General features: G+C 70.1%; 46 protein-coding genes (2 of these 46 running past the window's edge). 17 read left to right on the forward strand and 29 right to left on the reverse strand.

Annotation, left to right across the window (positions count from 1 at the left end):
- The 6 genes from AB3X07_RS11895 to AB3X07_RS11920 form a co-directional block, all read left to right on the forward strand.
- Nucleotides 1-1,150, forward strand: partial view of a methyl-accepting chemotaxis protein gene (locus AB3X07_RS11895; protein ID WP_369938824.1) — the 3' portion only. 1,088 nt of this gene lie to the left of the window's left edge; the window shows 1,150 of its 2,238 coding nt (coding positions 1,089-2,238); its start codon lies beyond the left edge, outside the window; it ends in the stop codon at nucleotides 1,148-1,150.
- Between the two features lie 90 nt (nucleotides 1,151-1,240).
- Nucleotides 1,241-2,107 (forward strand): CheR family methyltransferase, encoded by an 867-nt coding sequence (locus tag AB3X07_RS11900; RefSeq protein ID WP_369938825.1) that lies wholly within the window; start codon nucleotides 1,241-1,243, stop codon nucleotides 2,105-2,107.
- Nucleotides 2,104-2,706, forward strand: coding sequence for a chemoreceptor glutamine deamidase CheD (gene cheD / locus AB3X07_RS11905; RefSeq protein WP_369938826.1), 603 nt, complete (start codon nucleotides 2,104-2,106; stop codon nucleotides 2,704-2,706). Before AB3X07_RS11900 ends, cheD begins: the two co-directional genes overlap by 4 nt.
- Nucleotides 2,703-3,776 carry a protein-glutamate methylesterase/protein-glutamine glutaminase gene (locus AB3X07_RS11910; RefSeq protein ID WP_369938827.1) on the forward strand — a complete coding sequence of 358 codons (1,074 nt, stop codon included), beginning with the start codon at nucleotides 2,703-2,705 and terminating at the stop codon, nucleotides 3,774-3,776. Before cheD ends, AB3X07_RS11910 begins: the two co-directional genes overlap by 4 nt.
- 160 nt (nucleotides 3,777-3,936) lie before the next feature.
- Nucleotides 3,937-6,576, forward strand: a complete 2,640-nt coding sequence (locus AB3X07_RS11915; protein ID WP_369938828.1) for an EAL domain-containing protein — start codon at nucleotides 3,937-3,939, stop codon at nucleotides 6,574-6,576.
- Between the two features lie 51 nt (nucleotides 6,577-6,627).
- Entirely contained in the window at nucleotides 6,628-9,546 is a 2,919-nt protein-coding gene (locus tag AB3X07_RS11920; protein ID WP_369938829.1) for a diguanylate cyclase, read from the forward strand.
- Nucleotides 9,547-9,705: 159 nt separating this feature from the next.
- On the opposite strand, the gene AB3X07_RS11925 is transcribed toward AB3X07_RS11920, so the two are convergent.
- The 4 genes from AB3X07_RS11925 to AB3X07_RS11940 all read right to left on the reverse strand — a co-directional run bounded on the left by AB3X07_RS11925 (nucleotide 9,706) and on the right by AB3X07_RS11940 (nucleotide 14,856).
- A complete protein-coding gene (locus AB3X07_RS11925) occupies nucleotides 9,706-11,046 on the reverse strand; it encodes a DUF1963 domain-containing protein (protein WP_369938830.1) in 1,341 nt (446 codons plus the stop codon).
- A gap of 498 nt (nucleotides 11,047-11,544) precedes the next feature.
- The gene (gene acnB, locus AB3X07_RS11930) at nucleotides 11,545-14,136 is read right to left on the reverse strand and encodes a bifunctional aconitate hydratase 2/2-methylisocitrate dehydratase (RefSeq protein ID WP_369938831.1); all 2,592 of its coding nucleotides are present in this window, start codon (nucleotides 14,134-14,136) and stop codon (nucleotides 11,545-11,547) included.
- Nucleotides 14,137-14,188: 52 nt separating this feature from the next.
- Nucleotides 14,189-14,596, reverse strand: coding sequence for a type II toxin-antitoxin system VapC family toxin (locus AB3X07_RS11935; RefSeq protein ID WP_019798091.1), 408 nt, complete (start codon nucleotides 14,594-14,596; stop codon nucleotides 14,189-14,191).
- The gene (locus AB3X07_RS11940) at nucleotides 14,593-14,856 is read right to left on the reverse strand and encodes an AbrB/MazE/SpoVT family DNA-binding domain-containing protein (protein WP_010343322.1); all 264 of its coding nucleotides are present in this window, start codon (nucleotides 14,854-14,856) and stop codon (nucleotides 14,593-14,595) included. The genes AB3X07_RS11935 and AB3X07_RS11940 overlap by 4 nt, the downstream gene beginning before the upstream one ends.
- A 149-nt stretch (nucleotides 14,857-15,005) precedes the next feature.
- On the opposite strand from AB3X07_RS11940, the gene acnA reads away from it, so the two are divergent.
- The gene (acnA, locus tag AB3X07_RS11945; RefSeq protein WP_369938832.1) at nucleotides 15,006-17,774 is read left to right on the forward strand and encodes an aconitate hydratase AcnA; all 2,769 of its coding nucleotides are present in this window, start codon (nucleotides 15,006-15,008) and stop codon (nucleotides 17,772-17,774) included.
- A gap of 213 nt (nucleotides 17,775-17,987) precedes the next feature.
- Here acnA and AB3X07_RS11950 read toward each other — a convergent pair whose 3' ends face one another.
- On the reverse strand, nucleotides 17,988-18,389 hold the full coding sequence (locus tag AB3X07_RS11950; protein WP_369938833.1) for a nuclear transport factor 2 family protein: 402 nt from the start codon (nucleotides 18,387-18,389) through the stop codon (nucleotides 17,988-17,990).
- Nucleotides 18,390-18,529: 140 nt separating this feature from the next.
- Between AB3X07_RS11950 and AB3X07_RS11955 the strand changes: the two genes are divergently transcribed.
- Nucleotides 18,530-20,215 (forward strand): long-chain fatty acid--CoA ligase, encoded by a 1,686-nt coding sequence (locus AB3X07_RS11955; protein WP_369938834.1) that lies wholly within the window; start codon nucleotides 18,530-18,532, stop codon nucleotides 20,213-20,215.
- Nucleotides 20,216-20,446: 231 nt separating this feature from the next.
- Nucleotides 20,447-21,322 carry a crotonase/enoyl-CoA hydratase family protein gene (locus tag AB3X07_RS11960; RefSeq protein WP_369938835.1) on the forward strand — a complete coding sequence of 292 codons (876 nt, stop codon included), beginning with the start codon at nucleotides 20,447-20,449 and terminating at the stop codon, nucleotides 21,320-21,322.
- A 48-nt stretch (nucleotides 21,323-21,370) separates the two neighbouring features.
- Here the strand turns inward: AB3X07_RS11960 and AB3X07_RS11965 are convergent, their stop codons facing one another.
- From AB3X07_RS11965 to AB3X07_RS12055, 19 genes are all read right to left on the reverse strand, one after another.
- The gene (locus tag AB3X07_RS11965; RefSeq protein WP_369938836.1) at nucleotides 21,371-23,536 is read right to left on the reverse strand and encodes an ATP-binding protein; all 2,166 of its coding nucleotides are present in this window, start codon (nucleotides 23,534-23,536) and stop codon (nucleotides 21,371-21,373) included.
- Nucleotides 23,533-24,675: an HD domain-containing phosphohydrolase gene (locus AB3X07_RS11970; protein WP_369938837.1), complete on the reverse strand. Its 1,143-nt coding sequence runs from the start codon at nucleotides 24,673-24,675 to the stop codon at nucleotides 23,533-23,535. The genes AB3X07_RS11965 and AB3X07_RS11970 overlap by 4 nt, the downstream gene beginning before the upstream one ends.
- Nucleotides 24,676-24,827: 152 nt before the next feature.
- Complete coding sequence (gene lysS, locus AB3X07_RS11975; RefSeq protein ID WP_369938838.1) at nucleotides 24,828-26,345, reverse strand: lysine--tRNA ligase; 1,518 nt, start codon at nucleotides 26,343-26,345, stop codon at nucleotides 24,828-24,830.
- Nucleotides 26,346-26,442: 97 nt separating this feature from the next.
- Nucleotides 26,443-27,568, reverse strand: a protein-coding gene (gene prfB / locus AB3X07_RS11980; protein ID WP_369938839.1) for a peptide chain release factor 2 whose coding sequence is annotated in 2 segments (ribosomal slippage) — nucleotides 26,443-27,492 and nucleotides 27,494-27,568 — 1,125 coding nt in all. Because the reading frame shifts where the segments join, the coding sequence is not laid out codon by codon here.
- A gap of 95 nt (nucleotides 27,569-27,663) precedes the next feature.
- Nucleotides 27,664-28,557 (reverse strand): LytTR family DNA-binding domain-containing protein, encoded by an 894-nt coding sequence (locus AB3X07_RS11985; RefSeq protein ID WP_369938840.1) that lies wholly within the window; start codon nucleotides 28,555-28,557, stop codon nucleotides 27,664-27,666.
- A 278-nt stretch (nucleotides 28,558-28,835) separates the two neighbouring features.
- Nucleotides 28,836-31,751, reverse strand: a complete 2,916-nt coding sequence (locus tag AB3X07_RS11990; RefSeq protein WP_369938841.1) for a VIT domain-containing protein — start codon at nucleotides 31,749-31,751, stop codon at nucleotides 28,836-28,838.
- 412 nt (nucleotides 31,752-32,163) lie between these two features.
- Nucleotides 32,164-33,891: a single-stranded-DNA-specific exonuclease RecJ gene (gene recJ / locus AB3X07_RS11995; protein WP_369938842.1), complete on the reverse strand. Its 1,728-nt coding sequence runs from the start codon at nucleotides 33,889-33,891 to the stop codon at nucleotides 32,164-32,166.
- The gene (locus AB3X07_RS12000; RefSeq protein WP_369938843.1) at nucleotides 33,888-34,808 is read right to left on the reverse strand and encodes a phosphoglycerate mutase; all 921 of its coding nucleotides are present in this window, start codon (nucleotides 34,806-34,808) and stop codon (nucleotides 33,888-33,890) included. The genes recJ and AB3X07_RS12000 overlap by 4 nt, the downstream gene beginning before the upstream one ends.
- A gap of 4 nt (nucleotides 34,809-34,812) precedes the next feature.
- A complete protein-coding gene (gene greA, locus AB3X07_RS12005; protein WP_369944739.1) occupies nucleotides 34,813-35,277 on the reverse strand; it encodes a transcription elongation factor GreA in 465 nt (154 codons plus the stop codon).
- An 8-nt stretch (nucleotides 35,278-35,285) separates the two neighbouring features.
- Complete coding sequence (gene carB / locus AB3X07_RS12010) at nucleotides 35,286-38,528, reverse strand: carbamoyl-phosphate synthase large subunit (protein WP_369938844.1); 3,243 nt, start codon at nucleotides 38,526-38,528, stop codon at nucleotides 35,286-35,288.
- Nucleotides 38,529-38,536: 8 nt separating this feature from the next.
- Complete coding sequence (locus AB3X07_RS12015) at nucleotides 38,537-38,980, reverse strand: DUF6973 domain-containing protein (protein WP_369938845.1); 444 nt, start codon at nucleotides 38,978-38,980, stop codon at nucleotides 38,537-38,539.
- The gene (gene carA / locus AB3X07_RS12020) at nucleotides 38,980-40,104 is read right to left on the reverse strand and encodes a glutamine-hydrolyzing carbamoyl-phosphate synthase small subunit (RefSeq protein WP_369938846.1); all 1,125 of its coding nucleotides are present in this window, start codon (nucleotides 40,102-40,104) and stop codon (nucleotides 38,980-38,982) included. Before carA ends, AB3X07_RS12015 begins: the two co-directional genes overlap by 1 nt.
- Nucleotides 40,105-40,266: 162 nt before the next feature.
- The gene (dapB, locus tag AB3X07_RS12025) at nucleotides 40,267-40,983 is read right to left on the reverse strand and encodes a 4-hydroxy-tetrahydrodipicolinate reductase (protein WP_369938847.1); all 717 of its coding nucleotides are present in this window, start codon (nucleotides 40,981-40,983) and stop codon (nucleotides 40,267-40,269) included.
- Between the two features lie 372 nt (nucleotides 40,984-41,355).
- Entirely contained in the window at nucleotides 41,356-42,066 is a 711-nt protein-coding gene (locus AB3X07_RS12030; protein WP_369938848.1) for an MOSC domain-containing protein, read from the reverse strand.
- Between the two features lie 19 nt (nucleotides 42,067-42,085).
- On the reverse strand, nucleotides 42,086-43,288 hold the full coding sequence (locus AB3X07_RS12035; RefSeq protein WP_369938849.1) for a PLP-dependent aminotransferase family protein: 1,203 nt from the start codon (nucleotides 43,286-43,288) through the stop codon (nucleotides 42,086-42,088).
- A gap of 158 nt (nucleotides 43,289-43,446) precedes the next feature.
- Complete coding sequence (locus AB3X07_RS12040) at nucleotides 43,447-43,860, reverse strand: hypothetical protein (protein ID WP_369938850.1); 414 nt, start codon at nucleotides 43,858-43,860, stop codon at nucleotides 43,447-43,449.
- A 40-nt stretch (nucleotides 43,861-43,900) separates the two neighbouring features.
- Nucleotides 43,901-44,149, reverse strand: coding sequence for a DUF6587 family protein (locus tag AB3X07_RS12045; protein WP_369938851.1), 249 nt, complete (start codon nucleotides 44,147-44,149; stop codon nucleotides 43,901-43,903).
- Between the two features lie 15 nt (nucleotides 44,150-44,164).
- A complete protein-coding gene (feoB, locus tag AB3X07_RS12050; protein WP_369938852.1) occupies nucleotides 44,165-46,024 on the reverse strand; it encodes a ferrous iron transporter B in 1,860 nt (619 codons plus the stop codon).
- On the reverse strand, nucleotides 46,021-46,272 hold the full coding sequence (locus tag AB3X07_RS12055; RefSeq protein ID WP_369938853.1) for a FeoA family protein: 252 nt from the start codon (nucleotides 46,270-46,272) through the stop codon (nucleotides 46,021-46,023). The genes feoB and AB3X07_RS12055 overlap by 4 nt, the downstream gene beginning before the upstream one ends.
- A 125-nt stretch (nucleotides 46,273-46,397) precedes the next feature.
- Here AB3X07_RS12055 and AB3X07_RS12060 point away from each other — a divergent pair, with 125 nt between their 5' ends.
- From AB3X07_RS12060 to AB3X07_RS12085, 6 genes are all read left to right on the forward strand, one after another.
- Nucleotides 46,398-47,186 carry an enoyl-CoA hydratase-related protein gene (locus tag AB3X07_RS12060; RefSeq protein ID WP_369938854.1) on the forward strand — a complete coding sequence of 263 codons (789 nt, stop codon included), beginning with the start codon at nucleotides 46,398-46,400 and terminating at the stop codon, nucleotides 47,184-47,186.
- Nucleotides 47,183-47,584: a VOC family protein gene (locus AB3X07_RS12065; protein WP_369938855.1), complete on the forward strand. Its 402-nt coding sequence runs from the start codon at nucleotides 47,183-47,185 to the stop codon at nucleotides 47,582-47,584. Before AB3X07_RS12060 ends, AB3X07_RS12065 begins: the two co-directional genes overlap by 4 nt.
- A gap of 157 nt (nucleotides 47,585-47,741) precedes the next feature.
- Nucleotides 47,742-48,635 (forward strand): hydroxymethylglutaryl-CoA lyase, encoded by an 894-nt coding sequence (locus AB3X07_RS12070; RefSeq protein WP_369938856.1) that lies wholly within the window; start codon nucleotides 47,742-47,744, stop codon nucleotides 48,633-48,635.
- A gap of 88 nt (nucleotides 48,636-48,723) precedes the next feature.
- Nucleotides 48,724-49,494, forward strand: coding sequence for an SDR family oxidoreductase (locus AB3X07_RS12075; RefSeq protein WP_369938857.1), 771 nt, complete (start codon nucleotides 48,724-48,726; stop codon nucleotides 49,492-49,494).
- 115 nt (nucleotides 49,495-49,609) lie between these two features.
- On the forward strand, nucleotides 49,610-50,176 hold the full coding sequence (yeiP, locus tag AB3X07_RS12080) for an elongation factor P-like protein YeiP (RefSeq protein WP_369938858.1): 567 nt from the start codon (nucleotides 49,610-49,612) through the stop codon (nucleotides 50,174-50,176).
- A gap of 4 nt (nucleotides 50,177-50,180) precedes the next feature.
- Nucleotides 50,181-50,561: a hypothetical protein gene (locus AB3X07_RS12085; RefSeq protein WP_369938859.1), complete on the forward strand. Its 381-nt coding sequence runs from the start codon at nucleotides 50,181-50,183 to the stop codon at nucleotides 50,559-50,561.
- Between the two features lie 269 nt (nucleotides 50,562-50,830).
- Here the strand turns inward: AB3X07_RS12085 and AB3X07_RS12090 are convergent, their stop codons facing one another.
- The 3 genes from AB3X07_RS12090 to AB3X07_RS12100 form a co-directional block, all read right to left on the reverse strand.
- Nucleotides 50,831-52,801, reverse strand: coding sequence for a DUF4105 domain-containing protein (locus AB3X07_RS12090; protein WP_369938860.1), 1,971 nt, complete (start codon nucleotides 52,799-52,801; stop codon nucleotides 50,831-50,833).
- Entirely contained in the window at nucleotides 52,798-53,115 is a 318-nt protein-coding gene (locus tag AB3X07_RS12095; protein WP_369938861.1) for a DUF2388 domain-containing protein, read from the reverse strand. The genes AB3X07_RS12090 and AB3X07_RS12095 overlap by 4 nt, the downstream gene beginning before the upstream one ends.
- A gap of 116 nt (nucleotides 53,116-53,231) precedes the next feature.
- Nucleotides 53,232-54,620: an FAD-binding oxidoreductase gene (locus AB3X07_RS12100; protein WP_369938862.1), complete on the reverse strand. Its 1,389-nt coding sequence runs from the start codon at nucleotides 54,618-54,620 to the stop codon at nucleotides 53,232-53,234.
- Between the two features lie 278 nt (nucleotides 54,621-54,898).
- On the opposite strand from AB3X07_RS12100, the gene serA reads away from it, so the two are divergent.
- Nucleotides 54,899-56,140, forward strand: coding sequence for a phosphoglycerate dehydrogenase (gene serA, locus AB3X07_RS12105; RefSeq protein ID WP_369938863.1), 1,242 nt, complete (start codon nucleotides 54,899-54,901; stop codon nucleotides 56,138-56,140).
- Between the two features lie 187 nt (nucleotides 56,141-56,327).
- On the opposite strand, the gene AB3X07_RS12110 is transcribed toward serA, so the two are convergent.
- Together AB3X07_RS12110 and AB3X07_RS12115 are read right to left on the reverse strand one after the other, a co-directional pair.
- Entirely contained in the window at nucleotides 56,328-56,603 is a 276-nt protein-coding gene (locus tag AB3X07_RS12110; RefSeq protein ID WP_369938864.1) for a hypothetical protein, read from the reverse strand.
- Nucleotides 56,604-56,698: 95 nt separating this feature from the next.
- Nucleotides 56,699-57,250, reverse strand: coding sequence for an NUDIX hydrolase (locus AB3X07_RS12115; protein WP_369938865.1), 552 nt, complete (start codon nucleotides 57,248-57,250; stop codon nucleotides 56,699-56,701).
- A 169-nt stretch (nucleotides 57,251-57,419) separates the two neighbouring features.
- Between AB3X07_RS12115 and AB3X07_RS12120 the strand changes: the two genes are divergently transcribed.
- Nucleotides 57,420-57,671: the 5' end (the start) of an amino acid permease gene (locus tag AB3X07_RS12120; protein ID WP_369938866.1), read on the forward strand. It continues 1,221 nt past the right edge of the window; the window shows 252 of its 1,473 coding nt (coding positions 1-252); the start codon lies at nucleotides 57,420-57,422; its stop codon lies beyond the right edge, outside the window.

The following is a 57,671-nucleotide window of genomic DNA, read 5'->3' on the forward strand; positions in this document are numbered from 1 at the left end:
GGCCGCGGCGGCCGGCGACTTCAGCGCCCGCGGCGATGCCGCGCGCTTCCAGTACGACTTCCGCGCGATGGTGGAGAACCTCAACGCGATGATGGAGGTCAGCGACCGCACCCTGGGCGAACTGTCGCAGTTGCTGCAGGCCATCGCCTCCGGCGACCTGAGCGTGCGCATGCACGGCGACTTCCACGGCGTGTTCGCCACCATGCGCGACGACGCCAACGCCACCGCCGAGCAATTGGCCGCCATCGTCGGCCGCATCCAGAACGCGGCCGCCAGCATCAATGTCGCATCCTCGGAAATCGCCGCCGGCAACGACGACCTGTCGCGCCGCACCGAGCAGCAGGCCGCCAGCCTGGAGGAGACCGCCGCCTCGATGGAGGAGCTGACCTCCACCGTCAAGCAGAACGCCGAACACGCGCGCCAGGCCAATCAACTCGCGGTGGGCGCCGCCTCGGTCGCCTCGCAGGGTGGCGAGGTGGTCGCGCAGGTGGTGAGCACCATGAGCGGCATCGAGGCGTCGTCGAAGAAGATCGCCGACATCATCAGCGTCATCGACGGCATCGCCTTCCAGACCAACATCCTGGCCTTGAATGCGGCCGTGGAAGCGGCCCGCGCCGGCGAACAGGGTCGCGGCTTCGCCGTGGTCGCCTCGGAAGTGCGCACCCTCGCCCAGCGTTCGGCGGGCGCGGCCAAGGAGATCAAGGGCCTGATCGACGATTCGGTCACCCGTGTCGCCGAAGGCTCGGCGCTGGTGGACCAGGCCGGCCGCACCATGCAGGAGATCGTGGCCTCGGTGCAGCGCGTCACCGACATCATGGGCGAGATCTCCGCCGCCTCGCAGGAGCAGTCGGCCGGCATCGAGCAGGTCCACCAGACCGTGACGCAAATGGACGAGACCACCCAGCAGAACGCCGCGCTGGTCGAGGAAGCCACCGCCGCCGCGCGCACGATGCAGACCCAGGCCAACCAGCTCAGCGCCACGGTCGCCGAGTTCAAGCTGGACACGCGGGCCGCCGCGCCGGCACCCCTGGCCCTGGCGGCGGCGCCGGCCCAGGTCAGGGCGCGCCCCGGCGCCGCCGCCTCGCGTCCGGCGCCGCGCGTGCGCAGCGCCGCCGGCGCCACCGCCGCGGACCAGTGGCAGGAATTCTGATCGGCCAGCGGCACCGGCCATGCCTCCCTCCGGCGTCAATTTCGTGCGGCGCCGGCCGATAACCCGTTAGACCGATCACCGCTGCGAGCCATGGCCACTCCGACGTCTTCCCTGCCCCCTGCCGGTTCCGACAATCGCGATTTCGAATTCAGCGACCGCGACTTCAAGCGCGTCTGCGACCTGATCTACCAGAAGGCGGGCATCGCCCTCGCCCCGGCCAAGCGCGACATGGTCTACGGCCGGCTGTCGCGGCGCCTGCGCACGCTGGGCCTGCGCTCGTTCCGCGACTACCTGGACGCGCTGGAACGCGACGGCGGCGAGGAGTGGGAGGCGTTCACCAATGCGCTGACCACCAACCTGACCTCGTTCTTCCGCGAGCCGCACCACTTCGAGCGCCTGCGCGAGGAATTGCAGAAGCATGCCGCCGCGGCGCCGATCAAGATCTGGTCGTGCGCCTCCTCCACCGGCGAGGAACCGTACTCGCTGGCGATCACCGCCTGCGAGGCGTTCGGCACGCTGACCCCGCCGGTGCGGATCCTGGCCACCGACGTGGATACCCAGGTGCTGGCCACCGCCTCGCGCGGCGTCTACGCGATCGATCGCATCGCCAGCCTGGACCCGGCGCTCAAGCGCAAGTACTTCCAGCGCGGCAGCGGCGCCAACGAAGGCCAGTGCCGCGTGGTGCCGGCCTTGCGCGACCTGCTCGAGTTCCGCCAGTTGAACCTGCTGGAGCCGCGCTACGACGTGAGCGGTCCCTACCTGGCGCTGTTCTGCCGCAACGTGATGATCTATTTCGACAAACCCACCCAGCGCGGGATCCTGTCACGGCTGATCCCGCACCTGGACGACGAGGGCATGCTCTACACCGGCCATTCGGAGAACTACCTGCATGCGGCCGACCTGATCCAGCCCTGCGGCCGGACCCTGTACCGGCGCGCCGGCAAGGCACGCGCATGAGCGCCGCCAGCATGGTCGCCGACCAGGTAATGCGTTACCACGACACCCGCTTCCAGACGATCGCGGCCAAGCTGCTGCCGACCCAGTACCTTGTGGTGACCGACGATACCGCGCTGACCACCATCCTCGGCTCGTGCGTCGCCGCCTGCATCCGCGACCCGCTGCTCAAGATCGGCGGCATGAACCACTTCATGCTGCCCGACGGTCAGGCCGGCGACGGCGCGCCGGCGCGCTACGGCAGCTACGCGATGGAAGTGCTGATCAACGACCTGCTCAAGCGCGGCGCCGCGCGCAACCGCCTGGAAGCCAAGGTGTTCGGCGGCGGCAACGTGCTCAAGGGCTTCACCAACAACCCGGTCGGCACGCGCAACGCCGAGTTCGTGCTGAACTACCTCAAGGCCGAGCACATCCCGGTGGTGGCCGAGGACCTGCGCGGCATCCATCCGCGCAAGATCTGGTTCTTCCCCGCCACCGGCCGCGTGGTCGTGCAGCGCCTGCCGCATGCGCACGAGGAAGCCGAAGTCGCCGCCGCCGAATCGGCGGTGCGTGCCCGTCTCGCCAAAGCGCCGGTCACCGGCGCCGTGGAGCTGTTCGAATGACTGCCGAAACTCCCTGCCGCGTGCTGATCGTCGACGACTCCGCGGTCGTACGCCAGATGCTCACCGAAATCCTGTCGCGCGCGCCCGGCGTGGAGGTGGTCGGCTCGGCCGCCGATCCGCTGCTTGCGCGCGAGAAGATCAAGCGCCTGAATCCGGACGTGATCACCCTGGACGTGGAAATGCCGCGCATGGACGGCCTGGCGTTCCTGGAAAACCTGATGCGGCTGCGGCCCACCCCGGTGGTGATGATCTCCTCACTGACCGAGCGCGGCGCCGACACCACGCTGCAGGCGCTGGCGCTGGGCGCGGTGGACTTCATCTCCAAGCCCAAGCTCGACGTGGCGCGCGGCCTGGAGGAATACGCCGAGGAAATCGTCGGCAAGGTCAAGGCCGCGGCCAAGGCCAAGGTCCGCGCGCTCGACCGCCCGGCCGCGCCGCGCCCCGGCGCCGGCGTGGCCACGCCCAGCGCCGCGTCCACGCTGAAGTTCCGCACCACCGACCGGCTGATCGCGATCGGCGCCTCCGCCGGCGGCACCGAGGCGCTGCGCGTGGTGCTGGAAGGCATGCCGGCCGACGCGCCGGCGGTGGTGATGACCCAGCACCTGCCGGCCGGCTTCAGCACCGCCTTCGCCGACCGCCTCAACCGGCACTCGGCGATGGCGGTACGCGAGGCGACCGAAGGCGAAGCGATCCTGCCCGGCCACGCCTACCTGCCGCCCGGCGGCAAGCACCTGCAGGTGATCCGCGACGGCGCGCGCTGGCGCTGCAAGATCGACGACGGCCCGCCGGTCAACCGGCACAAGCCGGCGGTGGACGTGCTGTTCCAGTCGGTGGCGCGCAACGCCGGCGCCAACGCGATCGGCGCGATCCTCACCGGGATGGGCGACGACGGCGCGCGCGGCCTGCTGGAGATGCTGCAGGCCGGCGCCAGCACCCTGGTCCAGGACGAGGCCACCAGCGTGGTCTGGGGCATGCCCGGGACCGCGTTCCGGCTCGGCGCCGCGCAGGAAGTGCTGCCGCTGGACCGCATCGCCGAACGCCTGATCGCGTTGTCCAGCCAGGCGCGCTAGGCTGTAGCGGCCTCCGCGGCAGGCGCGCCCGCGGAGGCGGACGGGTGGCAACAACCAGGGGAACCCATGTCGATCAGCGAGTCAGCGATGGCGCCAGCGCGCGCACGTCCGAGTCCGTTCCGTCGCGCCGTCGCGCGCGGCCTGGCCAGGCGCTGACGCGATGCCGCCGCAACGCGGCCGCACGCCGATCGCCGCCGACGCGGCGGCCACGCCCGCGCCGGGCCTGGCGGCGCCCGAGCGGGCCCTGCTGAACTGCCTGCACCACGCCCCGGACGGCGTGGTGGTGATCGACGCGGACGCCCGCATCCTCGCCTTCAACCGCACCGCCGAGACGCTGTGGGGGCTGAACCAGGAGCAGGTGTTGGGGCGCTCGCTCGGCGACCTGGTGGCCGAGGACGCACGCCCCGGCCTGCTGGCCAGGTGCTTGCGGGCCGGCGGCACCGCGCCCGGCGACGCCTACGAACTTCAACTGCCCGGCAACGACGGCGTGCAGCGCTGGGTGGCCATCAGCGCGGCGACGGTGCCGCAGGAGCGCGCCCCGCTGCACGTGGTCTTCGTCCGCGACATCGGCGAGGAACGCGAGCGCGACGCCAGGATGCGGCTGCTGTCGCTGGCGCTGGACCGCAGCGACAACGCGATCGCGGTCTGCGATCCGCAACTGGCCATCCTGTACGTCAACGCCGGCTTCGTGCGCATGTTCGGCTATGCCGCCGACGAGGTGCGCGGATCGTTGCCGAGCCGCGTGCTGACCGGTACCGGCACCGACCAGTCGGTGATCCGCCGGATCCGCGACCGCGTGGTCGGCGGCCAGGGCGACCAGGGCGACCTGCTGGTCTACCGCAAGGACGGCGCGCCGCTGTGGACCACCGTCGTCGCCAATCCGATCGCCGACGAGGACGGCGGCATCCAGCATTACGTGCTGTCGTTTACCGACATCACCCAGAGCAAGATGCACGAGATCCTGCACAAGAACGTGCTCGACGCGCTGGTCCGCGAACAGCCGCTGGTCGACGTCGCCACGCTGATCTGCAGCGAAGTCGAACGCATCGCCCCGCAGGTGGCGGCCTCGATCCTCGGCGTCGATGGCGACGGGCTGCTGCATCCGCTGGCCTCGCCCAGCCTGCCGACCTCCTTCAACGCGCAGACCGAGCGCCTGCGCATCGGTCCCAACGCCGGCGCCTGCGCCGCGGCGATCTGGCGCGGCAAGCAGGTGCTGGTCCGCGACACCGCCGCCGACCCGGTCTTCGCCGACCACCGCGACCTGGTCGCGCAGCTCGGCTTGCGCAGTTGCGTGGCCAGCCCGATCAAGTCCAGCGGCGGGCGCGTGCTCGGCAGTTTCGCGCTGTACTACCGCGAGCCCGGCGAACCGCCGGCCTGGCACCTGCGCCTGATCGAGTTGTGCCTGCACCTGTGCGCGCTGGCGCTGGAACGCGAGCAGACCCGGGCGCGGGTGCACCAGTTGGCCTTCTACGACTCGTTGACCGGGCTGCCCAACCGGGTCATGTTCAGCGCCCGCGGCGAACAGGCGCTGGTCGGCGCCGAATACCAGGAGTTCCCGGTCGCGATCCTGTTCCTGGACCTGGACCGCTTCAAGCGCGTCAACGAGACCCAGGGCCACGCGGCCGGCGACGGCCTGCTGCGCGACATCGCCCGGCGCCTGGGCGACGTCCTCGGCGCGGCCGACCTGATCGGCCGCCAAGCCGGCGACGAGTTCGTGCTGATGCTGCCGCACTGCGGCGCCGAGCAGGCGGCCGGCGTGGCCGAACGCCTGCTGCTGGCGGTGGCCGAGCCGCTGGTGGTCGGGCACGTGACCCTGCACCCGAGCGCCAGCATCGGCGTGGCGATGTTCCCCGACGACGGCCGCGACATCGAGACCCTGCTGCGCCATGCCGACCTGGCCATGTACCGGGCCAAGCACGAAGGCGGCGGCAGCTTCCGCTTCTTCAGCGCCGACATGAACCGCATGGCGCAGGAACGCGTGGCCATGGAAACCGCGCTGCGCGACGCGTTGCGCCGCGACCAACTGCGCTTGCACTACCAGCCGCAGTTGCACAGCCAGCCGCCCTACGCGCTGTACGGCGTGGAGGCGCTGCTGCGCTGGCAGCACCCGCATCTGGGCGATATCTCGCCGGCGCGCTTCGTGCCGATGGCCGAGGAATGCGGGCTGATCGACGACCTCGGCCACTGGGTCCTGCGCCAGGCCTGCCGCCAGATCGCCGACTGGCGGTCGCGCGGCGTGCCGGTGCCGCGCGTGGCGGTCAACCTGTCGCCCAGCAACTTCGCCGACGCGCAGTTGCCCGCGCGCGTGGCGCAGTTGCTGAGCAGCCATGCGCTGGAGCCCGGCGCGCTGGCGCTGGAGATGACCGAGAGCGTGATGCTGTCCGACGCGCCGGCGGTGCTGGCCAACCTGGGCCGACTGCAGGCCAGCGGGGTGCGCCTGTCGCTGGACGACTTCGGCACTGGCTACTCCAGCCTCAGCCACCTGCACCAGTTGCCGGTCGACGAACTCAAGCTGGACATGAGCTTCGTGCGCGACCTGGAGCACAGCGAGACCGCCCGCGCGCTGACCACCTCGGCGCTGCGCATCGGCCAGAGCCTGCACCTGCATACCGTCGCCGAAGGCGTCGAGACCGAGGCGCAACGGGCGCTGCTGGCCGCGCTCGGCTGCGACGTGCTGCAGGGCTTCCTGTTCGCGCCGGCGCTGCCGGCGGCCGGGCTGGAACGCTGGCTGGACGCGCACCTGGCCGGCGTGGGCGCGGCGCCTGCCTCGACCAGCGCCGACGGCCCGACCCAGCCGTAATTGCGGCACAATCATTGCTTGATGCGTGTCACCCTTCCCTGCATTCGCGCGATGCCGATCCGCTTCCTGCTGTCGTTGCTGCTGCTGACCGCCAGTGCCGCACTCGCCGCGCAGACGCTACACCCTGCCTATCCGGAGGTGGTGCGCCGCTTCTCCACCCATGACGGACTGCCGCAGAACTCGGTCAACGCGATGGTGCAGGACCGCGACGGCTTCCTGTGGCTGGGCACCTTCGGCGGACTGGCGCGCTTCGACGGCAGCGAGTTCAACGTCTACCGCAGCCTGGCCGACAGCGGCCCCTCCAGCGACCGGATCCTGCAACTGTTCGAGGACGCGCGCGGGCAGCTGTGGATCGGCAGCGAGGACGCCGGGGTCAGCGTCTACCGCGACGGCCGCTTCCTGCGCCTGGACGTCTGCGACGGACGCTGCCTGGTGCGCCGTTTCGTGGCCGCCGCCGACCACAGCATCTGGGTGCTGAGCAGCGCCGGCACCTACCGGATCGACCCGCGCACGCTGCGCACCCTCGAACACCATCCGCAGGCGCTGGACGTGGCCGCCGCGCTCGGCGGCGACGAACAGCTCTATGTCGGCGGGCGGGGCCTGTGGCGGATGCGTCAGGGACAGCGCGAGCCGGTGCCCCTGCCGAGCGGGGAAGACCGGATCAACACCCTGTCCAGCGAAGGCAGCGTGCTGTGGGTCGGCGCCGGCGATGGTCTGTACCGCTACGACACGGTGCGCCGGCAATGGCTGCCGGATCCGGCGCCGGTGCGCGGCGCGCTGGCGCTGGCGCGCGATGCGCAGCAGCGCCTGTGGGTGCTGGATGTCGATGGCCGGGTATTCCGCGACGACGACGATGGCAGCGGCCTGCGCCCACTGGCGGTCCCGGCCCTGCCCGCGTCGCGCAGCCTGCTCACCGACCGCGACGGCAACCTGTGGCTGGGCAGCAATGCGCGCGGCCTGCTGCGCATCGCGCGCTCGCGCATCGGCCTGCTCAACGACGCGCGCCTGGGCATGGACCTGCCCGGCCTGCCGGTGGTCGGCGACGGCAGCGGCGGCCTGTGGCTGGGCACCGTCTGCGGCGGCCTGCGGCATTGGGACGCGCCCAGCGGGCGCCTGCGGCACTGGTCGCTGCAGCCGGCGCTGGGCAACGACTGCGTCTGGTCCCTGCACCGCGACGACGCCGGCGGGCTGTGGATCGGCACGGTCGATGGCCGCGTCGGCTACCTGTCGCCCGCCGCGCAGGACGACCGCGCCCCGCGCGACAGCGACGACGCGCGCCGCCGCGCGCCGCGCCTGATCGCGCAATGGCCCGATCAGTTGCCGATCCGCGCCCTGTACCGCACCGCCGGCAACACGCTGCTGGTCGCCAGCGGCCAGACCGTCTCTTCCATCGCGGTCGGCCCCAACGGCGAGACCGCTGCCCCGCAGCCGATCCCCGGCCTGCCCGGCGGCGTGGCCCTGATCCAGCCGGCGCAGCAGGGCGGCCTGTGGCTGGCCGGCAGCGAAGGCGTGGTGCGCTGGCAGGAGCAGCGGGTGGTGGAGCGCTGGAATACCGGCAACGGCCTGTCCAGCCGCTTCGTGCGCTCGCTGTACGAGCGGCCCGACGGCACGCTGTGGGTCGGCACCTACGGCGGCGGCCTCAACCGCATCGCCGGCGGCCGCGTGCAGCGCTTCGATCGCGGCAGCGGCCTGTTCGACGACGTGGTCTCGTGCATGCTCGCCGACGCGCAGGGCGGGCTGTGGCTCAGCGGCAATCGCGGCATTTCGCTGCTGCCGGCCGAGCAACTGGCCAGGGCCGCCGCCGGCGAGGAACTGAGCGCGATCGGCTTTTCCGAAAGCGATGGCCTGGAACCGGCCGAGACCAACGGCGGCGGCCAGCCCGCGTGCCTGCGCGACAGCGCCGGCACGCTGTGGTTTCCCCTGATCTCCGGCTTCGCCCGGATCGACCCGCTGGCGCTGGGCCGCCGCCGCGTGCAGGCGCCGCCGGTGCGCTTCCAGTCGCTGCTGGCCGGCGGGCGCAAGCTGCCGCTGGCGGCGGAGGTGCGGCTGCCGCCGCACAGCCACGACGTCGAGGTGAAGTTCACCGCGATCAACCTCAGCGCGCCGGAGAAGACCCGTTTCCGCTACCGCCTGACCCAGCCCGGGCAGGACCCGGCCTGGATCGACATCGGCGCCCAGCGCAGCCTGCACTTCCCGCTGCTGCCGTGGGAAGACATCACCCTGGAGGTCATCGCGCGCAGCGATACCGGCACCTGGTCGGCCACGCCGGCGCGCCTGCGCCTGCGCCAGCCGCTGCCGTGGTACCTGTCGCCGCTCGGGCTGGGCACGGCGGCGGCCCTGGCGCTGGCGCTGCTGCTGGTCGGCTGGCGCCTCCACGACTACCGCCTGCGCCACCACCGCGACCTGCTGGCACGGCTGGTGCGCACCCGCACCCTGGAGCTGGAACAGGCCAACCGCCGCCTCGCCGACCAGGCCCAACGCGACCCGGTCACCGGCATCGCCAATCACCGCCACTTCGTCGAAAGCCAGCAACGGATGTGGGCGCAGATGCAGGCGCAGCAGCGGCCGTTGTCGCTGCTGATGATCGACATCGACGAGTTCAAGCGCTTCAACGACCACTATGGCCACCGCGCCGGCGACGACTGCCTGCGCACGGTGGCGATGGCGATGGACGCGCAACTGCGCGAGGACGGCGTGCTGGCGCGCTACGGCGGCGAGGAATTCGTGGCGCTGTTGCCCGGTTGCGACAGCCAGGCGGCGCGCGCCGTCGGCGAACGCCTGCGGCAGACGGTGCTGGACTGCGCGGTGTCGCATGCGCCGGGCGCCCAGCATCGGCTGGTGACCGTCAGCATCGGCTGCGCCAGCAAATGGCCCAGCGCCGACCTGTCGCTCACCCGCCTCACCGACCTCGCCGACCAGGCCCTGTACCGGGCCAAGAAGAACGGCCGCAACCGGGTGGAAACCGCCTGAGCGACACGGCGCTTTCCACCAGCGCGGGCCGCTGGGATCCGCTGCGGATCGGCAACGCCCCCTGCACCGCGGCGTGTCCGCGTCGTCGGGGCGATCAGACCGCGCTGCGTGGCCGGTCGCCGATGCCGCGCCCGCGGTGGATGCCGAGCCGCGGCGGACTCAATGCGACTCGACCATCGCCACGACCCGATCGAAGTTGCGCATCGCCAGGTCGTCCCGGGCGATCCAGAAGGTGGCATGGCCGCAATCGCCGAACTCGAGGTCGATGGCGGGATCGCAGGCGAGTTGCAGCAGGCAGACCTCCTCCGCGTCCGGGCGCATGCCCTGCAGCGACGGAACATGCCCCAGCATCTGGTGGAGCCTGGTCTCGGCACAGCGCCTGCGTCCATCCGGGTGTTTGCGATGGCTCTCCCGATACGGCAGGTGCTCGCCCTCCAGGTCGCGATACCACACCCAGGGCAGCAACTGCGCCAGCTCGGGCACCGTCGCGGCATAGGCGATCGCCGCCAACAGCCCGCGGGTGAACACCGTGCCCATTTCGTAACTGGCGAGCGTGGTCTCCGTGGGCGCGGCGCCGACCTGGTCGACGAGCCAGTGTCTGAACGTTTCCCGCGTCGCCTCATCGGGCACCTTGTCCCAACCAAGGCGACGGGCATAGTCCACCCACTCCAGCACATCCGGATGCGCCACGAACGTGCGATCCGGCCTGTGCCGGGCATTGCCGACGAACCGCGCCAGACGATCCACCAGGATGCCCGCCTGCGGAAAATCGCGCTGCAGGCGCAGCCACTCGCCAGGGAAACCGCAGGAGTGGGACAGTGGCTGCTCCCAACGCCGGATCCGGTCGGCGCTGGGCATCAGCCCGGTCGCCGCCACCGCGGCGCCCAGGCGCAATTCCTCCCAACGCATCTGGTACACCTCCCAATCCACCCCGGAGATGGCTTCCGGCATGTCCTGCGGCCAGGTGTCCATCCGCCGCGCGACCAATGGCCAGCGCACGTGCAGGCGCGGACCGTCTTCCCCGGGCAGGAGCCAGCCTGGCGGCAGATGCGGGTTGTCGGCCGAGACCACGTCCAGGATCGGGCGCAGCGCCTCCGGCGGCTGGCGCTCGGGCTGGTCCGCCGGCACCTCCTGCACATACAGCACGCGGGCACGTTGCTGGGGCGCGTCCGTATCCCAGATCTGTTCTTCGTCGTTGACGACAAAGAAGAACAGCATCCCCTGCTCGGGCAGCAGCGACCCGACGCGCGGCAACTCCGCGCAGTCGATCTGGGCTAGGAAGTGCATGGGCGCCGGCTCGCCGTAGCTTTCGCCCATCGGCCACTCGAACGCCTGCGGCAGCTGCGGCAGGCCGCCCAGCCGGCTGCGCACGTCAGGAAACGCGGTGGGGGGATAGATCCGCTGCAGCACGATGCCGGTCTGGCGGTGTTTGTCGAACAGGGCCTCGAGCTTGGCCTCCGCGCGGTGGTCGCGCACGCTCGCGTCGTAAACGGACTGCATGTGAACGTCCTTTTCCTCGCTTCCGCAGTGCGGGGCATCGCCCCTCTTCCGCACCCCGCATGGCCAGCAGGCGCACCGCACCCGCCTGGCACGGAAGACGAGCTTGCCACAGCACTTGCCGGGCCGCCATCTTCGTGCGACCCGCAACGGTGCGATCGAGCCGGCACCGCGGCTTTGCACGCAGGCGCGACCCTGCAGCCGATGGCGCGCGCCGTGCCAGAGGCAGGCGATCGCCAATCGCAGCGTTGGCGGCACAGCAGCACGGCAACCGCGAGCCCGGCATGGCTGCTGCGATGGCGCAGGGCATGTTCGGCGACCTCATGACGCAAGCGCACAGCGTCGTCTTCGGCGCCTGGATCGACGGCATCCCGCGGGCGCACGACGCCGGCGCAATCAGCTAGCACGCACCGCGCGTTTCGCACCGCGATGCGGAGGCACGCCACACACGAAAAAGCCCGGCAAATGCCGGGCTTCTTCGTCGCAACGCGTGCGCCTGGATCAGGCGGCGACGGTGGCGGCCACGTCCTGGTAGTCCTGGATCTGATCGAAGTTCATGTAGCGATAGATCTGCTCGCCACTGGTCTTGATCACGCCCACGTCGGCCATGTACTCGTCCTTGGTCGGGATCCGCCCCAGGCGCGAGCAGATCGCCGCCAGCTCCGCCGAGCCCAGGTACACGTTGGTGTTGCGGCCCAGGCGGTTGGGGAAGTTGCGGGTGGAGGTGGAGAACACCGTGGCGCCCTCGCGCGCCTGCGCCTGGTTGCCCATGCACAGCGAGCAACCCGGCATTTCCATGCGCGCACCGGCGGCGCCGAAGGTGCCGTAGTGGCCTTCCTTGGTCAGCTCCGAGGCGTCCATCTTGGTCGGCGGCGCGACCCACAGGCGGGTCGGGATGTCGCGCTTGCCTTCCAGCAGCTTGGCCGCGGCGCGGAAGTGGCCGATGTTGGTCATGCACGAGCCGATGAACACTTCGTCGATCGCCGCACCGGCCACGTCGGACAGGGTCTTCACGTCGTCCGGGTCGTTCGGGCAGGCCACGATCGGCTCGTGGATGTCGGCCAGGTCGATCTCGATCACCGCCGCGTACTCGGCGTCGGCATCGGGCTCGAGCAGCTGCGGGTCGGCCAGCCACTCCTCCATCTTCTTGATCCGCCGCGCCAGCGAGCGCGCGTCGGCGTAGCCTTCGGCGATCATCCACTTCAGCAGGGTGATGTTGCTGGTCAGGTACTCGACGATCGGCTCCTTGTTCAGGCGCACCGTGCAACCGGCGGCCGAACGCTCGGCGGAGGCGTCGGACAGTTCGAACGCCTGCTCCACCTTCAGCTCCGGCAGGCCTTCGATCTCCAGGATGCGACCGGAGAAGATGTTCTTCTTGCCCTGCTTGGCCACGGTCAGCAGGCCCTGCTTGATCGCGTACAGCGGGATCGCGTTGACCAGATCGCGCAGGGTCACGCCCGGCTGCATCTGCCCCTTGAAGCGCACCAGCACGCTCTCGGGCATGTCCAGCGGCATGACGCCGGTGGCGGCGGCGAAGGCGACCAGGCCGGAACCGGCCGGGAACGAGATACCGATCGGGAAGCGGGTGTGCGAGTCGCCGCCGGTGCCGACGGTGTCGGGCAGCAGCATGCGGTTGAGCCAGCTGTGGATCACGCCGTCGCCCGGACGCAGCGACACGCCGCCACGGGTGGAAATGAATTCCGGCAGGGTGTGGTGGGTCTTGACGTCGACCGGCTTGGGGTACGCGGCGGTGTGGCAGAACGACTGCATCACCAGGTCGGCGGAGAAGCCCAGGCAGGCCAGGTCCTTCAGCTCGTCGCGGGTCATCGGGCCGGTGGTGTCCTGCGAGCCCACCGAGGTCATCTTCGGTTCGCAGTAGGTGCCCGGGCGCATGCCCTGGCCTTCGGGCAGGCCGCAGGCACGGCCGACCATCTTCTGCGCCAGCGAGAAGCCCTTGCCGGTGTCCGGCGGGTCCATCGGCAGGCGGAACAGGGTCGAGGCCGGCAGGCCCAGGAACTCGCGCGCCTTGGCGGTGAGGCCACGGCCGACGATCAGCGGGATGCGGCCGCCGGCGCGCACTTCGTCGAACAGCACGTCCGACTTCATCGCGAACTCGGCGATCACCTGCCCGTTCTTCAGCGCCTTACCCTCGTACGGGCGCAGCTCGACCACGTCGCCGTGCTCCATCTGCGACACGTCCAGCTCGATCGGCAAGGCGCCCGCGTCTTCCATGGTGTTGTAGAAGATCGGCGCGATCTTCGACCCCAGGCACACGCCGCCGAAGCGCTTGTTGGGGATGTACGGGATGTCCTCGCCGGTCCACCACAGCACCGAGTTGGTCGCCGACTTGCGCGAGGAACCGGTGCCGACCACGTCGCCGACATAGGCGACCAGATGGCCCTTGGCCTTGAGATCGGCGATGGCCTGGATCGGGCCGCGCTTGCCGTCTTCTTCCGGCTCGAACGGGGCGCCGTCGCGCTTGTTCTTGAGCATCGCCAGCGCGTGCAGCGGGATGTCGGGGCGGGTGGTGGCGTCCGGCGCCGGCGAAAGATCGTCGGTGTTGGTCTCGCCCGGCACCTTGAACACGGTGATGGTCAGGCTCTGCGGCACTTCCGGCTTGCTGGTGAACCACTCGGCCTCGGCCCAGCTCTGCAGCACCGCCTTGGCATGCGCGTTGCCGGCCTCGGCCTTCTCCTGCACGTCGTGGAAGGCGTCGAAGATCAGCAGCGTGTGCTTCAGGCCCTCGGCGGCGACTGCACCGAGTTCGGCGTTGTCCAGCAGTTCGATCAGCGGATGGATGTTGTAGCCGCCGAGCATGGTGCCCAGCAGTTCGGTGGCGCGGGTGGGCGAGATCAGCGGGGTCTTCTCGCTGCCGAAGGCGACCGCGGCCAGGTACGAGGCCTTGACCTTGGCGGCGTCGTCGACGCCGGCCGGCACGCGATGGCTCAGCAGTTCGACCAGGAACGTCTCCTCGCCGGCCGGCGGGTTCTTCAGCAGTTCGATGACCTGCGCGGTCTGCTGCGCGCTCAGCGGCAGCGGCGGGATTCCGAGCGCGGCGCGCTCTGCAACGTGGTGGCGGTAGGCTTCCAACATGCGGGTTCTCCGGAAAAATACGGTGGGGATGTGCGGTAGCGGCGGCGCGGCGTCAGCCGGCAGGCTTGGGGACGATGATCTTCAGGCCCTTGAAGTAATCGCGGAAAAAACGGTCGTCGCGGGTGATCAGGCCATCGCATTGCAGCAGCGCATGCGCACCGATCAGGAAATCGGCCACCACCCGCTCGCGCTTGCCGCCGCGGGCGCGGAAGCGGCGCTGCATCTCGCCGGCGCGCAGGGCCGACTTGGCCTCCAGCGCGCTGAAGCGGATGCTCATGTCCTCCAGCACCGACAAGGCCTCGGCGCCGTCGCGCAGCGCGCTGCACACCTCGGCCAGGACGATGTCGCAGACCACCACCGGGCCGGTGCTCAGGCACTGCCGCAGGCAGGCTTCGGCGGCGTCGGCCTGGGGGCCGTCGGCCAGGAGGTCCACCAGCACGGACGAGTCGATGGCGATCATGCGCCGGCGTCGGGCTCGGGCTCGAACGGATCGCCCGGGGCGCGGCCGCGGATGGCGCGCATCGCCTCATCGGTGCTGGCGAAGCCGTCGAGCTTGAAGCGGCCGCGGGCGCGTGAGATGGCATCGTCCACGCTCTTGCGCAGGATGATCCGGCCGCCGTCCAGTTCCACCTTCAGGATGGTGCCCTTGCTCAGGCCCAGCGCATCGCGCACGGCCTTGGGCAGGGTGATCTGACCGCGCTCGGCGACAGTGGCTTCCATGGGGCGGGCTCCACAAGGTATGCACGAATTTTACATACTTGAAGCGTCATACTCAAGCCCGCATACAGCACGGGTCACACCTGCCATACACACTGAATCGGTCAGAATGACCGCAGTCCCTACAGCCGCGATGCCATAGGAGTTCCGTGATGAGCGATTCCTTTTCCACCCGCACCTCGCTCGAGGTCAACGGCCAACGCTACGCCTACTACAGCCTGCCCAAGCTCGCCGAGCGCTTCGACATCGCCCGCCTGCCCTACTCGCTGAAGATCCTGCTGGAAAACCTGTTGCGCCACGAAGACGGTGGCGTGACCGTGGGCAAGGACCACATCGAGGCGGTGGCCACGTGGGATCCCAAGGCCGAGCCGGACACCGAGATCGCCTTCATGCCGGCGCGCGTGGTGCTGCAGGACTTCACCGGCGTGCCCTGCGTGGTCGACCTGGCGGCGATGCGCGACGCGGTGGTCAAGCTCGGCGGCCGCCCGGAGCAGATCAATCCGCTGATTCCCTCCGAGCTGGTGATCGACCACTCCGTGCAGGTGGACGTGTTCGGCAAGCCCGATGCGCTGGACCTCAACGGCAAGATCGAGTTCCAGCGCAACAAGGAGCGCTACGGCTTCCTGCGCTGGGGCCAGAAGGCGTTCGACAACTTCAAGGTGGTGCCGCCGAACACCGGCATCGTGCACCAGGTGAACCTGGAGCATCTGGCGCGGGTGGTGATGACCGCCGAGCGCGACGGCGAGCAGATCGCCTATCCGGACACCGTGTTCGGCACCGACAGCCACACCACCATGATCAACGGCATCGGCGTGCTCGGCTGGGGTGTGGGCGGCATCGAGGCGGAAGCGGCGATGCTCGGCCAGCCCTCGTCGATGCTGATCCCGCAGGTGGTGGGCTTCAAGCTGACCGGCCAGTTGCCCGAGGGCGCCACCGCCACCGACCTGGTGCTGACGGTGACGCAGATGCTGCGCAAGCACGGCGTGGTCGGCAAGTTCGTCGAGTTCTTCGGCGACGGCCTGCAGCACCTGCCGCTGGCCGACCGCGCCACCATCGGCAACATGGCCCCGGAGTACGGCGCCACCTGCGGCATCTTCCCGATCGACGCCGAATCGCTGACCTACCTGCGCCTGTCCGGACGCAGCGAGGCGCAGATCGCGCTGGTCGAGGCCTACGCCAAGGCGCAGGGCCTGTGGCACGACGCCGACAGCCCGCACGCCAGCTACAGCGCCACGCTCGAACTGGACATGGGTCAGATCAAGCCCTCGCTGGCCGGCCCCAAGCGGCCGCAGGACCGGGTACTGCTGGAAGACATGCAGCGCAATTTCCGCGACAGCCTGGTGCCGTTCGCCGACGCCCGCGCCAAGCGCCACAGCGATGCCAAGCAGGAAGACCGGCTGAAGAACGAAGGCGGCGGCGGCACCGCGGTCGGCGCCAAGGCCTCGCACGCCGAGAGCGCCGAAGACAGCGGCGCCGGCTGGCGCCTGCGCGACGGTTCGGTGGTGATCGCCGCGATCACCTCCTGCACCAACACCTCCAATCCGGCGGTGATGCTCGGCGCCGGCCTGCTCGCGCGCAACGCCGTGGCCAAGGGCCTGAAGGCGCAGCCGTGGGTCAAGACCTCGCTCGGGCCGGGCTCGCTGGTGGTCACCGACTACCTGAAGAAGGCCGGGGTCATGGGCGACCTGGAGAAGCTCGGCTTCTATGTGGTCGGCTACGGCTGCACCACCTGCATCGGCAACTCCGGCCCGCTGCCGGAGGACGTCTCGGCCGCCATCGCCAAGGACGACCTGGTGGTGGCCTCGGTGCTGTCGGGCAACCGCAACTTCGAGGGCCGCGTGCACCCGGAAGTGAAGATGAACTACCTGGCCTCGCCGCCCCTGGTGGTCGCCTACGCCATCGCCGGCACCACCGACATCGACCTGACCCGCGACCCGCTAGGCACCGGCAGCGACGGCCAGCCGGTGTACCTGCGCGACATCTGGCCGAGCAACAAGGACATCGGCGACACCATCGCCGCCACGGTCGGCCCGGAGATGTTCAAGCAGAACTACGCCGACGTGTTCAAGGGCGACAGCCGCTGGGCCGCGATCGCCTCGCCCGACGGCGAGCTGTACGCCTGGGACGCCGGCTCCACCTACATCAAGAACCCGCCGTACTTCGACGGCATGACCATGCAGGCCGGCTCCATCGACGACGTGCACGGCGCGCGCGTGCTCGGCCTGTTCGGCGATTCGATCACCACCGACCACATCTCCCCGGCCGGCAACATCAAGAAGGACTCGCCGGCGGGCCGCTTCCTGCAGGAACGCGGCGTGCAGCCGGCCGACTTCAACAGCTACGGCAGCCGCCGCGGCAACGACGACGTCATGGTCCGCGGCACCTTCGCCAACATCCGCATCAAGAACCTGATGTTCGGCGGCGAGGAAGGCGGCAACACCCTGTACCACGCGCCCGGCGGCGGCCAGCCGGAGAAGCTGGCGATCTACGACGCGGCGATGAAGTACAAGGCCGACGGCGTGCCGCTGGTGGTGATCGCGGGCAAGGAGTACGGCACCGGCTCCTCGCGCGACTGGGCGGCCAAGGGCACCAACCTGCTCGGGGTCAAGGCGGTGATCGCCGAGAGCTTCGAGCGCATCCACCGCTCCAACCTGGTCGGCATGGGCGTGCTGCCGCTGCAGTTCATGGACAACGAGAACGCGCAGTCGCTGGGCCTGGACGGCTCGGAAGTGTTCGCCATCACCGGCCTGCAGGACGGCGCCAGCAAGCGCGCCACGGTGGAAGCGAAGAAGGCCGACGGCAGCGTCAAGCAGTTCCAGGTCAAGGTGTTGCTGCTGACGCCCAAGGAAGTGGAGTACTTCAAGCACGGTGGCCTGTTGCAGTACGTGCTGCGGCAACTGGCCGCGCGCAAGGCGGCCTGAGCCCGCGCTGGCGCACGGCGTCCCGCGCGGACGCCGTGCGCCACACCGCCCCGCGCCTTCCTGCTCACGGACAGCGCGGGCGACTTCCACGCATCTCTTGCCGGCCATGTCGGCGACACCGCAGCCGTCGCGTCCGCGCTATCGACTGCGATCCGGCGTCCCCGATGGGCCGCCGCTGTCCATCATTCCAAGCATCGCATGCGGCGCACGCCGCTACTCCACCGGCGTCCATTGCGCGTGCCGCAGCCGCCAGCGGCCGTCCTGCGCGCGCCACGCGGTGACCACCGAGTAGCGCTGCATCCGTTCCGGCACCAGACGGGTCTGACTGCCGCTGAGTACCGCGTCGAAACGCACGTCGGCATCGTTGCCCTGCAGAGCGATCGACGGCGGCCCGACGATGATCCCGATCCGTGCATTGGCCAGGAATTGCGCGCGCAACAGGTTGTGCAACGCAGCACGATCCATCCCCGCATCGCCCACGAAGTCCTCGGCCACGCCCTCCATCGCGTCGCGCAGGCGGCGTTCCTCCACCGCCTCCTGCAACGCGGCCATGTCCTTGCGCAGCCGCAGTTCCGCGGTGTCGCGCTGGCAGCCCGGCAACGCCAGAAGCAGCATGCATGCCCAGCTCCATCCCCACGCCCGTCGCATCGGCCTTCTCCTCGGCTTCGCCTTTTCCATGCGGAACGGTATCCTGCCACTCGCCACGCCGCAGCGGTGCATCGGCGTGCGGCAGCATTCCACCAGAGGGGGAGTACATGAGTCAGGAACGTCCGTGGTTGCAGAGTTATCCGGCCAACATTCCCGCCGAGATCGACGTCAACGAGTACCGATCCGTCGCCGCCGTCTTCGAAGCCTCCGTCGCCAAGTTCGGCGACCGCCCGGCCTACTGCAACTTCGGCAAGAGCCTGACCTACCGTGAGGCCGGCGAACTGGCCCGCCACTTCGCCGCCTACCTGCTGGGCGAACTGCAGCTCAAGAAGGGCGACCGCGTCGCCCTGATGATGCCCAACTGCCTGCAGTACCCGATCGCCACGTTCGGCGTGCTGCTGGCCGGCATGACCGTGGTCAACGTCAATCCGCTGTACACCCCGCGCGAACTGCGCCACCAGTTGATCGATTCCGGCGCCAGCGCCATCGTGGTCATCGACAACTTCGGCAAGACCGTGCAGGAAGTGCTGGCCGACACCCCGGTCAAGCAGGTCATCACCACCGGCCTGGGCGACATGCTCGGCTTCCCCAAGGGCGCGCTGGTCAACTTCGTGCTCAAGTACGTCAAGAAGCTGGTGCCGGACTACGACATCCCCAACGCGGTGCGCTTCCGCGACGCGCTCACCCTGGGCCGCCTGCGCACGCTGCCGCAACTGGACATCGAGCCGGACGACATCGCCTTCCTGCAGTACACCGGCGGCACCACCGGCGTGGCCAAGGGCGCGATGCTGACCCACCGCAACCTGGTGGCGAACATGCTGCAGGCCGGCGCCTGGATCTCGGCGACCGGCAAGCTGGAGGAAGGACGCGAAGTCATCATCACCGCGCTGCCGCTGTACCACATCTTCGCGCTGACCGCGAACGGCCTGGTGTTCATGAAGCTCGGCGGGCTCAACCACCTGATCAGCAATCCGCGCGACATGCCCGGCTTCGTCAAGGAACTGCAGAAGACCCGCTTCACCGCCTTCACCGGCGTCAACACCCTGTTCAACGGCCTGCTCAACACGCCCGGCTTCGACAAGGTGGATTTCTCCTCGCTGAAGTTCACCCTGGGCGGTGGCATGGCGGTGCAGCGCGCCGTGGCCGAACGCTGGAAGCAGGTGACCGGGGTGACCCTGGTCGAGGCCTATGGCCTGACCGAGACCTCGCCGGCGGCCTGCATCAACCCGCTGACGCTGACCGAGTACAACGGCGCCATCGGCCTGCCGATCCCCTCCACCGACGCCTGCGTCAAGGACGACCAGGGCCAGACCCTGACCCCCGGCGATGTCGGCGAACTGTGCATCAAGGGCCCGCAGGTGATGAAGGGCTACTGGCGCCGTCCGGAGGAAACCGCCACCGCGGTCGACGCCGACGGCTGGCTGCATACCGGCGACATGGCGCGGATGGATCCGCAGGGCTTCTTCTACATCGTCGATCGCAAGAAGGACATGATCCTGGTCTCGGGCTTCAACGTGTACCCGAACGAGGTCGAGGACGTGATCGCGATGATGCCCGGCGTGCTGGAAGTGGCCGCGGTCGGCGTTCCCGACGAGAAGTCCGGCGAAGTGGTCAAGGTGGTCATCGTCAAGAAGGACCCCAACCTCACCGCCGAGGACGTCAAGGCCCACGCCCGCGCCAACCTGACCGGCTACAAGCACCCGCGCATCGTGGAGTTCCGCAAGGAACTGCCCAAGACCAACGTCGGCAAGATCCTGCGTCGCGAACTGCGCGACAACGTCCCGGCAGCCTAGCCGCCGGCAAGCGCCCGGGCGCCGGCCAGGCGCCGGGCGCGGCCCGTTCCCGCCCGCGGATCGGGCCCGGCGACGTCGCCGTCGCCGGCGTTCGCCACAGGCGCCAGGCAGGCGCCAGGCCGCCCTTCCGCGGCCCGCAAACCCTCTGTTTACCTGGGTGTAGCATCGGCTCGCGCGCCGCGCCGTGCGGCGCGCGCATGCCCCCGCACCCTACCAGACCGAGGAAATCCCATGAACGTCGATAAGCGCTTTTTCGACCCCAGCTTCCCCACCATCCGCGTCGAGTCCAGCGTCGATGGCAACGTGCATTGGATGTTCATGCACCACGACGCCGCCGGCGGCGCCCGCCCCTGCTTTCGCGACGACCTGCTCGACGACATGTGGGCCTTCACCGACGCCATCACCCTCGGCGGCAGCGAGCCGCTCGGGCGCAGGCCGTTGCGGCACTTCGTGCTGGCCTCCGATGCGAACGTGTTCAACCTCGGCGGAGATCTGGAACTGTTCACCCAACTGATCCGCCTGCGCGACCGCGAACGCCTGCTCGCCTATGCCAAGCGTTGCGTGGAGGGGGTGCACACCCTGCACACCGGCCTGGGCGGCGACGTGCGCACCATCGCGCTGCTGCAGGGCGACGCCCTCGGCGGCGGCCTGGAGATGGCGCTGGCCTGCCACACCATCGTGGCCGAGGAAGGGATCGGCATGGGCTTGCCGGAAGTGCTGTTCGGCCTGTTCCCGGGCATGGGCGCGTACTCGTTCCTGTGCAAGCGCATGCCCGCGCAACTGGCGGAGAAGATCGTGCTGGAAGGCACCGTCTACAGCAGCGAGCAGATGCACGCGCTCGGGGTGGTCGATGTGCTGGTGCCCAAGGGCCAGGGCAAGACCGCGGTCGAGGAGCTGATCCGCACCCAGCGGCGCAGCAAGCTGTCGCATCTGGCGATGAACGCCGCACGCCGGATCTCGCAGCAGGTGCCGCTGTCGGAACTGATGGCGATCACCGAACTGTGGGTGGACACGGCGCTCGCGCTGGACGACAAGTCGCTGCGCATGATGGATCGCCTGGTGCGCGCCCAGACCCGGCGCGCGCAAGGCGTCGCCGCGCTCGCGTAAGGGTGTCGTCACCGGAGGGGGCCGGCCCGGCCGAACGCCGGGCTTTCCTCAGCGCAGCTCGTTGCCGTCCTGCTTGCCGCCCTGCAGCGCGCGCGCGTCCAGCACGGCCCGGCCCTCGGTCAGGCTCGCGTTGAGGGCCGCCAGGCAGTGCCGCCATTCGCTGCGCATCTGCCAATCGGGCATGCGCATCAGGTCGCCGCCGAGGCTGGCCATCTTCACCAGGCCGAGGTTGCTCGCCACGCCCTTCACCGCGTGCGCATGCTCGCGCAGCCGCTCCCAGTTCTCGGACTCGCCCGCCACCTGCATGCCGCCCAGGCAGCCGTCGGCGTCGTTGAGGCACTGGGAAATGAACTCGCGCTCGAAGCCCTCGCCCATGCCCAGCCCGGCCAGTTCGTCCAGCACGGCCGAATCCAGCACGCCTTCGGCGGCCGGCCGTGGCCGCGCCTGCGGCTCGGACGGACGCAGCCTGCCGTCGGTGGCGATGTCGGTCAGCGTGTCCAGCAGTTTCGACGCCACCACCGGCTTGGCCAGGAAGGTATGCGCGCCGGCCTGTTCGCAGCGCTGGATCGACTCGGGCGTGACGTCCGCGCTGAGCACCACCACCGGGGTCCGCTCGCGGCCCGCCTGCATGATCCGCAACTGCTTCAACATGTCCAGCCCGCTCATCCCGGGCATGTGCAGGTCGACGATGACCGCGTCGAACTCGGCGTCGGCCAGGGCATCGAGCACCGCTTCGGCCCCGTCCAGGCAGATCGCGCGATGCCCGGCCTTCTGCAGCAGCCGCTGCAGCACCATGCGGTTGGCGGCATGGTCGTCGGCCACCAGGATGCGCATGCTGCGGACCCGGGCGCGATGACGCAGGAACGGGTCGGTGAAGGCGATGATGTTGCCGCTCGACGGCAGCCGGTCCTCGGCCGGGCCGTCCGTGGCCTGGCTGGAGGACGGCGCCGCGGTCGCGGCCTCGAACGGCAGTTCGAACCAGAAGCGGCTGCCGCGGGGCGGGCTTTCCTGGTAGCCGATGCTGCCGCCCATCGCCTCGACCAGGCCCTTGGCGATCGTGGTGCCCAGCCCGGTGCCCTCGTACCGGCGCGACAGGCCCACATCGGCCTGTTCGAACGCCTCGAACAGGCGCGGACGCATCGCCGGCGGCACGCCGATGCCGGTATCGACGATGTCGAAACTCAGCCGGGACGGCTCGCCCGCCTCGTTGCGCTGCAGCCGCACGCGGATATCCACGCGCCCGATGTTGGTGAACTTGATCGCGTTGCCCGCCAAGTTCAGCAGGATCTGGCGCAAGTGCCCGGCATCGCCGCGCACGTGGTCGGGCACGTCGGCGGCGACCTCCAGGTGATAGCCCAGCGCCTTGGCGCGCGCCTGCGGCTGCAGGATCAGGCCGATCTGCGCCAGCGTTTCGCGCAACGAGAAATCGTGCTTCTCGGTGCGGATCTTGCCGGCCTCGATCGCGGAGATGTCCAGCACCTCCTCCACCAGCGACAGCAGGCTGCGCGCCGAAGCCTGGATGGTGCCGACGCATTCGCGTTGCTCGGCATCCAGCTTGGTGGTGGCCAGCACCTCGGTCATGCCCGACAGGCCGTTCAACGGCGTGCGGAACTCATGGCTCATGTTGGCCAGGAAGCGGCTCTTGGCTTCGCTGGCGCGGCGCGCCTCGGCGGTCGCCTGGGTCAATTGCCGCAACAGGCCCGACAGGTACATCGGGATCGCGATCAGCCCGGCCCACAGGCCGACGCTGAGCGTGATGTTTTGCCGCCAGTAGCCGTTGAGCAGGATCACGCAGCCGAAGCTGACGCAGGCGCTGACCACCGCGCCGATCAGATAGCGGTTTCCGTAGCGCAGGCCGTTGCCGACCGTGACCCACATGATGATGACGTACAGCCAGGCCAGCGGCTCTCCCTGCAGGATCATCGCCACCGTCATCAGGCCGTAGTCGGTGACCATGCCGACGATGCGGCGCGCGTCGGACTTGCCGGGCCACGCCAGGATCGCCGCGAACAGCCCCAGGCCGATCGCCACGCCGAGGCCGCTCATCAACACCGAGGTCAGGTACACGTCGGGCGCGAGATGGCCCAGGCGTTCGGCGACGGTCAGGCTGACGATCACGCCGAGGAAGATCGCCACCCGGATCAGCGTCTGCCCATGCTCGGTATCGGCGCGCTGCTGCAGACGGTTGCGGATCCAGTCCAGGCGCCGCTTCACGTCGCCACCCCCGGGCGCGCCGAGGCGTTGGAGAACTTCTCGCAGATCATGTGCAACTGCTCGCGGCCGCGGAACAGCGCATCCACGCAGCGCGGGTCGAACAGACGCCCGCGCTGGGCGTACAGATAGGCGAGCGTCGCATCCATGGTCCATGCTTCCTTGTAGGGACGCGGCGAGATCAGCGCGTCGAAGACATCGGCGACCGCGACGATCCGCGCTTCCAGCGGGATCGCCTCGCCGACCAGTCCATCGGGGTAACCGCTGCCATCGTAGCGCTCATGGTGGCGCAGCGCGATCAGCGCGCCCACCTGGATGAAGCGGTTCTGGCTGCCGCTGAGCAGTTCGTAGCCGATGCGCGGGTGCATGCGCATCACCGCCATCTCCTCCTCGCTGAGCTTGCCGGGCTTGAGCAGCACCGCGTCGGGAATGGCGATCTTGCCCATGTCGTGCAGGCTGGCCGCCATCTCGATGACCCGCACCTCGTCCTCGGACAGGCCCAGTTGCTCGGCGATCAGCCCGGCCACGTGCGCCATCCGCTCCAGGTAGGCGCTGGTGCCGACGTCGCGGTACTCGATGGCCCGCGCCAGCCGCGACAGGGTCTCGCGCTCGCGTTCCTCGACCTCGCGCATGCTCGCCAGCAGGCGCTGCTCCAGCGACATCGCGCGTTGCTTGATGTTCTCGCTCTGCAGGCGCAGCTGCAGCAGGTTGTGGCAGCGCGCGCGCAGTTCGCGCGGGCGGATCGGCTTGACCAGGAAATCGATCACGCCCGCTTCCAGCGCGGCCTGGCGGATCGGTTCGTCGCCGACCACGGTGATCAGGATGATCGGGATGTCGCGGTGCTTGGGCAGCCGGCGCAGCCGCCGCGCGAATTCCAGCCCGTCCATGCCCGGCATGCGGTAGTCGAGCAGCAACAGATCGACCTTGCCGGCTTCGCACCAGGCCAGCGCGGCCTGCGAATCGCCGAAGTCGCGCACGGTCAGTTCCGGCGCCACGTCCTCGATCACGTGGCGCAGCATCGTGCGCGCAGACGTCTGATCGTCGACGATGACGATATTCAAGCGATTGTCCGCCCCTTCCGCCCAGTCCGGGCGGTCCCCGCTGGAGGATATCCCGGACAGGCTCATGCTGGCATCTTGCATCTGCGACCCTCCCGCCACCCGCATCCGGGCTGCTGAGACAACAACGGAAACGCTCCGGTGCCGGCTACGCCGACCCGCTCGCCCCACTTGCCAACCGCCTGCCTGTCGCCATCCGTCGCAAGAGCCGCGCCAGGGCCGCGCGCCCGGCTAGATTAAGCCTCCGGACGCATGTACGGAAACAGCAGCACATCACGGATCGAACTGCTCCCGGTCAGCAACATTACCAGCCGGTCGATGCCGATGCCCAGCCCGCCGGTCGGCGGCAGCCCCACTTCCAGCGCCCGGATGTAGTCGGCGTCGAAGTGCATGGCCTCGTCGTCCCCTCCGTCCTTGGCCGCCACCTGGGCCTGGAACCGCGCCGCCTGGTCTTCCGGGTCGTTGAGCTCGGAGAAGCCGTTGGCGATCTCCTTGCCGTTGATGAACAGCTCGAAGCGGTCGGTATAGCCCGGCTCGGTGTCGCTGGAACGGGCCAGCGGCGACACCTCGACCGGGTGGTCGGTGATGAAGGTCGGCTGGATCAGGGTGTGCTCGACCGTGGCCTCGAAGATCTCCAGCAGCAGCTTGCCCCAGCCGTAGGACGGCTTGGTGCGGATCTTCAGCCGCTCGCAATGGCGCAGCAGGGCCTCGCGGTCGGTGCAGTCGGCGGCGCTGATCTCCGGGTTGTGGTGGCGCACCGCCTCGTCCATGCGCCAGCGGCGGAACGCCGGCGCCAGGTCGATGTCGGCGCCGTCCCAGTGCACCTGGGTGGTGCCCAGCACCTCGCGGGCGACGTCGCGGATGACGTTCTCGGTCAGGTCCATCACCTCGTGGTACGTGGCGTAGGCCTCGTACAACTCCATCATGGTGAATTCCGGATTGTGCCGGGTGCTGACGCCTTCGTTGCGGAAATTACGGTTGATTTCGTAGACCCGTTCCAGGCCGCCGACCACCAGCCGCTTCAGGTACAGCTCCGGGGCCACGCGCAGGTACAGATCCAGGTCCAGCGCGTTGTGGTGGGTGGTGAACGGCTTGGCCGTGGCGCCGCCGGGGATGTAGTGCATCATCGGCGTCTCCACTTCCAGGAAGCGGCGCGCGTCGAGCCAGGCGCGCATGGCGCGGATGATCTTGGAACGCTTGACGAACACCTCGCGCGCCTCCGGCGACACGATCAGGTCGACGTAGCGCTGGCGGTAGCGCTGCTCCACGTCCGACAGGCCGTGCCACTTGTCCGGCAGCGGCCGCAGCGCCTTGGTCAGCAGGCGCAGGCCGGTGGCCTTGATCGACAGCTCGCCGGTCTTGGTGCGGGTCAGCCCGCCCTCCACGCCGATGATGTCGCCGATGTCCCAGCCCTTGAACGCGTCGTAGGCCTCGCCCAGGGCGTTGGCCTGCAGGAACAGCTGGATGCGCCCGGACTCGTCCTGCAGTTGCGCGAAGCTGGCCTTGCCCATCACCCGCTTGGCCAGCAACCGCCCGGCCAGCGCCAGGCTGCGGCCTTCGGCCTCCAGCGCCTCGCCGGTCCAGCGTTCGGCGTCGGCGAACTCGGCCTGCAGGTCGCCGGCGAAATCGCGGCGGCGGAAATCGTTCGGATAGGCCACGCCCTGCGCACGCAGCGCTCCGAGCTTGGCGCGGCGTTCGGCGATGAGGCTGTTCTCGTCGGCGGGAAGGGACGGCGCGGGAGTCTGCTCGGTCATGGGGATGGCTACGCGGAAAGAAGGGAGAAGGATGCGGCGACAAGCGCGGGCCGCGCCGCGTGGCCGGCCTCCGCCGCGCTGGGCGGAGGCCGGCGGTTCAGGCGTCGCTGCGTTTGGCGCCGACTTCCAGGCCGGACTTGAGGCTGGCCTCGACGAACTCGTCCAGGTCGCCGTCCAGCACCTTCTGCGTGTCGGAACGCTCCACGCCGGTACGCAGGTCCTTGATCCGGCTCTGGTCGAGCACGTAGTTGCGGATCTGGCTGCCCCAGCCGATGTCGGACTTGGTCGCCTCGACCGCGTCGCGCTCGGCGTTGCGCTTCTGGATCTCCAGCTCGTACAGCTTGGCGGCCAGCATCTTCATCGCGTTGTCGCGGTTCTGGTGCTGGCTGCGCCCGGTTTGGCAGGCGACCACGATGCCGGTCGGCACGTGGGTGATGCGCACCGCCGACTCGGTCTTGTTGACGTGCTGGCCGCCGGCGCCGGAGGAGCGGTACACGTCGGTCTTGAGGTCGGCCGGGTTGATGTCGATGTCGATGTTGTCGTCCACTTCCGGCGACACGAACACCGAAGTGAAACTGGTGTGGCGGCGGTTGTCCGAGTCGAACGGCGACTTGCGCACCAGCCGGTGCACGCCGGTCTCGGTCTTCAGCCAGCCGTAGGCGAAGTCGCCCTCCACGCGCAGCGTGGCCGACTTGATGCCCGCCACTTCGCCGCCGGAGACTTCCATCAGCTCGGTCTTCCAGCCGCGCGACTCGCACCAGCGCAGGTACATGCGCAGCAGGATCTCGGCCCAGTCCTGGGCCTCGGTGCCGCCGGCGCCGGCCTGGATGTCGACGAAGGCGTTGCTGGCGTCCATCTGCCCGGAGAACATGCGCTGGAATTCCAGCTTCTCCACGTGCGCCTGGAAGCGATCGACATCGGCGCTCACCGCCAGCGCGGTGTCCTCGTCGTTCTCGCTCTCGGCCAGCTCCAGGAACTCCAGCGCCTCGTTCAGCCCGTCGAGCACGCTGGCGATGCCGCCGACGGTCTTCTCCAGGTTGGCGCGTTCGCGGCCCAGGCCCTGGGCGCGCTCGGGGTCGTTCCAGACATCGGGGCTTTCCAGCTCCCGGGTGACTTCCTCTAGACGCTCCTTCTTGGCGTCGTAGTCAAAGAAACCCCCGAAGCGACAGCACCCGATCGGACAGATCGGCGATGCGGTGGCGGATGGGATTGAGTTCGATCATGGCGGCATTCCGGCAAACAAGACCGCGATTCTAGCAATTCCGGCCGCCGCGCCACAGCGCGCGGCGCCACCACGCAGGCGGCGCGCCGCGCCGGCTCACTCGGCCGCGGCGGCGTCGCCCTCGCCGGCTACCGCGCGCAAGGCGGCGCGGTAGCGGCGGCTGCACGGCACATGGCTGCCGTCGCGCAGGTGCACGCGCGCCTCGCCGGCCTCCAGCGGCTCGATCGAGACCACGCACGCCAGGTTGACCATGTAGCTGCGGTGGATGCGCACGAACCGCGCAGGATCGAGCCTGGCTTCGATCGCCGCCATCGTGCTGCGCAACGGATAGTCGTGGCCGCGCACGCGCAGGTTGACGTAGTTGCCGCAGGCCTGCAGCCATTCGATATCGGCGGCGGCGACCAGGAACTCGCGGCCGAGCTTTCGCACCAGGAAGCGCTCCGGACGCTCCAGCGACTCCACCGGCGGGCCTTCGTCGGGCGCGCCGAGCAAGGCCGCCTCGCCCTGCCAGCGGCGCAGCAGGAAGCGGTACATCTCCACGCACAGCAGCATCGAGGCCAGGCTGCGCACGTCCTTCAGGTACTCGTAGGCCAGCCCCTGCGGCCACGGGCCGAAGTCGTAGTGCTCGCCCTGCAGCCGGTACACCACGCTGCGGATCGCGACCATGCCCAGCACGTGCAGCACCGACAGCGCGACGCTGCCCAGCAGATAGGCCGGCAGCCGGCGTCGCCAGTTGTCCCAGTGCAGCGGATAGCGCCGGGTCAACCATACCAGCAGCGGCACGATCAGCAGGAACACCAGGCCGCTGGACCATTCCCACAAGGCCGGCTCCCAGGCGGCGAAGTGCAGCCCGGTGCGGCGGATGTCCATCAGCACGGTGATGCTGTTGGCGGTGCCGTTGATCAGGGTCAGCGCGACCCAGAAACCGATCTCGAAGCTGCGTCGCCATGGCTGGAAACGGGCGTACATGCTGGTCGGCGATTCGGACATGCGGCGCAGTGTAGCGGCAGCGCCGCCCGTCGAGGCGGGCCGATTCGCGCGAGCTCCTACCGCGTGCATGCCCAGGCTCGCACTGCCCGTTGCAAAACAGCACCATGACCAAGCCCCTCTCCCATCGGGAGAGGGGTTGGGGTGAGGGTTCGGCGCGAAGCGACCCGCGGAGTCTGGCAACACGGAGGCGTCGCCTCGCTCACTCCTGCGGACAGCCTGCTACGGCAACCCAAGCCGCAGCCGTGCACACGACGCAGCGCGCGACCAGGCCACGACCGTCAACGCACCTCGAACTCGCCGACCAGGATCGTCTCCTTCTTGTCCTTCAGCCGCAGCGTCACCTGCTGGTCGCGCTGCGCGGCGCCGCCCCAGCCGGTGCTCAGTTGCAGATGCAAGGTGGTGGCGCCGGTGACCAACGGCTGGCGGTCGCCGAAGAAGTTCGCTTCCACCTTGTACTTGCCCGGCTTGGCCCGGCGCAGCGAGAACTCCTCCGGCCCGTAGCCGCCGGTGAAATCCTGCGACAGTTGCCCGCCCTGGTAGGTCGAACGGTGCGCGTAATAGCAGCGCTCGCCATTGGGATCGGTCACCCACAGATCCATGTCGCTGTTGTCGCTGTCCCAGTTCAACACCACGCGCAGGTCCAGCGGCAGGTTGCGCAGCAGGCGCGGATCGACGAACGCGGTCCGCAACGGGTGCGGCGACCGGGCCACGATCGCGTTCAACTCGTTCAAGGCGATCAGCGCCACGCCGTCGAAGCGCGGATCCCAATCGCGCGCGACCACTTCGTACAATTGCTCGATCGCGGCCTGCGCATCGCCGCGCGCGGCATAGGCCAGGCCCAGGTCGCGGAAGCTCTGCGGCTCCTCCTCGCCCAACCGCAGCACCTGTTCGAACACCGGCACCGCCAGGTCCGCCCTGCCCGCCTGCAGCAGGCGGTAGCCGAGCACGCGCAACACGTGGCGGTTCTCCAACTGCAGCTCGGCCAGGTTCGACAGCACGCGCAGCGCCAGTTCGGGCTGGCCGCGCTCGAACAGCACGTCGGCCACGTCCAGGTAGAACGCCACGCTGTCGGCATGCGCGGCGCGCTCGCTCAGGTACAGCGGGTAGACCGCATCCGGCGCGGCGGCGCGCAGGCGCCGGGCATAGGGCGAATCCGGTTGCCAGGGCTGCAATGCCAGGGAAATCGTGGTGGGGTCGGACCCGCCGGCAGACGCATCGGCGTTGGCCGCGACCGCGCCAGTGACGCTGACCCTCTCCAGTTCAGTGGACTCCGCCGACATCGGCGCAGCGGGTGCCGGCGGTGGCGCCATGGCCATCGCCGGCGCGGGCGGCGCAACGCCGTCCCGCTCCCGACGGGCGTCGCCCTCCCCGCGTTGCGGCTTGGGCTGCGGCGGCGCGTTTTTCGGAAACGTGCGCTGCCACCAGGCGATGCGCTGCGCGAAATCCTCGGCGACGCGGTCGATGCGCTGCGTGCGCTGCGCGTCCCGCTCCTGTCGGTGCCGCGCCTGCGCGCGTGCCACCGCCTCGCGCAGCGCCGGCGGCGGGGCGATGTCGTAGCGCACGTAGTCGTCCACGTTCTCCAGCACCAGCAGCGAGGTATCGGCGCTGACCAGGCCGAAGCGGCTGGCCAATTGCTGGCGGCGCGCGGCGTCGCCGAGCGGATCGGCGGCCAGGCGGCGCAGCATGGCCCGCGCCCAGGCACCGGGCACCAGCTCGCCCGGCACCGCGCTGGCGTCGCGCAACGGCAGACGCAGGCGACGCGTGCTGGCGGCGGTGGCGATCTCCAGTTGCAGCGTCGCATCGTCCGCGAGCAGGCGCCCGGCGATGCGCAGGTAACCGTCGTCGGCATAGCGCGAATCGGCGACCAGATCGGCGACGCCCTCGCCCTGCAACGTCACCAGTTCGCCGCCACGCTGCAGCAGCCGTTCGCTGGCCTGCTGCACGCCCTGCACGCCCTGCACCTCGATCAAACGGCCGCCACGCGCTTCCGCCGACGCCGCCAGGCGTGCCGTATCGGCATGGGCACCGGCCGAGGCGACCGCATACAGGCGCTGGTCCGGCGCCAGCGTCGGCAGGGCTTGCGCGCCGTAGTTGCCCAGGCCATCGCTGAACAGCAAATACTCCTGCACCTCCGCCGCCGGCCGCCAATCGCCCAAGGCGCTGGCGCCGTCCGGCTGCAGCCCCTGCAGCGTCGCCTTCAACGCGCTCCAGTCGCCAGCGCGCACCTGGAAACGGCGCGGCGCCTCGGCATGGTCGCGCAGCACGATCAGATCGACCTGCGCGTCGCCCAGCGCGGCGAAATAGCGCTGCAACAAGGCCAGTTCCGCGGGAATGTCGCGCTGCCGCGCCGAACCCGACGCATCCCACAGCAGGCCGATGCGCTGCGGCAACGGGCGCGCGCTGTGCAGGTCGGCAATGGGCAGCAGCGCCTGGAAATAGCGCTGGCCGTCGTGGCTGCCGACCGCGACGCGCGGATCGCTGCTCGCGTGCAACGACAGCGCCAGTTCCTTGGGCAGTTGCGCTGGCGTGCCCGACCACACCGCCGCATGCCCCGCGGGCGACGGCAGCAGGCGCAGGCCGGCAGGCAATGCCGCGGCGTCCACCGGTGCCGCCTGCGTGCTCAGCTCCAGGCGCAGCGTCTGCGCGCTTGCCGCGTACCCCAGCGGCAGCCGCCACTGCCAACCGGCGGCGGTGCGCGGCAACGACTCTCGATAGACCAGGCGCACGCGGCGGCTGCCGTGCGCGGGAATCGGATAGAGCCGCAATTGGAACTGATTGCCGGCGGTCTGCTCGACCAGGCCCGGGTCCACGCCACGCCGCTCGATCGCCTCGAACACCTGCCGCCCGCGCGCCTTCGGCACCGGCACCGCGTCGCGCATCTGCCCGTCGATGTCCAAGGCGAATCCGCTGATCTGCTGGCCATCGCGCAGCGGGAACGAAAGCTGCCCCTCCAGCACGCGCGCATTGGGGTTGAAGAACACCAGCTCCACCGTGGTTTCGGCCAGGCCGGCCGCGGCATGCGCGCTCACCGTCGCCGCGCGCAGTTCGACCGGGCGCTCGCCGGGATCCGTCTTCAGCAGCGGGGCGAGGAGGTGCCGCTGCGGCGCGGCGGTTTGGGCCAGGGCCGGCACGGCGGCGGCCGACAACAGCGAGAGCAACAGCAGGCACAGGCCTTTGCGCGCGAGGGACGGCATGGATCACTCCTTGATGGGCGGTACTGTTTGAACGTCCGGTGTGGCGCTGTGGGGTTGGTCGATTGCGAGCGGGGCATTGGTACCGAACTCTCTCCCGATGAGAGAGGGGCCCGGCTGCTTCCTTCTCCCGTCGGGAGAAGGTGCCCGAAGGGCGGATGAGGGTACGGGCGCAGCCTCGTGCACCTCAAACGCCGCGAGTCGCTTTCGCGCCGCACCCTCACCCCAACCCCTCTCCCGGGGGAGAGGGGCTAGCGGCCGTTCCCTTCTCCCCTCGGGACCATGGCCCCCTTTTCGGGGGAAGGTGCCCGAAGGGGCGGATGAGGGTACGGGCGCAGCCTCGTGCTACCCAACCTCCGCGAGTCGCTTTCGCGCCGCACCCTCACCCCAACCCCTCTCCCGACGGGAGAGGGGCTTATGGCAGGCTGCGGCAGTGCTCCACCACCAGTTGCACCGCCTCGCCGCCACGGTAGTCGTCGGCGACCAGGCGATAGGCGATGTGCACGCGGCGGCCGGGGTCGTCGCCGCGCCAGCCGTTGAAGTGGATCGCGTTCAGCGGCTCGTGGCGGCCGGCGCAGCGCAGGCTCAGCTTGAGGTGGCGCTCCTTCAGCACCCGCCACTGCACGACCTCGAATTCGCCGTCGAACAGCGGCTCGGGGAAGCCCTGCCCCCAGGGCCCGGCCAGACGCAGGGCCTCGGCATGGCGATGGTCCAGCTCGTGCGGGTCCAGTGCGCCGTCGCTGAGCAGTTCGGCCTGCAGCAGGCTCGCGTCCAGGCTGGCCAGCGCATGCTCGCGGAACAGTCGCTCGAATTCGGCCAGCGCATCCTGGCGCAGGCTCAGGCCGGCGGCCATCGCATGGCCGCCGAACTTGTCCATCAGCCCGGGGTGGCGCGCGTCCACCGCGGCCATCGCATCGCGGATGTGGAAGCCGGGAATCGAGCGCGCCGAGCCGCGCAGCAGCGCGCTGCCCGGCTCGGCCGGGGCGAAGGCGATCACCGGGCGGTGCAACCGGTCCTTCAGCTTGGAGGCGACCAGGCCGATCACGCCCGGGTGCCAGTCCGCGTCGAACAGGCACATCGCCACCGGCGGCTGCTCGGGCGCGACCAGCAACGCCCGCGCCACGCTGGCCTCGGCCTCGTCGGTCATCTGCTGCTGCACCGCGCGGCGCTCGGCGTTGATCTCCTCCAGCGTCGCGGCGATCTCCCGCGCCTGCTGCGGGTCCTCGCACAGCAACAGCTCGATGCCCAGGGCCATGTCCTCGAGCCGGCCGGCCGCGTTGAGCCGCGGCGCCAGCGCGAAGCCGATGTCGCTGGCGCTGAGCCGGGACGGATCGCGGCCGCTGGCGGCGATCAACGCGCGCAGGCCGACACAGCCGTCGCCGCGCTGCAGCCGGCGCAGTCCGGCCGCGACCAGCGCGCGGTTGTTGGCGTCCAGCGGCACCAGGTCGGCGACGGTGCCGACCGCGACCAGGTCCAGCAACACGGTCAGATCCGGCGCCTGCGCGGGGAACGCGCCTTGCGCGCGCAGGTGCTGGCGCAAGGCCAGCAACACGTAGAAGATCACGCCGACGCCGGCCAGCGCCTTGCTCGGGAACGCATCGCCGACCTGATTCGGATCGACGATGGCGTCGGCCGGCGGCAGCGCGCTGCCCGGCAGGTGATGGTCGGTGACCAGCACCTGCCAGCCCAGCGCCTTGGCCGCGGCGACGCCGGCATGGCAGGCGATGCCGTGGTCGACCGTGACCAGCAGGTCCGGTCGCAACGGCGCCAGTTCCGCGACCAGCGCAGGCGACAAGCCGTAGCCATGGACCATGCGGTTCGGCACCGCGTGCAACACCTGCGCGGCACCGAGCAGGCGCAGCCCGCGCACCGCCACCGCGCAGGCGGTGGCGCCATCGCAGTCGAAGTCGCCGACCACCAGGATGCGCTTGCCGGCGGCGATCGCCTCGGCCAGCAGCGCGACCGCCGCCTCGATGCCGCGCAACGCGTCCGGCGGCAGCAAGTGCGCTAGCTTCGGTTGCGCCAGGGTGGCGTCGTGGGCGCCGCGCGCGGTGTAGATGCGGCGCAGCAGCGGCGGGACCGTCTCCGCCCACGGCCCGCCATCGGCGGCCGGACGGCGGGTGATGCGCAACGCCGGGCTCATGCGTCCAGGCGCGACAACGGCCGCCGCCAGAACCGCCAGCGCTGGCCGCGATCGATGCGCAAGCGCACGCCGTCCTCGAAATCCAGCAGCAACTGCTGCAGTTCGCCGCGCTGCAGCGCCTCCAGCAGCGGCAGCATCACCTCGCCGACGAACTGCTCGGGCGCGCGCAACTGGCGCAGGTCGACCAGTGCGTCCACGCGCGGCGCCTGTTCGGCGTCGATCCCGGCGGCCAGCACCAGCGCGCGCAGCAGCGGCTCGCGGCTGCGCACCTGCGCATGCGCGGTGCTCACCGTGGCCGGCAGCGTGCCGCCGCCCCATAACCACAGCGAATTGATCGCCGGTTGCCCGCGCGCCACGCGTTCGCGGTTCCAGGGGTGCTGGTGCAGCACGACCTGGGTTTCGGTCAGCAGCGCCCGCCAGCGGCGCGCGTCCTCGCCCTGCGGCAGATGGTCGAACAGGTCGGCGCCGAGCACCTGCGCCGGCGCGGCGAACTCGGGCAGCACGCTGTCCGGCGCCAGGCGCAGATACCAGCGCGCCGGGTCGCTCGCCTCCAGCACCAGGCCGGTCTCGGCGAACACCTCCTGCAGCGCCGGCAGCAGCGCAGCCAGGTCGATGGCGTCGATGGCGAGCATGTCGCCGTGCGCCATCAGCCGCGCGCCCTGCATGTCCGGCACCACGTAGGCCGGATCGGCGCGCAGCCAGACGGCGTCGCCGGCGTCGCCGACGTCCAGTTGCCGGGTCAGCGCGGCGACCGGCCAGGTGCCCGGCGGCAGCGCGAAATGGCGGCGCAGCTGCGCTTCGCTACCGGGCTCGGCGCGTTCGCGCTCGGCGCGACCGAGCGCCCGCGCCACCTCGCCGCTCAGCGCCGGACCGGCCAGGCGGGCCCGCGCCGGCAACAGCAAGGTCGCAACGGCCACGGCGTCAGCCGATGTATTCGACGCTGACGATCTCGTACTCGCGGCGGCCGGCCGGGGCGTCGATGCTGACGCTGTCGCCTTCCAGCTTGCCGATCAACGCACGCGCCAGCGGCGAGGAGATCGCGATCAGGCCCAGCTTGATGTCCGCTTCCAGGTCGCCCACCAACTGGTACCGCTTCTCTTCGTCGGTCTCCACGTCGGCCAGGGTCACGGTGGCGCCGAACACCACCTTGCTGCCGACCGCCAGCTTGCTGATGTCGATGACCTCGGCATGCGACAGCTCGCTCTCCAACTGCTTGATGCGGCCTTCGATGAAGCCCTGTTGCTCGCGGGCGGCGTGGTACTCGGCATTCTCCTTGAGGTCGCCGTGCGCGCGCGCCTCGGCGATCGCGGCGATGACTTCCGGACGCTTGACCGACTTCAGGTGATCCAGTTCCTCGCGCAGCCGCTGCGCGCCTTGCATGGTGATCGGGGCTCTCACGCTTCCAGCTCCTTGTGCAGTTCCTGCAGCGCCCAGACCGGGCCGGTGCCGCGGAATTCCAATGAATGCACCAGCGCGCGGGCGCCGGCGACGGTGGTCGAATAGGTGACGCGCTGCTGCAGGGCTTCGCGCCGGATCGAGAACGAGTCGGAGATCGCCGCCCGGCCCTCGGTGGTGTTGACGATATACACGATTTCGCCGTTCTTGATCAGATCGACGATGTGCGGGCGGCCCTCGGCCACCTTGTTGATCTGGTCGCACTGCAGGCCGTGCTGTTGCAACCACGCGCAGGTGCCGCTGGTCGCCACCAGGGTGTAGCCGCGCTCGACCAGCGCCTGCGCCACCGGCAGCACGCGCTGCTTGTCCGGATCGCGCACCGACAGGAACGCCTTGCCCAGCGGCGGCGCCTTGATCCCGCCGGCTTCCTGCGCGCGCGCGAAGGCGGCGCCGAAGCTGCGGCCCACGCCCATCACCTCGCCGGTGGAGCGCATCTCCGGGCCGAGGATCGGATCGACGCCCTGGAACTTGGCGAACGGGAAGATCGCTTCCTTCACCGAGTAGTAGTCGGGCACGATCTCCTTCAGCGCGCCCTGCTCGGCCAGGGTCTTGCCGGCCATGCAGCGCGCGGCGATCTTGGCCAGCGCCATGCCGGTGGCCTTGGACACGAACGGCACGGTGCGCGAGGCGCGCGGGTTCACTTCCAGCAGGAACACGATGTCGTCGCCGGCCTCGTCCACCTGCACCGCGAACTGGGTGTTCATCAGCCCGACCACGTTCAGGCCCTTGGCCAGCATCACCACCTGGCGGCGCAGCTCGGCCTGGGTCTTGGCCGACAGCGAGTACGGCGGCAGCGAGCACGAGGAATCGCCCGAATGCACGCCGGCTTCCTCGATGTGCTCCATGACGCCGCCGATCAGCACCTGGCCGTCCTTGTCGGCGATGATGTCCACGTCCACTTCCACCGCGTTGTCGAGGAAGCGGTCCAGCAGCACCGGCGAATCGTTGGAGACCTTGACCGCGTCGCGCACGTAGCGCGCCAGGTCCGATTCGCCGTAGACGATCTCCATCGCGCGGCCGCCGAGCACGTAGCTCGGGCGCACCACCAGCGGATAGCCGATCTCGCGCGCCAGCACCAGCGCTTCCTCGGCGTTGCGCGCGATGCGGTTCGGCGGCTGCTTCAGGCCCAGCGTGTCGACCAGTTGCTGGAAGCGCTCGCGGTCCTCGGCCAGGTCGATCGAGTCCGGCGAAGTGCCGATCACCGGCACGCCGTTGGCTTCCAGCGCACGCGCCAGCTTCAGCGGGGTCTGCCCGCCGTACTGCACGATCACGCCCTTGGGCTGCTCCAGCTCGACGATCTCCAGCACGTCTTCCAGGGTCAGCGGCTCGAAGTACAGGCGGTCGGAGGTGTCGTAGTCGGTGGACACGGTCTCCGGGTTGCAGTTGACCATGATGGTCTCGTAGCCATCCTCGCGCAGGGCGAGCGCGGCGTGCACGCAGCAGTAGTCGAACTCGATGCCCTGGCCGATGCGGTTGGGGCCGCCGCCGAGGATCATGATCTTGTCGCGGTTGCTGGGCCTGGCCTCGCACTCGTCCTCGTAGGTCGAATACAGGTAGGCGGTGTCGGTGGCGAACTCGGCCGCGCACGAGTCCACCCGCTTGTACACCGGGCGCACCTTGTGCGCGCGGCGCAGCGCACGCACCGCCGCCTCGTTGGTGCCGGTCAACTGCGCCAGGCGCGCATCGGAGAACCCGGCACGCTTGAGCGTGCGCAGGCGCGCGGCGTCGAGCGCGCCCAGGCCGTCGGCGGCCAATTGCTTCTCCTGCGCGATCAGGTCCTCGATCTGGTCCAGGAACCACGGATCGATGAACGACAGCGCATGCACCTGCTCCACGCTCAGGCCGGCGCGGAACGCATCGGCCACGTAGAACAGCCGCTCCGGACCGGGCGCCTTCAGCTCGCGCTTGAGCGCGGCCAGGTCGTCCTCGCTGCCCAGGTCCAGGCCGGTCGGGTCGAGCCCGATCTTGCCGGTCTCCAGGCCGCGCAGCGCCTTCTGCAGCGATTCGGAGAAGGTGCGGCCCATCGCCATCACCTCGCCCACCGACTTCATCTGCGTGGTCAGGCGCGCATCGGCCTGCGGGAACTTCTCGAAGGCGAAGCGCGGGATCTTGGTGACCACGTAGTCGATCGACGGCTCGAACGAGGCCGGGGTCAGGCCGCCGGTGATTTCGTTCTTCAGTTCGTCCAGGGTGTAGCCGACCGCCAGCTTGGCCGCGACCTTGGCGATCGGGAAGCCGGTGGCCTTGGAGGCCAGCGCCGAGGAGCGCGACACGCGCGGGTTCATCTCGATCACCACCACGCGGCCGGTCTGCGCGTTGATGCCGAACTGCACGTTGGAGCCGCCGGTGTCCACGCCGATCTTGCGCAGCACCGCGATCGAGGCATCGCGCAGGCGCTGGTATTCCTTGTCGGTCAGGGTCTGCGCCGGGGCCACGGTGATCGAGTCGCCGGTGTGCACGCCCATCGGGTCCAGGTTCTCGATCGAGCAGACGATGATGCAGTTGTCCGCGGTGTCGCGGACCACTTCCATCTCGAACTCCTTCCAGCCCAGCACCGACTCCTCGACCAGCACTTCGCTGGTCGGCGACAGTTCCAGGCCGCGGGTCACGATCTCGATCAGTTCCTCGCGGTTGTAGGCGATGCCGCCGCCGCTGCCGCCGAGGGTGAAGCTGGGACGGATGATGGTCGGATAGCCGACCCGGGTCTGGATCTCCAGCGCTTCCTCGAGGGTGTGCGCCACCGCCGCCTTCGGGCATTCCAGGCCGATCTCGCCCATCGCCACGCGGAACAGCTCGCGGTCCTCGGCCATCATGATCGCTTCGCGCTTGGCGCCGATCAGTTCCACGCCGTACTTCTCCAGCACGCCGTGGTCGGCCAGGTCCAGCGCGCAGTTCAGCGCGGTCTGCCCGCCCATGGTCGGCAGCAGCGCATCGGGCTTTTCCTTGGCGATGATCTTCTCGACCGTCTGCCAGTTGATCGGCTCGATGTACACGGCATCGGCCATGTTCGGGTCGGTCATGATCGTGGCCGGGTTGCTGTTGACCAGCACCACGCGGTAGCCCTCGTCGCGCAGCGCCTTGCACGCCTGCGCGCCGGAGTAGTCGAACTCGCAGGCCTGGCCGATGACGATCGGGCCGGCGCCGATGATGAGGATGGTTTTGAGGTCGGTGCGCTTGGGCATGGGGATTCTCAGTAAAGGCGGTCCTGCCACGCCGCGGGGGCGCGCCAGGTGATCTGGTCGGGCGATCGGGCATCGATCGCGCCATGGTCGACCGCGGCGCGAACCTCGCGCTGCATCGCGGCCCAGCTGGGAGCGGCGGCGCCGATGCGCGCGCCGATCCGGTTGTTGTGGGCGTCCATCGCCCGGCTCGCATTGCCGTGTCCGTCGCGCTCCATCACCGCCGTCACCCAGTCCACGCAACGCGGCGACAAGGTGTAGGCGACGATGGCGCTGGCCAGGCTGTGCCGGTACGCGTCGGCCGGGCCATTGCGCCCGCCCGGCAGGCCGGCGCCCAGCCACTGCGCGTACACCGCCACCAGCACGAAGGCCGGATACGCGGCCAGCACCAGCAACGCCGTGGCGACCCACCGCCAGCGGCGGGTCCGCAACGGCATGGCCGGCGCCGCGTGCATCAGGCGGCGGCCGCCATCAGCGCGACGAAGCGGTCGAACAGCGGCGCCACGTCGCGCGGGCCCGGCGAGGCTTCCGGGTGGCCCTGGAAGCTGAAGGCCGGCGCGTCGGTCAGTTCGATGCCCTGGTTGGTGCCGTCGAACAGCGAGCGGTGGGTGACGCGGACGTTGCCCGGCAGCGTGGCCTCATCGACCGCGAAGCCGTGGTTCTGCGAGGTGATCATCACCCGGCCGCTGTCCAGGTCCTGCACCGGGTGATTGGCGCCGTGATGGCCATGGCCCATCTTCAGCGTCTGCGCGCCGGCGGCCAGCGCCAGCAACTGGTGGCCCAGGCAGATGCCGAAGGTCGGGATCTTCCGAGACACGAATTCCTTGATCGCGGCGATCGCGTAGTCGCACGGCGCCGGATCGCCCGGACCGTTGGACAGGAACACGCCGTCCGGCCGCATCGCCAGCACGTCCGCGGCCGGCGTCTGCGCCGGCACCACGGTGACCTCGCAGCCGCGCTCGGCGAGCATGCGCAGGATGTTGAGCTTCACCCCGTAGTCGTAGGCGACGACCTTGTAGCGGGGCGTGGCCTGGGCGAAGGCATTGCTGTTGAGGTCGAGCTGGCCGTCGCGCCAGGGATAGGCCTTGTCGGTGGAGACCACCTTGGCCAGGTCCATGCCCTTGAGTCCGGGGAACTTGCGCGCCGCTTCCAGCGCGGTGTCCACGTCGATCTCGCCGGCCATCAGTGCGCCGTTCTGGGCGCCCTTCTCGCGCAGGATGCGGGTCAGCTTGCGGGTGTCGATGCCGGCGATGGCGACCACGCCGCGCTGCATCAGCCAGTCCGGCAGCGCCACCTGATTGCGCCAGTTGCTGGGGCGGCGCGGCACGTCGCGCACGATCAGGCCGGCCGACCAGACCTGGGCGGCCTCGTCGTCCTGGTCGGTGCAGCCGGTGTTGCCGATATGGGGATACGTCAGGGTGACCAATTGGCGGGCGTAGGACGGATCGGTCACGATCTCCTGGTAGCCGGTCATCGCGGTGTTGAACACCACTTCGCCGACGGACAGGCCAGTGGCGCCTACGGATTCGCCCTCGAACACGGTGCCGTCTTCAAGGACAAGGATTGCGGGTTGAGTCACGGGGTTCGCCTTGGGGAGAGAGGAACCCTGCCCCACCAACTTGCAGGCTGCAAGAAACCGCGAACTCGGCGCTTCTCCGGGTCCGTGGCGATGGGTAACAGGCGAGCGAGAATTGTACCGGCGCGGACCTGTCCGCGCCAGACGTTTGTGTGAAAGCGCCGTTCAGCCGAGCAGGTCGCGCAGCCGGTAGGCCCCGGGCGCACGCCCCGGCAGACGCGCGGCGGCATGCAACGCGCCGCGGGCGAAGATGTCGCGGTTGCTGGCGCGGTGCACCAGTTCCACCCGCTCGCCGAGTCCGGCGAACTGCACCAGGTGCTCGCCGACGATGTCGCCGGCGCGCAGGCTGGCATAGCGCGGCTGCGCCCCGCCCTGCGCGGCGGCCTCGCCCAGGGTCAGCGCGGTGCCGGAGGGCGCGTCCTGCTTGTGCACGTGGTGCGACTCGACGATGTCGCAGTCCCAGCCCGGCAGCGCCGCGGCGGCGCGTTCCACCAGGTCGTTCAGCACCGCCACGCCGAGGCTGAAGTTCGACGCCCAAATCAGCGGGATGCGTGCGGCCGCCTCGGCCAGCGCCTGCCGCTGCGCGGCGTCCAGGCCGGTGGTGCCGGACACCAGCGCCGCGCCGCGCGCCACGCACAGCGCCAGCACCGGGTCGAAGCCTTGCGGCAGGCTGAAATCGATCGCGACGTCGAACGCCGGCACACCAGCGAGTTCGCTCGCGGCGAAGTACGGCACGCCGTCGACGACGCGCTGCGCCGGCGCCCGCCGGACCACGGCGCAGGCGACCTGCAACGTGGACTCCTGCGCGGCCAGCCGCAACAACGCCTGGCCCATGCGGCCGGACGCACCATGAATCAACACACGCACGGGGGAAGTCGTCATCGCGCAAGGCTAGCGGTTTGTGGCGGCGGGGGACAGGGGGATGGGCGTCAGGCATTGGCCGACGAAGCCGTTCAAGCGGCGCTGCATCCGAAGTGGAACGTGCTGTCATTCAATCGTTGCTGCGGATGGCCAAGCCGCCTGCGGCCGTCACCCCCAACCACGGGCGATCCGCATGCTGCGAACGCTGTGGGAGGGACATCAGTCCCGACTGTCTCCGTAGCCGGAAGGTCTACCGCTTCGTTTGTCGCGGCTGAAGCCGCTCCTACAGGGGCGGCGGCGGACCTGCAGGCATTGCAGGAGAGGCTTGAGTCACGACCTTGATCCACGATGCGAGCCCATCGCGCAGTCGGTGCGGCGGCGAGTCGCGAGCGCCTACTCGGCCGCAGGCTGCCCGAGCAGGCGCTTGTCCCAGTTCTCGACCGCGCGCTGGGCCAGGCGTCGCTCGAACAGCACGCGCCAGTTCGGCACCAGCGGCAACGCCAGCACCTGCTCCAACTGTGCGGGGTCCACCTCGCGCCGGTACAACAGCGCGATCAACCTCGCCAATGACCAGGCCGGATAGGGTCGCTCAAGTAATGTCAGGCGATCGCCGGCGGCGACGTCGCCGGGCTGCAGCACCCGGTAGTACCAACCGGTGCGGCCGCTTTCCTGCACGCGCCGCGCCAGCGCGGCCACGCCGAAGCGATCGGACAGCTTCCAGCACGGCTGACGCGACTGCGACACCTCGACCAGTGCCGTGCCCAGCCGCAGCCGGTCGCCCAGGCACAGGCCGGCCTCGGTGGCGCCATGCGTGCTGAGGTTCTCGCCGAACGCGCCGGGCGCGTCGAGCAAGGCGTGCGCACCCAGTTCCTGGCGCCAGGCGGCGTAGTGGTCGCGCGGATAGTGGTGCAGCGCCTTGTCCGGGCCGCCATGCACGCGGCGGTCGCCCTGCTCGTCCAGTTCCAGGCCTTCATGGCCGATGCGCAGCGACCCGGGTACCGGTTGCTTGGCGATGGCGCTGCGGCTGCCGGGCCGGGTGAAGTCCTGTGCGCGGCCGACCAGCACCGCCTCCACGTGCAGGTCCAGCGTGGGCAACGCTGTCACGCGCCTTCGCCCGGTCGCATCAGGCCGTCGCGCCGTGCAACGCGGCGACCTCGGCCTGCAGCAACTCGCCGAGGATGCGCACGCCGGCCTCGATGCGCGCTTCCGGCACGGTCACGAACGACAGCCGCAAGGTATTGCGCTGCGGTTCGACCGCGAAGAACGGCGCACCCGGCACGAAGGCCACGTTGCGCTCGATCGCCTTGGCCAGCAACGCGCCGCCGTCCATGCCCGCCGGCAGTTCGACCCAGATGAACATGCCGCCGGCCGGGCGGTTCCAGCGCACCTGCGACGGGAAATACTTGCCGAGCGCGTCGAGCATCTGCTGGCAGCGGCTCGCGTACAGGCTGCGGATGCCGGGGATGTGCGCGTCCAGGAAGCCGTCCTGCACCGCCTCGTAGACGATGCGCTGACTGAACGACGGCGTATGCAGGTCGGCCGCCTGCTTGGCCTGCACCAGCTTGGCGTGCACCGCCTCCGGGGCCACCACGAAGCCCAGGCGCAGGCCCGGCGCCAGCACCTTGGAGAACGAGCCCATGTAGATCCCGCCCTCCGGGTGCATCGACAGCAGGCTCGGCAGCGTGTCGCCGCTGTAGCACAGCTCGCCGTAGGGATCGTCCTCGACGATCGGCACGCCGGCCGCGGCCGCGCGCGCGACCAGCGCCTGGCGCCGGTGCAGCGGCAGGCGCCGCCCGGTCGGGTTCTGGAAGTTCGGCAGCACGTACATGAAGCGCGCGCCCGCCAGATGTTCCGCGTCCAGCGCATCCACCACCACGCCGTCGTCGTCCGACTGCATCGCCGCGAACGCCGGCTGGAACAGCGAGAACGCCTGCAGCGCGCCGAGATAGCTCGGCGTTTCCACCAGCACCTTGCTGCCTTCGTCGATGAACACCTTGCCGAGCAAATCCAGGCCCTGCTGCGAGCCGGTGGTGATCAGCACCTGGCTGGGCCGGATGCTGGCGCCGTCGCGGCTCAGCCGCGCGGCCACCCATTCGCGCAGCGGCAGATAGCCTTCGGTCGGGCCGTACTGCAGCGCCGCCTGCGGCGCCTCGCGCAGCACCTTGTCGCAGGCGTACTGCATGCGCGCGATCGGGAACGTGTCCGGCGACGGCAGCCCGCCCGCGAAGGAGATCACTTCCGGGCGTTCGGTGACCTTGAGGATTTCGCGGATCGCCGAACTGGTCAGCGCCTGCGCACGGCGGGAGAACTGGAAGGAGGTCGTCATGGCGATAGCATAACGGCAGTCCCGCCGCGCTCCGCTGTGCAGCGCAGCGCGAAGGGCGCTCGGCGATCCAGCGGGCCCACCCAGGCCGTGCCGACGCTGGCGCTCGGCGCTGAGCCGCCGCCGCAAGCGCCGGCGCTGTTGCGAATGGCGCTGCGTGGCTACTCGCGCGCGCCGGAATCGGGCTGCGCCGCGGCCTCCAACCATCGCGCCAGCGCGGCAGGTGCATACAGACGCACATCCGAGACGGTGGGAAGTGTCGCCGTTGCGAACAGCGCCTCGTCCAATTGCAGGATCGGGCCGTAGGCGATCGCGGTCTGCGTGCCGATGCAGGACAGGCGGCGCAGCACGGTCAGCCGATAGCCCTGCCCCAGGTAATGGCGCGTGCCGCCATCGGCAGGCAATGGCGCTTCGGTATCGATGCGCGCATGCAGCGGTGTGCGGCCAGCCGCGGCGGCGCGAAAATCGGCATCGGCCTGGCGCAATGCGTCGCGCTGCGGCGGCGCGAGCGCCTGCAGATCCAGACCGAAGAAGGCGCCGGCTGGCGGCGACATGGGCAACGGCAGATCGCTCATGGCAGCCGGTCTCGCCTCATCCGTTGCGCCAGCCGCCAGCTCAATGCCGACGCGGCGGTGCCGGGCCGCAGCTGTCGCAGCCGCCGCAAGCGCCGGCACCGGCCGTAGCCGCAGGCGCGATCTTGCGGCCAACGGCCTGCAGCCAGGCCGCCCGGCCCGGCTTGAGCAGGCGCAGCGCGATGCCGCCGCGCAGCTTGCGCGCAGTGCCAGGAAATTGCTTCTTCAGCACTACCCACGCACTGACCAACACCGCCAGCGCGATCACCAGGTATTGCAGCCACAGCGACATGGACGCGGACATGGCTCAGCCGGCCCCCAGCGCCACCGCGACCTGGTAGGTGACCAGCGACGCCAGGTACGCCAGCGCGAACAGGTAGAACGCGGCGAAGCTCATCTGCTTCCACGAATTGGTCTCGCGCTTGATCGTAGCCAGCGTGGAAAGGCACATCGGCGCGTAGATGTACCAGACCAGCAGCGACAGCGCGGTGGCCAGCGACCAGCCATCGCTGATCAGCGGCGACAGCCCCTGCGCTGCGGCATCGTCGTCGGCCGCCGACAGCGCATAGACCGTCGCCAGCGACGACACCGCCAACTCGCGCGCGGCCAGGCCGGGGATCAGCGCGATGCAGATCTGCCAGTTGAAGCCCAGCGGCGCGAATACCGTGGTCATGGCGTGGCCGATGCGGCCGGCGAAGCTGTAATCGATCGCCGGCAAGGTGGCGTCGGCCGGCGCCGCCGGGAACGACAGCAGGAACCACAGCAGGATGGTCAGCGCCAGGATGATGCCGCCGACGCGCTTGAGGAAGATCGCCGCGCGCTCCCACAGGCCCAGCGCCAGGTCGCGCATGTGCGGCACGCGGTAGGACGGCAGCTCCAGCAGCAGCGGATGTTCGCCCTTGTCGCGGCGCCACTTCTTCATCGTCCACGACACCACCAGCGCACTGGCGATGGCGGCGAAGTACAGCCCGAACAGCACCATCCCCTGCTGGTTGAACACGCCCCACACCTGCCGTTGCGGAATGAACGCGCCGATCAGCAGGGCGTACACCGGCAGGCGCGCCGAACAGGTCATCAGCGGCGCGACCAGGATGGTCGCCAGGCGGTCGCGCGGGTCCTGGATGCTGCGCGTGGACATGATCCCGGGCACCGCGCAGGCGAAGCTGGACAGCAGCGGGATGAACGAGCGTCCGGACAGCCCGGCCGCGGCCATCATGCGGTCGAGAAGGAACGCCGCGCGCGGCAGATAGCCGGATTCCTCCAGCGCCAGGATGAAGGCGAACAGGATCAGGATCTGCGGCAGGAACACCACCACCCTGCCGAGGCCGGTGATGATGCCGTCCACCAGCAGGCTGTTCAGCGGCCCCTGCGGCAGGGTGCTGCCGACCCAGGCGCCTAACGCCGTGGTGCCGCCGTCGATCAGCTCCATCAGCGGCGTCGCCCAGGCGTACACCGCCTGGAAGATCAGGAACATCACCACCGCCAGGGTCAACAGGCCGGCGACCGGATGCAGCAGCCAGCGGTCCAGCGCGTCGTCGATGCGCGAGGTGCGGGTCGGCATCGACACCGCCGCCGCGAGAATGGCGCGGACCTGCTGGTGGTAGTCGCCCTGCCCCTCGCTCGGCGCCACCGCCGGCGGCAATGTCGGCGCCAAGGTGTCGAGCCGCTCGACCAGGGCGCGGGCGCCGTTGCGGCGCACCGCCACGGTCTCGATCACCGGCACGCCCAGCGCCTGCTCCAGCGCCTGGCGGTCGATCTGGATGCCGCGGCGCTGCGCCGCGTCGACCATGTTCAACGCCACCAGCATCGGCTTGCCCAACTCACGCAGCTCCAGCGCGAAGCGCAGGTGCAGGCGCAGGTTGGTGGCATCGACCACGCACACCAGCACGTCCGGCGCCGGCTCGCCCGGGTAGAAGCCGCGGCACAGGTCGCGGGTGATCGCCTCGTCCAGGCTGGCCGGCTGCAGGCTGTAGGCGCCGGGCAGGTCCAGCACCGCGAACTCGCGCCCGGACGGCGCGCGGAAGCGGCCTTCCTTGCGCTCCACGGTGACGCCGGCGTAGTTGGCGACCTTCTGCTTGCTGCCGGTCAACTGGTTGAACAAGGCGGTCTTGCCGCAGTTCGGGTTGCCGACCAGGGCCAGGCGCAGCGGCGCGGCCGCCGCGCTCACGGCTGCACCTCGGCGGCGGCGCTGACCTGGACCCGTGCGGCCTCGCTGCGGCGCAGGGCGAAGCGCGTGTAGCCGACCTGCACCAGCAGCGGCTCGCCGCCGATCGGGCCGCTGGCCAGGACCTGCACCTGCTCGCCGGCGACGAAGCCCAGCTCGCGCAGGCGCCGCGCGATGGCGTCGTTGGGCTGGCGGTCGTGCACGGTTTCGACGAGGGCGGTGCTGCGCAGCGGCATGTCGGACAACGTCACGGAAACGTTCCGTCGATAAGAATGGTTATCAATTGTAGCACCGCCGCATTGCGTCATGGCGGCGCCGGCGCGGCCCGCTATCATGTCCGTATGGCTGCCGTTTCCCCTTCGCACGAGAACCGCCGATGAGCGATGCCCTGCTGCTGGAACGCTCGGGCAAGGTCCTGACCTTGCGACTGAACCGACCGGAGGTGCGCAACGCCTTCGATGCCGACCTGATCGCGCACCTGACCGTGGCGTTGCAGGAGATCGGTGCCGACCCGAAGGTCAAGGTGCTGGTCCTGGCCGGGGCGGGCGCGGCATTCTCCGCCGGCGCCGACCTGCAATGGATGCGCGCGATGGCCGCCGCCAGCGAACAGGAGAACCTGGACGACGCGCTGGCCCTGGCGCGGCTGATGCGCACCCTGGACGAACTGCCCAAGCCGACCGTGGCGCGCGTACACGGCGCGGCGTTCGGCGGCGCGGTCGGCCTGATCGCCTGCTGCGACATCGCCATCGGCTCCACCGACGCGCGTTTCGCGCTCAGCGAGAGCCGGCTGGGGCTGCTGCCGGCGGTGATCTCGCCGTACGTGATCGCCGCGATCGGCGCGCGCCAGGCGCGGCGCTGGTTCGCCAGCGCCGAGGCGTTCGATGCGGCCACCGCGACCCAGATCGGCCTACTGCACCAGGCGGTGGCGCCGGGCGCGCTGGACGCGGCGGTGCAACGCCAATTGGAACTGCTGGGCCAGGCCGGACCGCTCGCCGCCGCCGGTGCCAAGGCGCTGGTGCGCCGCGTCGCTGCGGTCGGCGACGACGCCAGCCTGGACCGCGACAACGCCGCGCTGATCGCGCGGCTGCGGGTGTCGGCGGAAGGCCAAGAAGGACTGAACGCCTTCCTGGAAAAGCGCGAGCCGAACTGGCGGGGGTTCTGGTGAGCCCGCTCGACCACATCGGCCTGCGCTGCGTCGACCTGGAACGCAGCCTCGCCTTCTATCGCGCCGCGCTGGCCGCGCTCGGGCTGGACGTGGTGATGGAGGTGAGCGCCGAACAGACCGGCGATCGCCGCCACGTCGGCTTCGGCCGCGACGGCAAGCCCAGCGTCTGGCTCACCGACGGCGCCGCCAACGCCGATGGCGGCCTGCACCTGGCCTTCGCCGTCGACGAGCGCGCGCAGGTGGACGCGTTCCATCGCGCCGGGCTGGCCGCCGGCGGCCGCGACAACGGCGCCCCCGGCCTGCGCCCGCATTACCACCCCAACTACTACGGCGCCTTCCTGCTGGACCCGGACGGGCACAACATCGAAGCCGTCTGCCATCGCCCGGCCAGCGCCTGAGGCGTTGGCCCTAGCCGCCGGCTGCGCTGCGTCCCGATCGCGCGTGCGCGAGCCGCATGCCGCCGTCCGCCGTTGCCCCTGAAGGAGTGTCCGTGAACGTCGATCCGTTGCTTCCGCCCTGCCACGTTCGCCGAGCGCCGCACCACGGGTCCGCCCGATGAACGATTTCGTGCGCCTGGTGGAAGTGGGACCGCGCGACGGCCTGCAGAACGAGAAGACCTGGGTCGCCACCGCCGACAAGATCGCACTGATCGCGCAGCTTTCCCGCACCGGCCTGCGCAGCATCGAGGCGACGAGTTTCGTCAGCCCGAAATGGGTACCGCAACTGGCCGATGCCGCCGAGGTCTATGCCGGCATCGTGCCGGCCCCGGGCGCGGACTATCCGGTGCTGGTGCCGAACCTGCAGGGCTACGAGCGCGCCGCCGCGGTCGGCGTGCGCGAAGTGGCCGTGTTCACCGCCGCCTCGGAGACCTTCAACCGCACCAACACCAATGCCGGTATCGACGAATCGCTGGCGCGCTTCGCCCCGGTGCTGGCGCGCGCCGCCGCCGACGGGGTCAGGGTGCGCGGCTACGTCTCCACCGTGCTCGGCTGCCCCTACCAGGGCGAGGTGCCGCTGGCCGACGTGGTGCGGGTCGCGCGGCAGCTGCACGCGATGGGCTGCTACGAGATCTCGCTGGGCGACACCATCGGCGTCGGCACGCCCACCAAGGCGCGGGCGATGCTGCGCGCGGTGGCCACCGAGGTGCCGATGGCGGCGCTGGCGGTGCATTTCCACGACACCTACGGGCAGGCGCTGGCCAACATCGCCGCGTGCCTGGAGGAAGGCGTGCGCGTGGTCGATGCGGCGGTATCCGGCGCCGGCGGCTGCCCTTACGCCAAGGGCGCCAGCGGCAATGTCGCCAGCGAGGACGTGGTCTACCTGCTGCACGGCAGCGGCGTGACCACCGGCATCGACCTGGATGCGCTGGCCGCCACCGGGCGCTGGCTGGCGCAGAAGCTCGGCCGCGCGACCGGCAGCAAGGTCGGCCAGGCGCTGGCGACGGCCTGACCGGATCGCCCCGCGCGCGCCGCCTGTGGCGCCGGCGGGGACTGCGCGGAGTCGGCTAAAATGCGCGCTTTCCTGGGAGGGAGCATCCATGCAGCTTGCCGATATCCGCGCGGTGGTCACCGGCGGCGTTTCCGGGCTCGGCCTGGCGGTCGCGCAGCGCCTCGTCGCCGAAGGCGGCAAGGTCGCGTTGTTCGACCTCAACGACGACAAGGGCGCGGCCGCGGTCGCCGCGCTGGGCGATGCGCAGGCGCGCTATTTCCGCACCGACGTCAGCGACGAGGCACAGGTGGCGGCGCAACTGAATGCCGCGCGCGACTTCCTCGGCGGGCTCAACGCCGCGATCAACTGCGCCGGCATCCTCGGCGCCGGCCGCGTGCTCGGCAAGGAGGCGCCGATGGCGCTGGCCACCTTCCAGGGCACGGTGATGGTCAACCTGGTCGGCAGCTTCAACGTCGCCAAGGCCGCCGCCGACCTGATGCAGCACAACGCCCCGGGCGAGGACGGCGAGCGCGGCGCGATCGTCAACACCGCCAGCGTCGCCGCCTACGAAGGCCAGATCGGCCAGGCCGCGTATGCCGCCTCCAAGGGCGGCGTGGTGGCGATGACCCTGCCGATGGCGCGCGAACTGGCGCGCTTCGGCATCCGCGTCAACACCATCGCCCCGGGTATCTTCTGGACGCCGATGGTGGACGGCATGTCCGAGGCGGTGCAACAGTCGCTGGCCGCCTCGATCCCGTTCCCGGCGCGGCTCGGCCGCCCCGAGGAATTCGCCGACACGGTGCTGTTCCTGCTGCGCAACCGCTATCTCAACGGCGAGGTGATCCGCCTCGACGGCGCGGTGCGGTTGGCACCTAAATAGCCGGGAATGGGGAATCGGGAATGGGGAATCGCAACAGCGTCCCTTTCACTGATCCTCGCCCGACTGCTTGACGCTTCTCCCATTCCCTATTCCCCAATCCCGATTCCCAGCCCCAATGAAAGCCAACGAAATCAAGAAAGGCAACGTCGTCGAGTACAACAACGGCGTCTATCAGATCCGCGACATCGAGCGCAGCTCGCCGCAGGGCCGCGGCGGCAACGTGCGCTTCCGCTTCGTGATGTACAGCGTGCCGGGCGGCAACAAGCTCGACGCCAGCTTCGACGGCGACGACGACCTGCGCGAAGTCGAGCTGATGCGCCGCCAGGCCACCTTCTCGTACAAGGACGGCGAGGCCTTCGTGTTCCTCGACGACGAGGACTACACCCCGTACACCCTCGATGCCGACGTGATCGGCGACGACGCCGGCTACATCACCGACGGCCTGAGCGGCATCTATGTGCAGGTCATCGACGACCAGCCGGTGGCGATCCAGTTGCCGCAGAGCGTGACCCTGGAAGTGGTCGAGACCCCGCCGGAACTCAAGGGCGGCACCGCGACCAAGCGGCCCAAGCCGGCCAAGCTCAACACCGGGATCGAGATCATGGTGCCGGAGTACATCGGCAACGGCGAGCGCGTGCTGGTCAACACCACCACCGGCGAGTTCGCCGGCCGCGCGGACTGAGCGCGTGCGCCGCGCCATCGCGCTGGCGCTGCTGCTGACGCTGCCGGCCGCGGGGACCGCGGCGGCGGCCAAGCCTGCGCCCGCGCCGGCGACCAAAGCCGCCTGCACGATTCCCGATGACGTGGACCCGGAGCACCACGCCGGCTTCTGCGCCATGCCGCAGGACGTGCGCGCCTTCGTCGCGCGTCAGGATGTGTGCAATCACTTCGCCGGCGAGGAGCCTTACGACGCCCCGCGCCGTCGCGAGCTGGAAAAGGCGGTGGCCAAGTACTGCGACGGCAACGAGGCGACCTGGGCCGCGCTGCGCGCGCGCTACCGCGGCGATCCGGCGCGCGATGCATGGCTGAGCCGCTATGGCGAGGACGCCGGGCTGGATCTGCCGTAGCGGCGACTGGATGTTGCTGCGCTGGTGGGTTGTCGCGGCTGAAGCCGCTCCTACAAGAGCATGCGCGGCCTGCGCCGGATGCACTGTAGGAGCGGCTTCAGCCGCGACCGGCAGCCTCCCCCGTCATGGGCTCCGCCGGTCGCTGCGATGCCGACCGCCACCATCGCTCTGCGCAACCGGCAATCGCCCGCCGCGCCGCACAGCGTCGCCAGCGTCTTGAAAAAGCGCATGCCGGCGCAGCGAACATCGCGCGGATCGTTCGTTACACGTCACCGCGTCTCAACAGGCGACAACACCGACGGCGACACCAACTCCAGGCCACCGCCCTCGCGATTGAGATCGCGCAGCCGCGTGCCCAGCGCCGCCAGGTTCGCGTCGATCTGCTGCAGCTCCGTGCGCAGCGGCGCCGGCAGCAGCGCCTGCAAGCGTGCCTGCACCGCGCCGCCGTCGCTGCGCAAGGCGTCGATCCGCGCCTGGGCCTGCTGCAACCGTGCGCGTTCCTCCCCTTGCGGCAAACCATAGCCGGGCATCCCCTGCAGCAACGTCGCCGGCTGGCTCAACAGGCCCTGCTCCGCCAGCAGCGCCCGTACCGCTTCGGCGGCCTCGCGGGTCCCGCCGCCCGGGTCGGCAGGCCCGCCGTCGGCGCTGGTGCTGCCTCGCTCCGCGGCCGGCGCGTGCTTGTCGGCCAGGTAGCGGCGCTTCAAGGCGTCGCGACCGCGCTGCTCCTCGCGCCGGCGCGCGGCGTTCTCCAGCAGCAACAGGGCGGCGCTGGCGCGCAGGTCGCCGCGCTGCAGCCACGGACTGCGCCGCGCCGCCGGCAGGTCCAGCCACGCCTGCACGCTGCGCGCCGGCAGCGCCAGCTGCGCGCGCGCGACCGCGAACATCGCCGCGTAGTGCGCGCTGGCCGGGGCGAAGTAGTAGCCCTGGCGGATGGCGGCGTCGGCATCGTCCAGCACCGCAGTGTCGGCGATGCCGGCGCGGGACAGGCGCCGCAGCAGGCCGGTCGGGCTGATCCCGGATAGGCGCGCCGTGGACAGGCGCGGCACGCCGTCGTGCAGCAGCTTGTAGGTCTCCACCGCGCAGTTGTTGCTGAGGAAGTAGTAGCGCCCGTCGTAGCTCCAGTGCAGTTGCGCGGCGCGTTCCAGCAACGCGGCGATCTCCTCCGGCGCCAGCCGCAGCGGGATCGACTGCAGGCCGCGCAACTGCACCTGGGTGTAGTCGTCGATCACCTGCCGCAGCGGCAGCACGAACAGCCGCGATGGATACGCGCCGAGCAGGCCGCGCAGGCTCGACAGCTGCACATCGTCCACGAATGCACGGAACGAGAGTACCTTGTGGTAGGCCAGGTCCAGCCGGCACTGCGGACCGGGCGCGTGCTCCGGCGCGCAGATCACCAGCCGCAGCATGCTGTGGCCCCAATGGCTCATCGGCTGCGCGTTGCCCTCGGCCAGCAGGTAGTCCACCGCGTAGACCCGCGCCGGATCCAGTTGCAGCAGCGCCGCTTCGTCGGCCAGCGGGTCCTGCACGTAGACCAGGCCGGGGGCGCAGGCGACGGCCGGCGGCGTCCAGTGCAGGCGCTGCGCGAAGTAGCGCGCCAGCGCCGGGCGCCGGCAGGCGTAGTCCGGATCGAGCAGGAAGTGTTCCAGGTTGACCGCGACGAACTCCGCCGGCGACTGCAGTTCGTAGCGGTCCGGGCTGCGCTCGCTGAAGGCATTGCGGCCCGCCCGCAGGCCCAGCCGCATCGGGCTGACCTGCCAGCCGGCCAGGTCCAGCAGGCGCGGATCGGACGACAGCCGCCCGGCCGCGGACCGGTCATAGAAATGCGCCAGTTCGTGCAGCAAGGCCGCGATCGCCGCGCGGGCGGCGCCGCCGTCGCCAGCGCCATCGGCACCAGCGCTACCCACGCCATCCGCATGAAGGTCGGCGTCGCCATCGCGCTGGCGCATCCAGGCATGCAACAACGCCTTGTTCAACAGCAGCCGGCGCGCCTGCGCCCTGCCGTGCACCTGCGCCGGCAGGTCGTCGCGCCAGTGCAGCGTCAGCGGCGTCTGGATCGCCGCGCTCCACGCAGGCGGCAGCTTGGGCAGCGCTACGTCGAGCAGCGCCTGGCTGGCGGCGCGTTCGGGTTCACTCAGGTCACTCGGATCGACCTGCAGACGCAAGGCCTGCGCGGGCAACGCGCAGGCCAGCCACAGCAGCGCCAGCGCGGCGAGCCGGCGCGGCCGCCGGCGCGAGGTCACAGCGCCAGGATGGCCTGCGCCAACTGCAGGTCGCTGGCCTGCTGCGCCTGCGGATTGCGCTCGCGCAGGATGCGCAGCGCCGCTTCCAGCTGCGCGCCGCGGATGCGGCCGGCACTGGCGACGAAGCCGGCCGCGTCGTCGCGCGCCTGCAGCACCAGTTTGTCGTTGCCGGAACTGCTGTCCGAGGACGCCGAGCTGCCGGCCGAGCCGGCCGAGGCCGAACCGGCGGAGGTGCCGGCGACGCTGGAGGCCTGCGCGAACGCGGGGACGGTCAGGATCAACAACAGGGCGCAGCGCACGGTCACTCGGTTCATCGCATCGGTTCCAACGGACTCAGGGAAAGGCGGCGGCGGCCGCGCCGGCATAGCCTAGCCGGCCACCGCCGCGAGCGCGAGCGCCCGCCGCGCGGGCGCGGCCAGCGCGCTGTGGCTCAGGGGTCGAACAGCTTGCCCGGATTGAGCAGCCCGGACGGATCGAACACGCGCTTGACCGCGCGCATCAGCGCGATTTCCTCGGCGCCGCGGGTGCTGTCCAGGTAGGGCTTCTTGACCAGGCCGATGCCGTGTTCGGCGGAGATGCTGCCGCCATGCTCGGCCAGCGCCTGCGCCAGCAGCTTGGTGACCTGCTCGCAGGCGGCGATGAAGTCGGCCGGCGCGGTGGACGCGGGCTTGAGCACGTTGATGTGCAGGTTGCCGTCGCCGATGTGGCCGAACCAGACCACGTCGAACTGCGGATAGGCCTGGCCGAGCAGCGCCTGGGTCTGGGCCAGGAATGCCGGCATGGCCGAAATCCGCACCGAAACGTCGTTCTTGTACGGGGTGTAGCGCGCCACCGCCTCGGTGATGCCCTCGCGCAGGCGCCACAGCTGCGCGGCCTGCGCCTCGCTCTGGCTGATCACCCCGTCCAGCACCCAACCCTGCTCCATGCACGCCTCGAACGCGGCCAGCGCCGCGGTTTCCTGCGCGTCGTCGCCGCTGGCGTACTCGGTGACCACGTAATACGGATAGACCGTGTCGAACGGCGCCTGCGCGCCGTGCGCCAGCACGTGTTCCAGCGCGCGGTCGGTGAAGAATTCGAAGGCTTCCAGCTGCAGGCGGCCGCGGAACGCGGCGAACACCTGCATCAGCACCTCGAACGAGGGCAGCGCCAGCAGCATCACGTTGCTCGGCGGCGGCGGGTCGGTGAGCCGCAGGGTGGCCTCGACCACGATGCCCAGGGTGCCCTCGGAGCCGATCAGCAGTTGCCGGAAATCGTAGCCGCTGGAGTTCTTGATCAGCCCGCGGTTCAGGTCGAGCAGTTCGCCGCTGCCGGTGACCACCTTCAGTCCTGCGATCCACTCTCGGGTGTTGCCGTAGCGGATCACGCGGATGCCGCCGGCATTGGTGGCGATGTTGCCGCCGATCGAGCACGAGCCGCGCGCGGCGAAATCCACCGGATACTGCAGGCCGTGTTCGCGCGCGGCGTTGTGCACCGCCTCCAGCGGCATGCCGGCCTGCACGGTGAGGGTGCGGTCGACTGCATCGAACGCCAGCGCCTTGTTCATCCGCTCCAGGCTCAGCACCAGTTCGCCATGCGCGGCCACCGCGCCGCCGGACAGGCCGGTGCGGCCGCCGGAGGGCACCACCGCCACCGCGTGGTCGTTGGCCCAGCGCAGCACCGCCTGCACCTCCTCCACCGTCGCCGGCAGCGCGATCGCCAGCGGCGCCGGCGTCCAGCGCCGGGTCCAGTCGCGGCCGTAGTGCTCCAGGTCGGCGGGATCGGTCTTCAGGCGCAGGCCGGGCACGGCGAGCAGCAGGGCGTCCAGGCGCGGGTCGGTCATGGGCTGAGTGGCATCGGTGGCGAAGGCAAGCATTCAAGCGTGCCAGCGTTGGGTAGCGGCGTCTAGGTGGCGCGGAACTCGGAAGGAGCATGGGCCTGGCATGCCCGCTCCGCATGATGCTCGGCTCTTGCGATTCCCGATTCCCGATTCCCAATAGATGCATCTGAAACCTTCGCCGGCGTTGCGTTTGCGTCATCCCGGCGTCCTATTGCGGCGCACCAAAGCGCGGACGCATCTGGCATAGTGACCGCCCCTTCCGCCTCGCGCCGTCGCCGCTAATGTCGCCCAAGAAGACCTCGTTCCCGAAGCAGGATATCCGCGTGCTGCTGCTCGAAGGCCTCAGCCAGACCGCCGTCGACGTGTTCCGCGCGGCCGGCTACTCGCAGATCGAACTGCACGCCAAATCGCTGCCGGAGGACGAACTGAAGGCGCGCATCGCCGAGGCGCACATCATCGGCATCCGCTCGCGCACCCAGCTCAGCGCCGAGGTGCTGGCGCAGGCCAAGCGCCTGATCGCGATCGGCTGTTTCTGCATCGGCACCAACCAGGTCGACCTGGATGCCGCCGAACTGGCCGGCATCCCGGTCTTCAACGCGCCCTACTCCAACACCCGCAGCGTCGCCGAACTGGTGATCGCCGAGGCGATCCTGCTGCTGCGCGGGATCCCGCAGAAGAACGCCGAATGCCACCGCGGCGGCTGGTCCAAGTCGGCCGCCGGCAGCCACGAGACCCGCGGCAAGGTGCTGGGCATCGTTGGCTACGGCCACATCGGCACCCAGGTCGGGGTGCTGGCCGAGGCACTGGGCATGCAGGTGATCTTCCACGACATCGAGACCAAGCTGTCGCTGGGCAACGCGCGCGCGGCCATCGACCTCGACGACCTGCTCGCGCGTTCGGACGTGGTGACGCTGCACGTGCCGGAAACGGCGGCGACCAAGGACATGATCGGTGCGGCGCAGATCGCGCAGATGAAGCCGGGCGCGCACCTGATCAACGCTTCGCGCGGCACGGTGATCGACATCGCCGCACTGGACGCGGCGCTGCGCAGCGGCCACATCGGCGGCGCGGCGGTGGACGTGTTCCCGATCGAGCCCAAGGGCAACGGCGATGCGTTCGAGTCGCCGCTGGCCGCGCACGACAACGTGATCCTGACCCCGCACGTGGGCGGCAGCACGCTGGAGGCGCAGGACAACATCGGCGTGGAGGTGGCGGCCAAGCTGGTGCGCTACAGCGACAACGGCAGCACCCTGTCGGCGGTGAACTTCCCCGAGGTGACCCTGCCCGAGCACGCCGAGAGCCTGCGCCTGCTGCACATCCACCGCAACGTGCCGGGCGTGCTGTCGCAGATCAACGAACTGTTCTCGCGCCACAACGTCAACATCGACGGCCAGTTCCTGCGCACTGACCCCAAGGTCGGCTACGTAGTGATCGACGTCGCCGCCAGCGAGGCACTGGCCGCGGTGCTGAAGGACGAACTGGGCCAGATCGCCGGCACGCTGCGGACGCGGATTCTCTACTGACAGGGAATGGGGAATGGGGATTGGGGATTCGTAAGAGCGCAATACGCTTTCGCGCGCTCGTTTGGGCGTTCCGCGCATTCGCGTCCGCGCCACCGCGGTCGATCCAAGCCAGAGCGCAGTCGGAGCAAAGACGCGCCAGCGCCACCGCTCTTACGAATCCCAATCCCGATTCCCCATTCCCGGCCCGTCAGGGCTGCAACTCCCCGCGAAGCCCCTCGCTCAACAGATAGTCGTCGGCCTTCAGGTACCAGCGCTCCGGACCGGCGACGACCGCTTCCATGTACAGGCCGTCGCGGTCCTCGCGCGGCGGGCGCTGCAGGCTGACGATCGCCACGCCATGCGGCGGCCCGCTCAAGGCCAGCAGCGCGCGCTGCACGGTGCGCGCCAGTTCGGCGGAATCCATCTGGTCGTCGACCGGGCGGAAGGCCAGGCGATAGGTGAACGGAGCGGTGGCGCGGGACATGGGCAGGGACTGGCGGCGGGGCACGCCAGGGTACCCAATGCCGCCCTGCCCGCCCAGCGCTGGCAGGGCGCGCGCGGCGGCGGGCAACGCAGGCGTCAGCCGGCGTTGCGCTCCAGCCACTTGCCGGCCATGCGCCGCAACGAGGGATCCAGGTCCGGCTCGGCCAGCAATTCGGCGATCGGGCGCCAGGCCAGCGCCAGCGACTCTTCGCTGACCACGAACGCCTCGTCGTCGCCGGCACGCACCACGTAGCGCGCGTCGTAGTGCCAATGCCCCGGCACCTCGCCGCGCGCCGGGATCCAGTGCCGGTCCAGGTCGAATGGGGCGCCGTCCTCCAGCGTCAGGCCAGGCAGGCCGGACTCCTCTTCGGCCTCCTTCAGCGCCACCTGCGCCAGGTCGCGATCGCCGTCGGCATGGCCGCCCAACTGCAGCCAGCGCTGCAGCTTGCGGTGATGGGTCAACAGGGTGCGGGCGCCGTCGGCGCTGACCAGCCACGCCGATCCGGTGAAGTGGCCGTCCAGCCGCGCACGCACGAACGGATCCTGCGCGTCGTCCAGCAAGGCCAGGAACTGCGCGGCAACCTCGGCCTCCTGCGGCCAACGGGCGGCATAGGCCTGCAACTGGCGGCGCAGGGAATGGTCCGGCATGGGCGGCTCTCGCGATCGGGGGCGGCCATTATCGCCGCCGACGGTGCAGCGCGGCTTGTGGCCGTCGTCCGGCTTTGGCATGGTACGACGCTTGCGTGGCCCGCCCGGGCCTAGCGCACCATCGTGACCGGGGCGAGACGGCCCCGCTCGCCACCGGGGAATGCACCGCATGCTGAAGTCTCTGTTGAGGGTCAAGCCGATCGAGCCCGCCGGGCACGTCGATGCCGGCGAACCGTTCGAAGGCAGCCTGGAAGGCGAAGCCACGCTGAAACGGACCCTCACCGCCAGGCACCTGATCCTGCTCGGCATCGGTGCGGTGATCGGCGCCGGCATCTTCGTGCTCACCGGCCAGGCCGCGGCCCACCACGCCGGCCCGGCGGTGATGCTGTCGTTCGTGTTCGCCGGCCTGGCCTGCGCCTTC

This window comes from Xanthomonas sp. DAR 35659 (assembly GCF_041242975.1).
GTDB classification, from domain to species: domain Bacteria; phylum Pseudomonadota; class Gammaproteobacteria; order Xanthomonadales; family Xanthomonadaceae; genus Xanthomonas_A; species Xanthomonas_A medicagonis.

What these genes read in the sequence shown, in the direction of transcription:
- AB3X07_RS11900 (WP_369938825.1), top strand. Translation starts at nt 1,241, where the DNA reads ATGGCCACTCCGACGTCTTCCCTGCCCCCTGCCGGTTCCGACAATCGC.
- cheD (WP_369938826.1), top strand. Translation starts at nt 2,104, where the DNA reads ATGAGCGCCGCCAGCATGGTCGCCGACCAGGTAATGCGTTACCACGAC.
- AB3X07_RS11910 (WP_369938827.1), top strand. Translation starts at nt 2,703, where the DNA reads ATGACTGCCGAAACTCCCTGCCGCGTGCTGATCGTCGACGACTCCGCG.
- AB3X07_RS11915 (WP_369938828.1), top strand. Translation starts at nt 3,937, where the DNA reads ATGCCGCCGCAACGCGGCCGCACGCCGATCGCCGCCGACGCGGCGGCC.
- AB3X07_RS11920 (WP_369938829.1), top strand. Translation starts at nt 6,628, where the DNA reads ATGCCGATCCGCTTCCTGCTGTCGTTGCTGCTGCTGACCGCCAGTGCC.
- AB3X07_RS11925 (WP_369938830.1), bottom strand. Translation starts at nt 11,046, where the DNA reads ATGCAGTCCGTTTACGACGCGAGCGTGCGCGACCACCGCGCGGAGGCC.
- acnB (WP_369938831.1), bottom strand. Translation starts at nt 14,136, where the DNA reads ATGTTGGAAGCCTACCGCCACCACGTTGCAGAGCGCGCCGCGCTCGGA.
- AB3X07_RS11935 (WP_019798091.1), bottom strand. Translation starts at nt 14,596, where the DNA reads ATGATCGCCATCGACTCGTCCGTGCTGGTGGACCTCCTGGCCGACGGC.
- AB3X07_RS11940 (WP_010343322.1), bottom strand. Translation starts at nt 14,856, where the DNA reads ATGGAAGCCACTGTCGCCGAGCGCGGTCAGATCACCCTGCCCAAGGCC.
- acnA (WP_369938832.1), top strand. Translation starts at nt 15,006, where the DNA reads ATGAGCGATTCCTTTTCCACCCGCACCTCGCTCGAGGTCAACGGCCAA.
- AB3X07_RS11950 (WP_369938833.1), bottom strand. Translation starts at nt 18,389, where the DNA reads ATGCTGCTTCTGGCGTTGCCGGGCTGCCAGCGCGACACCGCGGAACTG.
- AB3X07_RS11955 (WP_369938834.1), top strand. Translation starts at nt 18,530, where the DNA reads ATGAGTCAGGAACGTCCGTGGTTGCAGAGTTATCCGGCCAACATTCCC.
- AB3X07_RS11960 (WP_369938835.1), top strand. Translation starts at nt 20,447, where the DNA reads ATGAACGTCGATAAGCGCTTTTTCGACCCCAGCTTCCCCACCATCCGC.
- AB3X07_RS11970 (WP_369938837.1), bottom strand. Translation starts at nt 24,675, where the DNA reads ATGCAAGATGCCAGCATGAGCCTGTCCGGGATATCCTCCAGCGGGGAC.
- lysS (WP_369938838.1), bottom strand. Translation starts at nt 26,345, where the DNA reads ATGACCGAGCAGACTCCCGCGCCGTCCCTTCCCGCCGACGAGAACAGC.
- AB3X07_RS11985 (WP_369938840.1), bottom strand. Translation starts at nt 28,557, where the DNA reads ATGTCCGAATCGCCGACCAGCATGTACGCCCGTTTCCAGCCATGGCGA.
- AB3X07_RS11990 (WP_369938841.1), bottom strand. Translation starts at nt 31,751, where the DNA reads ATGCCGTCCCTCGCGCGCAAAGGCCTGTGCCTGCTGTTGCTCTCGCTG.
- recJ (WP_369938842.1), bottom strand. Translation starts at nt 33,891, where the DNA reads ATGAGCCCGGCGTTGCGCATCACCCGCCGTCCGGCCGCCGATGGCGGG.
- carB (WP_369938844.1), bottom strand. Translation starts at nt 38,528, where the DNA reads ATGCCCAAGCGCACCGACCTCAAAACCATCCTCATCATCGGCGCCGGC.
- AB3X07_RS12015 (WP_369938845.1), bottom strand. Translation starts at nt 38,980, where the DNA reads ATGCACGCGGCGCCGGCCATGCCGTTGCGGACCCGCCGCTGGCGGTGG.
- dapB (WP_369938847.1), bottom strand. Translation starts at nt 40,983, where the DNA reads ATGACGACTTCCCCCGTGCGTGTGTTGATTCATGGTGCGTCCGGCCGC.
- AB3X07_RS12035 (WP_369938849.1), bottom strand. Translation starts at nt 43,288, where the DNA reads ATGACGACCTCCTTCCAGTTCTCCCGCCGTGCGCAGGCGCTGACCAGT.
- AB3X07_RS12040 (WP_369938850.1), bottom strand. Translation starts at nt 43,860, where the DNA reads ATGAGCGATCTGCCGTTGCCCATGTCGCCGCCAGCCGGCGCCTTCTTC.
- AB3X07_RS12045 (WP_369938851.1), bottom strand. Translation starts at nt 44,149, where the DNA reads ATGTCGCTGTGGCTGCAATACCTGGTGATCGCGCTGGCGGTGTTGGTC.
- AB3X07_RS12060 (WP_369938854.1), top strand. Translation starts at nt 46,398, where the DNA reads ATGAGCGATGCCCTGCTGCTGGAACGCTCGGGCAAGGTCCTGACCTTG.
- AB3X07_RS12070 (WP_369938856.1), top strand. Translation starts at nt 47,742, where the DNA reads ATGAACGATTTCGTGCGCCTGGTGGAAGTGGGACCGCGCGACGGCCTG.
- AB3X07_RS12075 (WP_369938857.1), top strand. Translation starts at nt 48,724, where the DNA reads ATGCAGCTTGCCGATATCCGCGCGGTGGTCACCGGCGGCGTTTCCGGG.
- yeiP (WP_369938858.1), top strand. Translation starts at nt 49,610, where the DNA reads ATGAAAGCCAACGAAATCAAGAAAGGCAACGTCGTCGAGTACAACAAC.
- AB3X07_RS12095 (WP_369938861.1), bottom strand. Translation starts at nt 53,115, where the DNA reads ATGAACCGAGTGACCGTGCGCTGCGCCCTGTTGTTGATCCTGACCGTC.
- AB3X07_RS12100 (WP_369938862.1), bottom strand. Translation starts at nt 54,620, where the DNA reads ATGACCGACCCGCGCCTGGACGCCCTGCTGCTCGCCGTGCCCGGCCTG.
- serA (WP_369938863.1), top strand. Translation starts at nt 54,899, where the DNA reads ATGTCGCCCAAGAAGACCTCGTTCCCGAAGCAGGATATCCGCGTGCTG.
- AB3X07_RS12110 (WP_369938864.1), bottom strand. Translation starts at nt 56,603, where the DNA reads ATGTCCCGCGCCACCGCTCCGTTCACCTATCGCCTGGCCTTCCGCCCG.
- AB3X07_RS12115 (WP_369938865.1), bottom strand. Translation starts at nt 57,250, where the DNA reads ATGCCGGACCATTCCCTGCGCCGCCAGTTGCAGGCCTATGCCGCCCGT.